Origin of the sequence: Streptomyces albiaxialis (genome assembly GCF_039530985.1) — a bacterium.
Lineage (GTDB): Bacteria > Actinomycetota > Actinomycetes > Streptomycetales > Streptomycetaceae > Streptomyces > Streptomyces albiaxialis.
In genome coordinates, this window is record NZ_BAAAPE010000001.1 from 664348 (window position 1) to 722018 (window position 57671).

The window sequence follows — 57671 nt, forward strand, 5'->3', positions numbered from 1 at the left end:
TCCTCCGACGCCTTCGCGTGCCGCCGGAGCTCGGCGACGATGTCGCGCGCCTCTTCCCTGCTGACTTCTGGCCCCGGCCGCACGAGCCGGGTCGCGGTCGCGACCGCGAGATTCCAGTCGACCATCTCCACACCACCGAGGCTCGTCATTCCTTCACGGTACGTGCCGCTCGCGCCGAGCGGGAGGAGACGAGGGGACCACCCGCCCCCTAGGGGGTGCCGCCGGGCCGGGCGCCGGGCTACGGGCCCGAAGGCGATTCGCGGCACCCGCAGTTGGCCAGCGCCGAGGCCAGCTCGTCCAGGGACTCCTGGGCGCGGTCCCGGTCCGGCGCTCCGGTCGTCATGAACGCGAAGGCCAGCATCCGACCGTCGGCGTCGACGACCGTGCCCGCCAGGGTGTTCACGCCGGTCAGCGTGCCGGTCTTGGCCCGTACGAGCCCGGCGCCCGGCTCCTCGCGGGGGCTGTCGTACCGGCCGCCGAGGGTGCCGGTGAACCCGGCGACGGGCAGCCCGGTCAGCACGGGCCGCAGCCCGGTCCTGTCCGGGTCGGAGGCGCGGGCGAGGAGGCGGGTGAGCAGGCCGGCCGAGACCCGGTCCGCCCTGTCCAGGCCGCTGCCGTCGGCGAAGCGGGCGTCCTTCACCGGCATGCCCAGCTCGTCCAGGCGGCGCTCGACGGCCTTCTCCGCGCCCTCGAAGCTCGCGGGTTCGCCCTCGGCGATCGCGGTCTGGCGGGCGAGGGCCTCGGCGATGTCGTTGTCGCTGTGGGTGAGCATGCGCTCGACGAGGTCGCCGAGCGGGGCCGAGTCGTGGACGGCGAGGCGCTTCGCGTCCTTTGCTGCCTTCTTCTCCTCGGCCGCGCCCTCGACCTCGACGTCCTCGGCCTTGAGCTTCTTCGCGAACTCCTCGGCGGCCTCGCCCGCCGGGTCCCCGGAGCGGTCGGCGGGGCCGTGCTCGCTCTCGTCCAGCCGTCCCTCGTTGAGCATCAGGGGGACGACGGGCGCGAGGTTCTCGTTCGGGCCGATGGGGTGCTGGTCGGTGCCCTCGTAGCGGGAGAGGTCGTAGCGGAGGGTGACCTTCTCGGTGCCGCTCTTGCGGAGCTTGCGGGCGGTGTCCTCGGCGAGGGCGGTGAGGCCGTCCTCGTCGAGGGTGGGGTCGCCGCCGCCGACGAGCGTGACCGTGTCGCCGTCGGCGACGACGCGGGTCGGGATGCGGTGGTCCTCGCCGCGCGCGGTGAGCGCCGCGACGGCCGTGGCGATCTTGACCGTGGACGCGGGCGTCGCGACGGTGCCCGGCGCGGTGGAGAACAGTTCCTTGCCGGTCGCGGCGTCGACGACCGAGGCCGTACGGACGGAGCCGAGCGCGCCGTCCCGGAGCAGCGGCTCCAGGGTGTCGGCGAGCGCGGAGACGGTGGGAGCGGGCGCCTGGTCGGCGCGGGCGCCCCCGCTCTCGCCGTGGCGCCCGTCGCCCTTGCCCGCGCGCTTGCCGTCGCTCTCGCGCCCCCGTACGGGCCCGGCCTCGGCGAGGACCTGCGGCGCGGTCAGCTCGGAACCGGGGCCCCCGGCTCCGGGTCCGGTGTGCTTCGTGCCACTCCCGTCGCCTTGCCGCGCGGCCCAGGTGCGCTCCGCCGTACGCTGGCCGGAGTCCCATGGTCCCGACGCGGCCACCGCCGTGAGCGCGACCGCGAGGCCGAGTACGGCGGAACCCGCCGTCAGCAGCACGGTCTGCCGCTTTTGCGGCGCCATACTCTGCCGGCCGGCCTGCCAGCGCTGCCGGATCCGCACCTCGACCAGCCCCTTTCGCGAGCACACATGTGCGTGGGGGACACTTAATCACCAGACTGGAGTTCTTCTGGGGGACGGCCCCCAGGGCAATCGAGTGCTGATCTATTAATGATCTATACGGAGGAGCCTCCCTGTGGAGTTCGACGTCACCATCGAGATCCCGAAGGGTTCGCGGAACAAGTACGAGGTGGATCACGAGACCGGCCGTATCCGTCTTGACCGCCACCTCTTCACTTCGACCGTGTACCCGGCGGACTACGGCTTCGTCGACGGCACCCTGGGCGAGGACGGCGACCCGCTCGACGCGCTGGTGCTGCTGGAGGAGCCGACGTTCCCCGGCTGCATCATCAAGTGCCGCGCGATCGGCATGTTCCGTATGACGGACGAGGCCGGCGGCGACGACAAGCTGCTGTGCGTCCCCTCGTCGGACCCCCGCATGGAACACCTGCGCGACATCCACCACGTCAGCGAGTTCGACCGGCTGGAGATCCAGCACTTCTTCGAGGTCTACAAGGACCTGGAGCCCGGCAAGTCCGTCGAGGGCGCCAACTGGGTGGGGCGCTCCGAGGCCGAGGCCGAGGTCGAGGCCTCCATCAAGCGCCTGGCGGCCGAGGGCGGCCACTGAGCCGGACAGCCGTGTGAGGGCCCCGCTCGACGAGCGGGGCCCCCGGCTTTTCCCGGCCCGGTCTTTCCCGGCCCCGGCTTTTCCCGGCGCGGCTAGAAGCCCCTCGTGCGCTTCGCCGCGCGGCGGCCCGGGAGCGGGGTCTCCACGCCCGGGGTCTTGATGAAGAGCCGGGCCAGCTCGCCGCCGAGGTTGACGCCGATGGCGATGGCGAGAGCCAGGGCGACCGCGGTGGCCAGCTTCTCGAAGCCCTGGTTGACGTCGCCCTGGGCGATGTTCAGCAGCCCGAAGTACGTCGAGCTACCGGGCAGCAGCGGGCCGATCGCCGCCGTGATGTACGGCAGCGAGGACGCGAACTGGTACCGCGACAGGAGCTGCCCGAAGAGGCCGACCAGTCCGGCGGCGCAGACCGTGGACGGCACCGGCGGGACGTTCGCCGTGGTCATCGCCCCGTAGATCAGCCAGGCCACGCCCCCGTTGAGGGTCGCGAGCAGCACCGTCGAGCGGGGCTGCTGGAGCAGCACGCAGAAGGCGAGCGCGAGCAGCATGGCCGCGAAGAGCTGGAGCACGGGCCGGTGCGCGTGGTGGACGGCGTCCGGGGTGAGGTTGGCGTTCAGCTCGGCGCCCACGTAGAGGACCATCAGGACGCCGCAGACGATGCCGACGATGAGGTAGACGACCTCCAGCAGGCGCGCGGCGGCCGTGATGTAGAAGCCTGTGAGCCCGTCGTGCACGGCCGCGACCAGCGCGCGCCCGGGGATCAGCGCGAAGAGGCCACCGGTGATCACCGCGGAGGCCATGACGCTGGACTCCAGCAGCGCGACCGTCACCCCTATCGCGGCGGGCGGCATCGCCGCGGCCGCGAACTGGTAGAACTCCGGCAGTCCGCGCCCCGCGCACAGCCACGCCAGCCGGTCGCCCAGCATCGCGCCGAGCGCGGCGAGGACGAAGACCAGCGCGTCGCCGCCGACGAGCAGGGAGGCGGCCCCGGACAGGGCGCCGCTGGCGACGGTGAGGGCGCCCTTGGAGAACGGGTGCCTGTTGCGCCGCATCTCCGCCAGCCGCCGGTAGGACTCCTCCAGCGTGACCTCGCCCTGCGTGATGTCCGCGACGAGCCCGAAGACGGACGCGAGGCGCGTGTAGTCGGTGCCCCTGCGGCGTACGGTGCGGCTGAGCGTCACCGGGTCGTCGACCAGCGAGGGCTGGTGCGTGATCGAGAGCAGCGTGAAGGTGACGGTGGGCTCGACGCGGTCGAGGCCGTACGCGTGGGCGACGCCGAACATCGCGGCCTCGACGTCCTCGGCGCCCTCGCCGCCCGCGAGCAGCAGCTCGCCGATGCGGAGGGTGAGGTCGAGGACGCGGGGCGCGGCCGGGCCGGTCTCGACGTCCTCGGTGCGGGCCACGCGCTCGGGCACCGGCCGCTCGGCGAGCGGCATCCGCACCATGGTGCGCATCCGGTCCTGCCAGGGCGTGCCCGGCTTGGCGAGGGGCCCGACGACCGGGATGCCCTCGGGCGGGGTGAACGCGCTGCCGTGCTCGAACGAGGCGGGCGGGACCAGGCCCTCCGGCACGGCGAACTCCGAGGTCGGGTGCTCGTCCTCCGGGACGGGCGGCAGCGGCACCCCGAGCGGGTGCGAGAAGGCGCTGCGTGCCTCGTCCGATGTGGGCTTCGCGTCCTCGAACCTGTCGTCCCGATCCGCGGAATCCCCGTTTCCCCTGGGCTCGCCGGCCACTTTTGTCCGCTCCTCACTCTCTTACGCGGTGTAGTTCTTATGCCTCCACTTAGTGCCACATGCTTCACGCGGCGTCCAACCGCCCCGGTTGCACCCCGGGGACGTGACGCTCCCCCCAAAGATCCCCCGGGGCGCGCGGAATAAAAGCGGGGCTCGCCCCGATGGGTGCGAGCCCCGCCACACAACGGTGCTGACGAGAGGTCAGGCCTGCCGTGCGCCGTTCGCCCTGATGGCGTCGCGCACATAGACCGCGAGACCGGGCCGTACGGCCTCGTAGGTCGCGGTGAACCTCGGGTCGGCCACGTACATCTCGCCGAGCGAGGTGTGCAGCTCGTGGCCGCACTCGTAGCTCGTACGGGAGATGAAGAGCCGGTGCTCCTCGGCGAGGTCCATGGCCTCCTCGGAGTCCGGCGCGGCGCCGCGCCCCATCGCCTCGGCGAGGCGCCGGTGGATGCCGTCCATCTCCTCCTTGAAGCGCTTCCAGTCCTCCTTCGTGTACGACGCGGCGCGCCGCCGCGACTCGCGGTACGCCTCGGTCCCGCCCCAGCGCCGCTCCGCCTCGTCCGCGTACTGGTCGGGGTCGAAGTCGCCGAAGACCTCGAACTTCTCCTCGGGGGTGAGGTTGATGCCCATCCTGCGTGCCTCCATGGCGTGTTCCACGGCGGCGGCCATCTCCCGCAGCCTGCCGATCCTGGCCTCCAGCAGCGCGTGCTGGCGGCGCAGGTGCTCGTAGGGATCCGCGTCGGGTTCGTCGAGCAGTTCGGCGACCTCCTCCAGCGGGAAGCCCAGCTCCCGGTAGAAGAGGATGCGCTGCAGCCGGTCGAGGTCGGCGTCGCTGTAGCGCCGGTGCCCGGCGGGGGTCCGCTCGCCGGGGACGAGCAGACCGATCCCGTCGTAGTGGTGCAGGGTGCGCACGGTGACACCGGCGACGCGCGAGACCTCTCCCACGGAATGACCCACGTCCGCCTCCTTGTCCGGTCCTTCCGGTACGCCCCTACGCTCGGCCCTCACGTCGCGTGAGGTGCAAGCCCGTTTCGCGCGGGCCCCTCAGGAGCCATCGTCGCCCAGGGCCCGGTACCTCCTCACGGCGAGCGGGAAGAAGACGGCCAGCAGGGCGAGCGGCCACACCACCGCGAGCAGCAGGGAGTGACTCGCCGCCCAGGAGGTGCCCTCGCCCCAGACGGGGTTGCCGAAGAGTTCCCGTACGGCCCGGGCGGTGGCGGACATCGGGTTCCACTCGGCGACGGTGCCCATCCAGGCGGGCATCGTGTCCGGCGAGTTGAAGACGTTGGAGAAGAAGGCCACCGGCCAGACGAGGATCTGGACGGCGGCGACCAGCTCGGGCCTGCCCGCGACCAGGGCGAGGAAGATCCCCGCCCACAGCATCGCGAAGCGCAGCAGGAGCAGCAGGCCCACCGCGGCCAGCCCCTCGGCCGGGCTGCCGTGCGCGCGCCAGCCCACCACCAGCCCGGAGAGCACCAGCACGACGATGCCCACCGCGGACTCCAGCATGTCGCTCAGGCTGCGGCCGACGAGGACGGCCGACTGGGACATGGGGATCGAGCGGAAGCGGTCGATCACGCCCTTGTTGAGGTCCTGGGTGAGCGCGACCATCGTCGACTCCAGGCCGAAGGCCATGTTCAGCGCGAACATCCCGGGGACCAGGTACTCCTCGTAGTTCTCGACCTCCATCCCGCCGCCGATGAAGTAGACGAACATCACCAGCATCATCAGCGGGAAGAACAGGTTCACCGCGACCTGGACGGGCTGCCGCCGCCAGTGCGCCAGCTCCCGCCGGGTCATCGTCCAGGAGTCGGTCAGCAGGTGCGTGCTCATACGGCGGCCTCCTTCCGCGCGCCCGTCTCCTCCGTGAGGTGCAGGAAGACCTCGTCCAGCGTGGGCCGGCGCAGCGCGATGTCCTCGGCCTCGATCCCCGCCGCCTCCAGCGCCCGTACGGTCTCCGCGAGCGCCGCCATCCGGTCCCCGACCGGGGCGCTCACCGACCGCCGGTCCCGGTCGCGCTCCACGGACCCGCTCCGCGCGGCCATCCCGACGACGGACGCCGCGGCCTCCAGCCGTGCCGCGTCGCGCACGACGACGTCGATACGGTCGGCGCCCAGCCCGGCCTTGAGCTGGTCGGCGGTGCCCTCGGCGACGGCCCTGCCGCCGTCGATCACGGTGATGGCGTCCGCGAGCTGGTCGGCCTCCTCCAGGTACTGGGTGGTGAGCAGCACGGTCGTGCCGCCGCCGACCAGCGCCCTGACCGCGTCCCACACCTCGTTGCGCCCGCGCGGGTCGAGCCCGGTGGTCGGCTCGTCCAGGAAGAGGATCAGCGCGCCGTCGTCCGCCCGCTCGCCGCTCTCCCGTCCGCCGCTCCCCCGCTCGCCGCCGATCAGCGAGGCGGCGAGGTCCAGGCGGCGCCGCATGCCGCCGCTGTACTTGCCGACGGCCTTGCGCCCGGTGTCCCCCAGGCCGAACCGCTCCAGCAGCTCGTCCGCGCGCTGTGCCGCCCGGCGCGCGCCCAGGTGGTAGAGCCGCCCGAACATCTCCAGGTTCTGCCGCCCGCTCAGCTCCTCGTCCACCGCCGCGTGCTGGCCGAGCAGCCCGATGCGGCGCCGCACCTCGTCGGGGTGCGTGGCCACGTCGTACCCCGCGACCAGCGCCCGGCCCGCCGTGGGGCGCAGCAGGGTCGACAGGATCCGTACGGCCGTGGTCTTCCCGGCGCCGTTGGGCCCCAGCAGACCCTGGACCGTGCCGCGCGGCACGGCCAGGTCGAGTCCCGAGAGCGCCTGCTTGTCCCCGTACTCCTTCCTCAGCCCCTCGACGAGGATCGCTTCGTCCTTCGCCATGTCCTCTCCTCCCGCCCTTCGCTAGTCAAACTTGACTAGCGGCGGACGAAGGTAACCGGGATCCCGCGGCTAGTCAAACTTGATTACCAAGAAAAGGGGGCGCCGTGCTCGTCCCGGGTCACTCGTCCTGCGTGAGTACCGACAGGTCGCGCTTGCCCTCGTCCGCCATCACGTACGCGCCGTTCTCCAGCCGCTCGATCAGCTCGCGGGCCCAGGTGGCGCCGCTCTCCGCGGTGGAGACCCACAGCCGCATGATCTCGCCGATGTAGTCCCACTCCGGCTGGGTCTCGCCCGCCGGGCCCGGGGTCCAGTGCTGGGTGACCTCGTCCCGCCAGGACTCCAGCGCGGCCACCCGCTCCTTCAGCAGCGCGATGGCCTCCGCGCGCTCCAGGTCCACGAGGAAGCCCACGCCGCTGGTGAGCATGTCCGGCTTCTCGTCGATCGCGGTCAGCGCGTGCCGGAGCATGCGGTGGAACTCCGCCTCGCCCTCGTCCGTCAGCTCGTACTCGATACGGGGCGGGCCGCCGGCCGTGCTGGGCGCGACGTCGTGGGCGAGCAGCAGTCCCTGCTTCGCGAGCTGCTTGAGCGCGTGGTAGATCGACCCGGGCTTGGCGTTGGACCACTCGTGAGCGCCCCAGAACTCCAGGTCGTTGCGGACCTGGTAGCCGTGCGCCCGCTTCCGCAGCCGCACGGCCCCCAGCACCAGCAACCGGATCGCCGACATCGTCCTGGCTCCTTGACTGCCTCGGTCACGTATGCCCGCGCAGTCTAGTCGGACTTGACTAGTCGGGACCTGGACGGCCGGGACCCGGCTAGCCCATCTGCGACCAGTCGGGCTCGGGCATCGCGCCCGTCTCGAAGACCAGGTCGAAGGCGCCCTTGCCGTCGATCGTCTCGCGGATGACGTCCACGTGGCCCGCGTGCCGGGCCAGCTCCTCCATGAGGTGCAGCAGACCCCAGCGCCAGGAGCGCTCGCCGCCCTCGTCCCAGGGGTACTTGGGCGACACGAAGGTCTCGTCGAGCGAGGACAGGGCCCGTACGGCCGCCTCGGTCTCGGCGGCCACCCGCTCGTTACGGGCGATGAGGACCTCGATCGTCTCCTCGGGCGCGGGCGTCCAGCCGCTCTGCCACTCCGCCATCTGCTCGGAGGAGGGGCGGGTCTCCTCGCCCTTGAACTTGCGCACCCAGCCCTCTTCGCCGACGGTCACGTGCTTGAGCAGGCCCAGGACCGAGCACTCGCTCGCGGAGGGCGCGCTGCGCGCCTGCTCCTCGGTCAGGCCGTGCAGGGCGCGGCGGAAGGCGCCGCGCTGGGCCTCCAGATAGGCGAGGAGCGCCCCGCGCTCGTCACCGCGGGCCTCGGGCTGGACGACTACCGGCATGATGGCTCCCCTCTCGGTGCGGGGCTCCTTCCGCCCCGCTGAGAAGAAAGCTACGGGGCCTTGCGGTCAGCCTCTGTCCTCGACCGCGCGGGCCCCGGAGGATCCTCAGAACCCCCGGAGGATCCTCAGAACGGGAACGCGCTGCGGCCCCGCTGGATGGAGATCCACTTCGTGGTGGTGAAGGCGTCCACCATCTGCTCGCCGTTGAGCCGCCCCAGGCCGGAGTGCTTCTCGCCGCCGAACGGGACAATCGGCTCGTCCGCGACCGTCGAGTCGTTGACGTGGACCATGCCGGTGTCGATGCGGCGGGCGACCGCGATGCCGCGCTCGATGTCGCGGCTGTGGACGGCGCCGCCGAGCCCGTACGGGGTGTCGTTGGCGACGTGCACGGCCTCGTCCTCGCCGTCGACGCCGATGATCAGGGCGACGGGGCCGAAGATCTCCTCGCGCAGCAGCGAGGAGGTGGCGGGCAGGCCGGTCAGGACGCTGGGCGAGACCACGTTGCCGTGCGCCTCGCCGTGCAGGAGCGGGGTCGCGCCGCTGGCGATGGCCTGCTCGACGATGGCGGTCACGCGCTCGGCCTGGCGGGAGTTGATGAGCGGGCCGATGTGGGTGGCCGGGTCCTCGGGGTCGCCGACCTTCAGCTCGCGGACGCGGGCGACGAACTTCTCGGTGAACTCGGCCTGCACGCTGCGGTCGACGATGATCCGGTTGGCCGCCATGCAGAGCTGGCCCTGGTTGACGTAGCGGCTGAAGACCGCGGCGTCCACCGCGTAGTCGATGTCGGCGTCGTCCAGGACGATCAGCGCGCTGTTGGCGCCGAGCTGGAGGATCACGCGCTTGAAGTTGCGCGCGGCGACGGTCGCGACGTGCCGGCCCACACGGTCGGAGCCGGTGAAGGAGAGCGCCTTGGGGACCGGGTGCTCGATGAGCGCGTCGCCGATCTCCGCGCTGTCGGTGATGATCACGTTGAGCAGCCCCGGCGGGAGGCCCGCGTCCTCCAGGACCTTGGCGACCAGGGTGCCGCCGCAGACCGGGGTGGACTGGTGCGGCTTGAGCACGGCCGCGTTCCCCAGCGCGAGGGCGGGGGCGAGGGATTTCACCGCCAGCAGGAATGGATAGTTGAAGGGCGAAATAACGCCGATGACGCCGAGCGGAGAACGGTAGACACGGTTCTCCTTGCCGTCGATCGCGGACGGCAGGATCTCCCCCTGGGTGTGCAGGGAAAGCTGCATCGCCTCCCGGAAGAACTCCTTGACGAGCGCGATCTCGAAGGCGGCCTTCAGGCGGGTCCCGCCGAGTTCCGCGATGATCGCCTCGGTGATCTGCGGCTCGGATTCCTCAATCACGCGTATCGCACGCTCGAACACGAGGCGTCGCGCATAGGGATTGGTCGCCGCCCAGTCCCGCTGGGCGCGCTCCGCCGCACGGTACGCCTGGTCCACCTCGTCGACGGTCGCGACGGTGATCGAGGCGAGCTTCTCGCCGTTGTACGGGTTGAAGTCGATGATGTCCCAGGAACCGGTCCCGGGGCGCCACTCACCGTCTATGCACTGGAGCGCCAGATCCGTGAAGTAGGACATGCCATTCCTTCGGGGGGTGGAAGGACGTGCTGATGGCACGTCATCGTACTGCCACTTCAGGCCAGTTGTCGGATCCTTTGCAGGTGGTCCCGGGTGCGTTCCGGCGAAAGGCTGATATCCACCAGCCGCTCCAGCACCTGGTCGTACTGCGCGACCTCATCCCGCTTGTCGAGATAGAGCGCGCTGGTGAGCTGTTCCAGATACACGACGTCGTTCAGATCGGATTCCGGGAAGCGCAGCAGCGTGAAGGCGCCGCTCTCGGCCGCGTGCCCGCCGAACTCGAACGGGACGACCTGGACGGTGATGTTCGGGTGCTCGGAGACCTCGGCGAGGTGCCTGAGCTGGCCGTCCATGATCGAGGGGCTGCCGAAGGGGCGGCGCAGCGCGGCCTCGTCGAGCACGCACAGCAGGCGGGGCGCGTTCTCGCCGAGCAGCAGCTTCTGCCGCTCCAGGCGCAGCGCGACGCGGCGCTCGATCTCCTCGTCGGCGATCGGGGTGCGGTGGCCGGCGGTGACGACCGCGTGGGCGTAGTCGTCGGTCTGCAGCAGGCCGTGGACGAACTGCACCTCGTAGGTGCTGATGCGCTCGGCCGCGCCCTCCAGCCCCACGTAGGTCTGGAACCATCCGGGCAGCACATCGCTGTAGTTGTGCCACCAGCCGGCGATGCTGGACTCCCGGGCGAGGCCCAGCAGCGGCTCGCGCTCCGCCTCGTCGGTCACGCCGTAGAGGGTGAGCAGGTCTTCGACGTCACGCGCCTTGAAACTCACGCGGCCCAGCTCCATCCGGCTGATCTTGGACTCGGACGCTCGAATCGAATAACCGGCGGCCTCACGGGTCACCCCGCGCGCCTCCCGGAGCCGCCGCAACTGGGATCCGAGCAGGATGCGCCGGACCATGGACCCGCTGGAACTACTCGCCCCCTTTGCTCCTCCGGTGACGCGACTTGCCGGTTCTGTTGCCATTTCGATCAACCCTCCGCCCCTGCTTGAAGGGAAGTGTGCCATCTTTGCGCTCCGTTGCGTGCCCGTCCGGTTACACACGATCGAAAGTCTCTCGTGCACGTGCATCTGCCCTTGCATCTGCTGTGGGCATTGGGAACCATGGGGATCGCACAAGTGCACCCAGTGCCATGCCAGTTGTGGCGCAGGTAGCACTTTGGCGCCGGAACCTACCCGGGGAGCACAGCCGACAGGATCCGCACAGGATCATCACTGCCGCTAACGCCAGGAGTGGCCCGTCATGGGGACCGAAGGATCAACGGTGCTGGAGCCCTTATGGCAAGGTCTCCCGACGCTGGATGCCGCTTCAGTCTCCGGTTCCGCGTCCTGCGCGCTGCCACCTCGGTACGAGGCGGTCAAGAGCGCCAGGGACTTCACGCGGCAGACGCTCCAACGGTGGGGGATCACCGAAGAATTCGACGACGTGGCACTCGTCGTCTCCGAACTCGTCACCAACGCCATGCGCCACGGCCTGCCCGCCACCGGGCAGGGCCCCCTTTCGGGGGACGAGGGTGACCCGCCGGTCCGGCTGCATCTGATGCGCTGGTCCGCGCGGCTGGTATGTGCGGTCCGGGACCCCAGCAGCGAGCCTCCTCAGGTGACGGAGGTTCCCGAGCTGGGTCCCGCGGGTCCCGTGGACGGGGAACTCCCGGACCTTCCCGGCGTGCCCGGACTGCCGGGCTTCACCGCCGAATCAGGCAGAGGGCTCTGCCTCGTCGACTCCTTCAGTGACAACTGGGGGTGGCACCCGTTGTCGGGGCCGTCGGCGGGCAAGGTCGTCTGGGCGCTGTTCCGCCTCGGCTCCCTGTAGGGGGCCGGGGCCGGGCCGGCGCCGTGCCATGAAGAGGCGGCCGCCGCACGGGGGGCGGCCGTCTTGGGGCGGGTCCGGCCCCTGGGCCGGGGATCAGTCCCGTATCAGGTAGTCGAACTCGCCGTCCTTGATGCCGAGCAGCATCGCCTCCATTTCCGCGGGCGTGTAGACGAGCGCGGGGCCGTCGGGGAAGCGCGAATTGCGCACGGCGACGTCACCGCCCGGCAGCTTGGCGAACTCGACGCAGGTTCCCTGGGAGTTGCTGTACCGGCTCTTTCGCCACACGACCCCCTGGAGGTCCCTGGCGGCCATGCCGTTGTACGCGTGAGGCACTTGGATCTCCCGGACTAGTCAGGTGTGGGGGGTACTGGCTGATCAGTGTCAGAACTGTCAACTGCCCGGGATCATAACTGTGTTCACGTGCTGGTGCATGTGCTAATGCACGTGCACGACGCCCCGTCGCGAGCCCATCACAGCCGGTCAAAGCGGGTTGCACACCGCTTCGCGATCGTCACGCGGGGTCTTGGACGGCGCGCGTGCCGGACCCGTTCCCCCTCACTTCGTTCTGTGAGACGCAGCGGGGCCGTTTCTGCCTTATCCGCGCGGCGGGAACCCGGCCCGCGCTCTTGACTTGAAGCTTCCTTCAAGTCCTACGTTCGCCGCATGAGCATGGAGATGACCGCGTGGAACGCGCTGTACCACTCGCGCCACGCCCACCAGGACACCCACCCGTTCTCCGCCGCCACGCTGCGGCGGATCTTCCGCTTCGCGCACCGCCACCACCGGAAGCTGTACGCGTTCCTCGCGCTCAGCACGGTCCTCGCCGTCCTCACCGTGGCCACCCCGCTGCTCGCCGGGCGGGTCGTGGACGCGATCACCAAGGGCGACACCACCGGCACCGTCCTCGGGCTCGCCGGGGTCATCGCGCTGATCGCGGTGGCCGAGGCCGCCGTCGGCATCGTCACGCGCTGGCTCTCGGCCCAGATCGGCGAGGGCCTCATCCTCGACCTGCGCACCGCGGTCTACGACCATGTGCAGCGGATGCCCGTGGCCTTCTTCACCCGCACCCGCACGGGCGCCCTCGTCAGCCGCCTCAACAACGACGTCATCGGCGCCCAGCGCGCGTTCAGCAGCACCCTGTCCGAGGTCTTCAGCAACCTCGTCACGCTGCTGCTCACCCTCGTCGTGATGCTCCGGCTCTCCTGGCAGGTCACGCTCATCGCGCTCGTCCTGCTCCCCCTCTTCGTGCTCCCCGCCCGCCGCATGGGCGCCCGGCTGGCCCGGCTGGAGCGCGAACGGGCCGACCACAACGCCGTGATGAGCACCCAGATGACCGAGCGCTTCTCCGCGCCCGGCGCCACGCTCGTCAAGCTCTTCGGGCGGCCCGAGGAGGAGTCCGAGGAGTTCGCGCGCCGCGCCGGACGCGTCCGCGACCTCGGCGTCCGTACGGCGATGGTGCAGGAGGTCTTCTTCACCGCGCTGATGCTCGTCTCCGCGCTCGCCCTCGCGCTGATCTACGGGCTCGGCGGCTGGTTCGCGCTGCGCGGCTCCCTCGACGCGGGCACCGTCGTCTCCCTCGCGCTGCTGCTGACCCGGCTCTACGCGCCGCTGACCGCCCTGGCCAACGCCCGGGTCGAGGTCATGAGCGCGCTCGTCAGCTTCCAGCGGGTCTTCGAGGTGCTCGACCTCAAGCCGCTGATCGAGGAGAAGCCCGACGCGGAGTCCGTCCCCGAGGGCCCGGTCTCCGTCGAGTTCGACGACGTCCGCTTCAGCTACCCCTCCCCCGAGAAGGTCTCCCTCGCCTCCCTCGAAGACGTCGCCACGCTCGACACCCGGGGCGGCGAGGAGGTGCTGCACGGGGTCTCGTTCCGCGCCGAGCCCGGCCAGATGATCGCGGTCGTCGGCTCCTCCGGCGCGGGCAAGTCCACCCTCGCCTCCCTCGCGCCCCGGCTCTACGACGTGGACAGCGGCGCCGTCCGCCTCGGCGGCAAGGACGTGCGGGACCTGTCCGCCGCCTCGCTCCGTACGACGCTCGGCATGGTCACCCAAGACGGCCACCTCTTCCACGACACGATCCGCGCCAACCTGCTGCTGCCCCGCCCCGAGGCCACCGAGGAGGAGCTGTGGGAGGCCCTGCGCCGGGCCCGCATGGACGAGCTGGTCGCCTCCCTGCCCGACGGGCTCGACACCCTCGTCGGCGAGCGCGGCTACCGGCTCTCCGGCGGCGAGCGCCAGCGTCTGACCATCGCCCGGCTGCTGCTGGCCCAGCCCCGCGTGGTGCTGCTCGACGAGGCGACCGCGCACCTCGACTCGACGTCGGAGGCGGCCGTGCAGGAGGCGCTCGGCGAGGCGCTGGAGGGCCGCACCTCGGTCGTCATCGCGCACCGGCTCTCGACCGTACGGGCCGCCGACCAGATCCTCGTCGTCGAGGACGGCCGGATCGTCGAGCGCGGCACGCACGCCGAACTCCTCGCCGCGCACGGGCGGTACGAGCAGCTCCACCGGACGCAGTTCCAGGACGGGGAGAAGGAGGTCTCGCGGGCGGCCTGACGGGCCCTCATGCCGCCCTCACCCGACCGGTCCCCTCCGGCGCGCGGCGCCGTCGCACGGCGCACACGCTGAAGCTGTCCGCACCTGTTCGCGGACCGCCTCCGCCGTTCCGCCGTCGCCCGCCCCCGCCCTCACTCCCGGAAGGACCCGTGCCGTCATGAGCTCCAGCCTTGAGGACCTGCGCCGCTGCTCCGTCGCCGTCGACCTGGGCGCCGCGCGGACCCGTGTCTACGTCAAGGGCGCGGGCCTCCTCGTCGACCAGCCCTCCGTGGTCGCGGTGAACACCTTCTCCGGCGCGCTCATCGCCGTCGGCGACGCGGCGGAGCGGATGGACGGCCGTACGCCGCACCACATCCGCGTCGTCCGGCCGGTCTCCGGCGGGACGGTGATCGACATCGACATGGCGCAGCGGATGCTGCGCGCCCTGGTCGGCGAGAAGCTGCGCGGCATCGCCCGCCGCCGGGCGCTGCTGCGGGCCGCCGTCACCGTCCCGCACGACGCCGGCCCGCTGGCCCGCCGTGCCGCCTACGAGACGCTGACCGGCGTCGGGGCACGGCGCGTGGAGCTGGTCGACGCGCCGACCGCGGCCGGGCTCGGCTGCGGGCTGCCCGTCGAACAGCCCGAGGCGACCATGATCCTGGTCTGCGGCGCGGCCACCACGCAGGTCGCCGTCCTCTCCCTCGGCTCGATCGTCGCCGCCGGCACGGTGAGCCTGGGCGGGGACACCATCCATCACGCGGTCGTCCAGTACGTGCGCAACCGGCACGAGCTGCTGCTGCCCAGCCAGGCCATCCGCCCGCTGCACCTCGCGCTGACCGGCGACGCCTCCGGCGAGGCGGCCGAGGTGCTCGGCAGGGACGTGGTGACGGGGCTCGCGCGGACCGTCCTCATCGACCCCGCAGACGTGCGCGGGGCCATCCAGACGCCGCTGACCGGGCTCTCCGACACCCTCCGCGCCGTCCTGCACCGCTGCCCGCCCGACCTCGTCGCCGACCTCGCCGAGCGCGGCATGGTCCTCACCGGCGGCAGCGCGCTCATGCCGGGCCTGGCGGAACGGCTGCGCGACGGCACCGGCATGGCCGTCCACGTCGCCGACCAGCCCGAGCTGTGCCCCGTGCGGGGCCTGGCCGCGATGCTGGAGGGCCGGGTGGGCCCGGCGAGGCTCGACGCGAAGGGCGCGGCGGAGACCGAGGAGGCGCCCGAGGCGGACGACGCGGTGGCCGCCGGGGCGGACGACGCGGTCGCGGCGGAGGCCCCTCAGTCGGCTTAGCCGGCTATATACGGGAGTGCGGCGCGTACGGCCCGAAGAGGTCGATCAGGCGGTTGCGGGAGCGCTGGAGACGCTCGCCGATCACCGCCGCGACGGCCCGCGTGAGGGCCAGGCCCAGCCCCTGGTCCTCGTCGCACAGCACCAGCACCGAGTGCGCGTCGAACTCCAGCGCCCGTACCGGGCTCGCGGCCTCGGAGCCCAGCGTCCACACGTAGGGCGGGAACATCCAGTGCCAGCCGAGCAGTTCGCCGTGGCGGACGTTGTCGATCACGACATTGCGGTGGCCCGGCACATGCATGTCGAGCGTGGCCGTCCCCGTGTGCAGGATCCAGAAGCGGTCGGCGGTGCTGCCCTCCTCGAAGATCCGTGCCCCGGCCTCGAAGGCGACCTCGCGTCCCAGCGCCCGCAGCCTCTCCCGCTGCTCCGGTGCGAGCTCCCCGAGCAGTCCGGACATGGTCTGCATGGCGACACCTCCCCATAACCGGCATTTGCGCACGTCACGGTCTATTCACGGTACATCGGCTCACCCGGACGGGCGAGCGAGGCGGACGGGGGCTGTTGTCGTACCCCCGGCGTACCGTCGGTCGCATGTGCAGAAGCATCAAGACGCTGCGTCCGCCCTACGCCGAGATGGTCACGGAGGAGGACATGCGCGCCGCCGCGCTCCAGTACGTCCGGAAGATCTCCGGCTTCCGCCAGCCCGCCGCGCACAACGCGGAGGCGTTCGACGCCGCCGTCGAGCAGGTGACGGCGGCGACGAAGGAGCTGCTGGACACTCTGGTCGTCCGGGGGAAGTGACCGGGCCCCGCCCGGGGCGCGCCGTCCGTAGGATGGGCCGCTCACGGCCGGGCAGCCAGGGAGAGAGGGGCGGCGCATGGTGCGGCGGTTCCTCGCACTGCTGGCTCTCCTCCTCGCGTGCGCCGCGGGCGGAGGCACGGCCTCCGCATCTCCCTCGGCGCCGGTGGCCCCGGTCGCCGTCACCTCGCAGGCACACGGCCACTCCGGTCCCGGCGGCCAGACCAGCAGCCGCAGCCGCCAGGCCACCGAGCAGCACGCCGCCGGGGTCAGCGCCATGGCGCCGCACGAGGTGCGCCCGCCGCTGCTGCCCCCCGCGCACACCGCGGGCCCCGCGCCCTCCTGGGCCGCGCCCCCGCTGACCGGCCGGATCGCCGCGCAGCCCCGCAAGGGCCGCGCGCCGCCCTCCGTCGCCCTCTCGCCGCGCTCCACGCGCGGGCCCCCCGCCGCCACGAGCAGTTGACGCGTTCGCGTATCCGCACGCCTTCTCTCGTGGAGTTCACCCATGTCTTCCCGCACCTCGCGTGCGCCCCTGTGGCGCGCGCTGATCGCGCTCGCCGTCGTCGGCGTGTCGCTCTTCTTCGCCCTCACCACCCCCGCCCGCCTCGGACTCGACCTCAAGGGCGGGACGCAGATCGTCCTGGAGACCAAGGACTCGCCCTCCGGCACACGCGCCGACGCCGGGGCGACCGACCGGGCGCTGGAGGTGCTGCGGCAGCGCGTGGACGCGCTGGGCGTGGCCGAGCCCTCCCTCGCCCGCTCCGGCGAGAACCGGATCGTCGTCGAGCTGCCCGGAGTGCAGGACCCGCGCGAGGCGGCGGAGGTCATCGGCCGTACGGCACAGCTCACCTTCCACCCCGTCGAGGGCGCGGTGGCCGAGCGGAAGAAGGGGGACGAACGGACGCTCGCCGACCCCGACGCCAAGGGCGCGTATCTGCGGCTCGGGCCCTCCGCGCTGACCGGGGACGGGGTCAAGGACGCCGAGCCCCAGTTCGACAACCAGCAGGGCAACGGCTGGACGATCTCGATCGACTTCCGCGGCGGCGCGAAGGACAAGTGGGCGGAGCTGACCGGCGACGCGGCCTGCGCCCCGGCGGGCGACCAGAAGCGGCGCGTGGCGATCGTGCTGGACAAGAAGGTGATCTCCGCACCGAACATCCAGCAGGACGTCGCGTGCGACGTCGGGATCAAGGGCGGCTCCACGCAGATCACCGGGAACTTCAGCGACTCCGAGGCCCATGACCTCGCCGCGCTGGTCAAGGGCGGCGCGCTGCCGGTGCCCGTCGAGGTCGTCAGCCAGCAGACGGTCGGCCCCGCGCTGGGCGCCGACGCGATCGAGGCCAGCGCGCGGGCCGCGGTGATCGGGCTGGTGTGCACGGGCCTGTTCGTGATCGCCGTCTACCGGCTGCTGGGCGCGCTGGCGACGGTCGCGCTGGCGCTGTACGGGCTGCTCTCGTACGCCGCGATCGTGGCCCTCGGCGCGACGCTGACGCTGCCGGGGCTCGCCGGGTTCGTCCTCGCGATCGGCATGGCGGTGGACGCGAACGTCCTCGTCTTCGAGCGGGCGCGCGAGGAGTATCTGCGCCCGACACTGCGGGACAGGCCCCGCAACGATCTGAACGGCCCGCTGCGCAAGGGCTTCGCGCACGCCTGGACCGCGATCGTCGACTCCAACGTCACCACGCTGCTCGCCGCCGGGCTGCTCTTCTTCTTCGCCACGGGCCCCGTGAAGGGCTTCGGAGTGACGCTCTCGGTCGGCGTGCTGGCCTCGATGATCTCCGCGCTGGTGATCACCCGGGTGCTGGCCGAGTGGGCGGTGCGCAGGGGCCCGGTCCGGCGGCGGCCCGGCATCACGGGCATGGCCGCGGCCTCCCGCTTCCGGGCCTGGCTCGGCGAGCGCAGGCCGCGCCTCGCCGCGCGGGCCCGGCTGTGGCTGGGCACGGGCGCGGCCCTGGTCCTCGTCGCGCTCGCCGGGATCGGACTGCGGGGGCTGGAGTTCGGCGTCGAGTTCACGGGCGGGCGGCTCGTGGAGTACAGCACGAGCAAGCCGGTGGACGCGGACACGGCCCGTACGGCGATCTCCGACGCGGGCTTCCCGCGCGCGGTCGTCCAGGAGTCCGGGGACGGCGACATCACCGTACGGACGGAGAAGCTCACCGACGACGAGCAGCACGAGATGCGCGCGGCGCTGGAGCCCGCGGGCGGCGAGGTGACCGTCGAGCGCGACGAGCTGGTGGGCCCGAGCCTCGGCGACGAGCTGCGGGACAAGGCGCTGATCGCGCTGGCCGTGGCGGTGGGGGCGCAGCTCCTCTATCTGAGCGTGCGCTTCCGCTGGACGTTCGCGACGGCCGCCGTGGTGGCGATGGTGCAGGACGTGCTGCTGGTGGTGGGGCTCTTCGCGTGGCTGGGCAAGCCGGTGGACAGCGTCTTCCTCGCGGCGCTGCTCACGGTGATCGGCTACTCGGTCAACGACACGGTCGTCGTCTTCGACCGGCTGCGCGGCATGCGGCGCGCCGACCGGAGCGCGTCCGGGAAGCCCACGACCCCGCTGCCGGAGCTGGCGGACCAGGCCGTGCTGCGCACCGTGCCGCGCACCGTCAACACGGGCATGGGCGCGATGTTCATCCTCGCCGCGCTGGCGGTGCTGGGCGGCGACTCGCTGACCGACTTCTCGGTGGCGCTGCTCGCGGGCGTCACGTTCGGCATGGGCTCGACGGTCTTCACGGCGACGCCGCTGGCGGTGCTGCTGGAGCGGTGGAAGCCGACGCCGACGAAGTCGGAGGAGACGCGGCCGAAGCGGGGCTCCTCCCGGCGGGAGGACACCGGCGCCGTCGTGTGACCGGATCCTTACCTTCGATTTTCGCACCCTGTGCCCGCTTGTATACGGGCACAGGGGCGACCCCGCGTCCTCCTGGCACGCCGACATACGGCTCGGCGAGGGCGCCGAACTGTGCCGGTCCTCGCGCCCGTTCGTCGTCTCCGGCGGCGCGCGCGTCGAACGGCGCCTGACGGCCCGCATCGCGGGCCCCGGCGCGCTCTGCCGTGTGAGCGACACCACAGTGCCCCCGGTCGAGAACGCCCTCGACCAGGCATGGGACCTCTTCGCCGAAGGGGCCCGCTCCGGCGGGGGCGTGGCGGCGCATGGTTGACTCGATAGGCGTTGGCCGGCCGAACGGATAGCGGAGAGCAGACGGGGAGAGCTGTGCAGGAGCTACGACTGGAGTGGTGCACACCCGCGGTGGAGACGCCCGCGGTGGTGACCGGCGTGTTCGACCTGTTGCACGTCGGGCACGCGCGATTCCTGGGCGCGGTGCGCGAACGCGCGCTCGACGCCGGGCTCGGCGGGCTGGTCGTCGGCGTCGAGGACGACGCGCGCACGCGGGCCTGGAAGGGTCCCGAACGGCCGGTGAACTCCGAGAACGAGCGTGCGGAGCTTCTTGCGGCGCTGCGGGTCGTCGACGCGGTGTGCCTCGTGCACGGTGATCCGTCGGTGGTCGACTGGCAGTCGTACGAGCGGGCCCTCGTGCCGTTGCGGCCCGGCGCCCTGGCCTTCACGGAGGGCGATCCGCACGCGGAGGCGAAGCGGCGTGCGGCGGGGGAGCTGGGGGCTCATGCGTGGCAGCTCCCGCTCGTTGCCGGGCGCTCCACGACCCGCCTCCTGGCCAGCACCTCAGAACCCCCAGCGGCCTAGCCGCGCCCTCCTCCGCTGAACAGGGGCTGCCCCGTTCCCTGCTTCGCAGACTGCGGCTGCGCCGTGGCTTGTCGCGCAGTCCCCCGCGCCCCTACCGGAGCAGACCCCTGCTCCTCCCTCCCGCTGTGCTTGGGAGGTCTGCGCGAAGGCGCAGGGCTGGCAAGCGCAGCCCCTGTGCCGGGCACCCGGACATGAGGGCTGGGTTCGGGGTGCCCCGGGCTGTGCATTGCAGGCTGCGGCTGCGCCGTGGCTTGTCGCGCAGTTCCCCGCGCCCCTGAAGGGGCAAGCCCCGACGTGTCGTGACCGGGCGCGCCCGCGCGGCGGAGCCGCACATCGAAACAGCCCCGCGCCCCTGAAGGGGCGAGCCCCGTGGTGTTGTGACCGGGCGCGCCCGCGCGGCGGAGCCGCACATCGGAACAGGGGGAGGGGACGTTGGGCTCTACCGGGGAGTGGGGGTGCGGCGGAGGCTCGGGGGTATGCGACGCACCACGTGGGACCAGGGCCCGGGCCCCGACGCGGCGCCCCGCGCACACGCGGTAGGCGCCCGCCTCCGCACCGCGCACACCATCCGCCGCACCCGGCTGGGAATCGCCGTCCTCGCGACGGGGACCGTCGGCGCCGTGCTCGCGCTCGACGCGGTGACGCCCGCCGACTTCCGGCCGCGTTCCCTCCTGTGGCTGCTGCCCTTCGTGATCGCGATGGTCTCCTCGTGGGTCGTGACGGCGTTCACCGCGCTCGTGGTGGCCGCCGGGTGGGGCCTGCTCTATGTGGCGACGCCCGGCAGCGCGGGCCACGACCACTGGTCGCTCGTCGGTACGACCGTGGCCGCCGCCTCGGGCGTGCTCGCGGTCGCCCTGGCCCACCGCCGTACGCGGGCCGAGGAGCGGATAGCCGACGTCGACGCCGTCGCGGAGGCCAGTCAGCGCGCGCTGATGCGGCCGATGCCGGGCCGTTTCCTGGGGCTGCGGCTGGCCGACGCGTATCTCCCGGCGGCCCGCGAGGCCCGCGTCGGCGGCGACTGGTACGACTTCCAGCCGTCCCCGCACGGCACCCGCATCGTGCTGGGGGACGTGAGCGGCAAGGGGCTCGCGGCGGTGTCGGCGTCGGCGGCTCTGCTGTCCGCGTTCCGGGAGGCCGCCTTCCACGAGCCGGACCTCACGACGGTCGCCGACCGGCTGGAGGTCCGGATGCGCCGCCGCAATCTGTGGGACCGGCACGTGGCCGGGGAGGCCGAGGACGAGGACCTCTTCTCCACGGGCCTGCTGCTGAACGTCGACGAGCGCGACGGCACCCTCGACGTGCTCAGCTTCGGCCACGAGGCGCCGCTGCTGATCCGGGACGGGCGGGTCGTCCGCGTTCCCGTGGAGCCCGGGCTGCCCCTGGGCATGGCGCCGCTGGGCGCCCCGGCCGCGGTGCCGTACCGGATGCGGTTCCGTCCCGGGGACCTGGTCCTGATGACGACCGACGGGGTCACCGAGTGCCGGGACGCGGACGGCGCGTTCTATCCGCTGGAGGAGCGCGTACGGGCGTTCGCCGCCGACGGCGCCGGCTCTCCCGGCGAACTCGTCGGCCGCCTCCTCGCCGACCTGGCCGCCCACCGCCGCGGCGCCCCGGAGGACGACACGGCGGTCATCGCCGTCCAGCGCACGGCGGTCCGCGCGGAGTCGCCGCTCACGGACGACCCGGAGTTCGTCCGGCTGTACGGGCAAGAATACGCACACGCAGCAAACACTTTGTTTGCCTCAAGCCGTTGACAACTCTGCGTGCTCCGCCGCACGCTGAGGTCATGGACTCCTCCCCCGACCCCTTCGCACCCCCGCACCCCGACCAGGCGCGCGCCGCGCGCGTGCACGCCGCGCTCTTCCGTATCGCGGAGCGGCACGCGGCGAGCGACGCGCAGCGCGCCCGTTCCGCGCATCCCTCCGTGCCGGCCCCGCACGAGGCGGTGCGGCTCGTGTCGTTCCTGCTCAGCGGCGCGGCCCGGCGCGAGGAGGGCGAGCCGGAGGTCGACCGGGCCGACATCACCGCGGCCCTGACCCTCGTGCCCCGCGCCCGGGGCGACATGGACGAACTGGAGGCGGGGCTCCTCCAGATGGCCCGGGGCCGCGGCATGACCTGGCCCGAGATCGCGTTCGGCCTCGGTCTCGGCACCCCCCAGGCGGCCCGCCAGCGCTACGAGCGGCTGGTCAGCCGGACGGAGGCCGAGGGCTCGGGGGATCAGGCGTAGGCCTCGCCCGCGAGTTCCGCGAACAGGGTCTCCCAGTGGGCGCGGACGCGCTCGGTGCTGTAGCGGCGGGCCGCCGTGCGGGCGCGGGCGCCGAGGGCGCGGCGGGCGTCGGGGCGTTCGACGAGCAGGCCGAGGGCCTTGGTCAGCGCCTCCGTGTCGCCGGGCGGCGAGACGAGCAGCCCGGCGCCGCCGGTGATGATCTCCCGGGGGCCGAGCGGGCAGTCGAAGCTGACCGGCGGCACCCCGTGGCTCATCGCCTCCGCCAGCACCATGCCGAAGCCCTCGTGCCGCGAGGCCAGGGCGAAGACCGAGGCCTTGGCCATCTCCCGTTCCAGATGCGGGGTGATGCCCATGAGGTGGACGTGGTTGTAGAGGTGCAGGCGGTGGATGAGGCCCCGCAGCCGGTCGCGCTCGGGCCCGGCGCCGTAGATCCGCAGCCGCCAGTCGGGGTGGTGCTCGGCGATCGGCGCGAAGGCCCGGATCAGGGTGTCGAAGCCCTTCGTCCGCACCAGCCGCCCCGCGCTGAGGATGAGCGGGCGGTCGAGGGCCGAGCGCGGCGGCTCGGTGTCCGGCAGCGGGTTGGGGATCCGCTCGACGCGGACGCCGGAGCCCGCGAGCCGCTCCTCGTACGTCCGCCGGTCGGCGGCCGTGAGGACGGTGACCGCGTCGAGCCGCCGGTACCAGCGGTCGATCTGCCGGGCGAGCGCGGGCCGGTGGTGGCCGTAGTGCAGGTGTTCCTGGCCGACGCGGAGCACGCCGGGCGCGGTGAAGCGGGCCGCGAGGAGGTTGAGCGCGGGCCGGGTCGCGATCAGCACGCCGCCGTCGAGGCCGCGCAGGTAGCGCACGAGGCGCCGGTCGGAGAGCAGGCTGAAGCGGTCGTACTTCCCGTCGGCCCGCGTCGTCAGCACGCTCGGGCACGCCGCGAGCCAGGCCGTACGGGCCGTGAGCGCCGTGTCGTCCACCAGCGCGCGCAGGCGGACGTCCGGGTGGAGGGCGAAGCGGGGCTCCGCGCGGTGCCGGCGGACGCTGGTGACCTCGACCTCGTGCCCGGCGGCGGCCAGCGCGTTGGCCTGGTTGACGACGGTGCGGACGGTGCCGCCCACGGCGTACGCGTTCAGCAGCAGGAATCGGACCCTCATGGCGCCTTCACCCCGTCCTCCCCGCGGCATGCGAGGGAGAGGTTGTCGTTCACCGTGAAGTAGGGCTCGACGGCGGTCCCCCGGGCGTACTGCACGGGGTAGCGGAAGATGTGCTTCTTGCCCTGTACGTCGTCCAGGTGACGGCCGAGACGCAGCCCTGCGCCGCCCTCCGGGACGAGATAGAGGTCCCAGACCCAGGAGCCGTCCGCGCCCGTTCCCGTTCCCGTTCCCATGACGAGCCGCTCCAGCGGCACCGTCGCCGTGAACTCCCGGCCGCTCCCCTCCGCCGCCACCCGCAGCTCCTCGCGGCGCCCGGCCTCCCCGCGCGTCCTGAGCAGCAGCGTCGCCGCCCCGGCGGCCGTTCCCACCAGCGTCAGCCGCAGCGTGATCCGCCCGTCGCGCGGCCAGACCTCCTCGACCTCCGCGCACGGCAGCCCGACGGAAGAGTCCCCTTCGCCCATGTCTGCCCCTCTCCTTTACCCGCACTTTAGGTAAGGCGGCGCGACCCGGCGACGGGAAAGTGAGACACCAGCAAACCGGGACGGCCCGCACGTTTTGCGTAGTGCGACGACGAGCGGGAACGGCGCCGTGTCGGGCGCCCGCGTCTCGTCGGCCCGGTTGTGCCGCGGCGGTCGGCGGGCGGCGGTCGGCGGGCGGGGGGGTCAGAGGACCGTGATGTAGCCCGGGGCCGGGAGGCGGGTGGCGGTGGTGGGCTCGTGGGTGTCGGCCAGCGTGGTGAAGAGCAGGGCGACGGCGAGGGCGCCCGGGTCGGGGACGCCGAGGGCGTGGTCGCCGACGTAGCTGGCGCGGCCCCGGCGGGGGCGCAGGGTCGCGGTCGAGAGCGCGCCCCGGATGGCGGCCTGCGCGGCGGCGGTGAGCGGGGCCTCCTCCGTGCCCGAGGCGGCGCTCGCGGTGAGCGACTCGGCGGCGGGCGCGAGCGCGTCGACCAGCGTGCAGTCGCCGACCTGGGCGCCGCCCACGCGGTGGATCGCGGCGTGGGCGCCCGTCGCGGCCTCGGCCAGCGCCGCGAGCGAGGGCTCGGGGGCGTCGGCCTCCGCGACGGCCAGGTGCTGGAAGAGCAGGCCGAAGAGCGGGCCGCTCGTGCCGCCGACGTCGTCGAGGAAGGCCTGGGCGAGCGCGGCGGACCCCGCGGCGCCCGTCGTGTCGGCGAGCTTCACCGCGCGCCGTACGCCGCCGCTGAGGTTGTCCCCGAAGTCGCCGTCGCCGACGAGCTGGTCGAGCTTGGTGAGGTTGTCGCGGACCTGCGCGACGACGTCCGCGTACCGGTCGAGCACCGTACGGCTGCCTGCCGTGGCCGGGGCCGGGGCGGCGGCGGTCGCCGCGGGCGCGGACGCGGACGCGGCGGGGGCGGCGTTCTCCGGCGCCTCGGGGCCCACCGGGCGCGGCAGCACCAGCGGCGTCTCCGTCGGCTCCGTCCACAGCTCGGCCCAGCCCGCGTCGAGCCGGGTGAGCGTGAGGGAGAACCCGGCCATGTCGAGCGCGGCGGTGAAGGTGCCCGAGGCCGTGAGGACGGGCCGCAGGCCGCGTGCCTTCAGCTCCTCGCCGAACAGGGCGCCCACGGAGTGGAGTTCGAGGTCGGTGGTGGCCCCGAGCCCGTTCACGAGGACGAGCACGTCGTCGGGGCCGTCGTCGGGGCCGTCGGGCAGCGCGTCGAGGAGGTCGTCCGTCATGCGGCGGACCAGTTCGCCGACGGCCGGGCGGGGGATCTCGCGGGTGCCGCGTTCGCCGTGGATGCCGACGCCGTAGTCGAGGACGCCGGGGGCCAGCTCGAAGGCGGGGGCCGCCGTCGTGGGCGAGGTCTGGGCGCGGGCGGCGACGGCGACGCTGCGCGAGCGCGCCACGATCCGGGTGCCGAGCGCCTGGAGCTCCTCCAGCGAGGCGCCCCGGTCGGCGGCGGCGCCGAGCAGCTTCTCCACGACGACCGTCGCCGCCGTGCCCCGGCGGCCGGTCGCGCTGTCGGCGAGGTCGGTGGCCAGGTCGTCGTCGACGAGGACGGTGGCGACGGGGATGCCGTCGTGCCGGAGGCGCTCGGCGGCGATCTGGAAGTTGATGACGTCGCCCGTGTAGTTCTTGACGACGAGCAGCACGCCCTCGCTCATGCCGGCGGCCACCCGCGCGCTCGCCTCGTAGATCTGCCGGTTGTGCGGGGAGGCGAAGACCTCGCCGGGGCAGACCGCGTCGAGGCCGCCGCGCCCCAGGAGCCCGGTGTGCAGGGGCTCGTGGCCGGAGCCGCCGCCGGAGACCAGGCCGACCCGGCGGCCGGGGTGCGGGGCGCGGGCCCGCAGGTACAGCGGCGACGGGTTCACCTCGATCATGCCGGGGTGGGCGAGGGCGAGACCGCGCGCGGCGGTCAGCACGGGGTCGGTTTCCGGCAGGAAGTAGCTCATCGGTGAATTCTCCGTGGACGCGGCTCGACTGCGACGGGACTCACCCTGGACGCCCCCGCCGGGCCAAGATCGGACCTCCCCGGTTCCGGAACCCCGGCGTGCCGGTCGGCGCGCGGCGTGCGATGCTGCGTCTCCGTGCGTCCCGTACGTCCCCTTCGACGCGGACGCCCCTGTACGACGGCCCGCCCGGCCGCCCTGTCTTTGCGAGGTCTTTACCGTGGCGAACGCGCGACGCGAGGACCTGGGCCGGATGCTCCGCTCCTGGCGCATGGCCCGGGATCCCGCGCGGGTGCCCGGGACCGTACGGGCGCGCGGCCACCGCACGTATCTCACGCAGCTCGACATGGCGCTGCTGCTCGGCGTCTCCGAGCGCTGGTACCGGGCGCTGGAGAAGGGCGAGGACCGGCGCTACAGCCGCGAGATGATCGCCGGGGTCGCCCGCGTCCTCGACCTCTCCCCGCGCCAGACGGCCGCCCTCCACCGTGGCACCGGCCTGGAGCCCCCGGCCCGCCGCGCGGACGGCGGGGGCGCCGGGGCGCGGGAGCCGGACCCGGCGCTCCTCCAGCTCGTCCGCGAGCAGCGGCACATCAGCTACCTCTGCGACCAGGCGTGGGACGTGATCGACGCCAATACGGTCGCCGCGCGCCACTGCCCCTGGCTCGTACGCCCCGGCGCCAACGTCATGACCTGGGCGTTCTCCCCCGAGGCCCGCTATCAGCTCCGCGAGTGGGAGGACCGCTGGGCCGCGCCGCTCCTCACCCGGCTGCGGCTGGCCTGGCAGCGCTGGCCGGACAACGCCCGGCTGGACGAGGTCGTGCGCGAGGTCCGGGAGCAGCCGGGGGTGCCCGCGCTCTGGGACTCGCGCGCCCCGGCCCCGCCGGAGCCGTCCCCGGCCGAGGACGTCCGGCCCGCGTTCTTCCCGCTGGTCTCCCCCGACCCCGTCGACGTCCGCGTCCTGGCCTGCGGCCCGTACGACGACACCACGCTCCGCTGGCACCTGGTCCTGCCGGTGGACCCGGACCTGCGCTTCCCCTGATCGCCCGCCCCCCCGGGCGCCGTCATCCCGGGACGCAGCGGACCAGCGCGTCGCGCGGGCCCGTCCGGCGCGCCGTCATCAGCCGGTGCAGGCTCCGGGAGCCGAGGGCGACGCGCTGGGCGCTGCGGCGCCGCTCGGCGTCATAGGCGCGCAGCGCCTCGGGCAGCGCGCGGCGCCCGTGCGCCGCGACGGCCCGCGCCAGCGCCTCCGCGTCCAGGAGCGCGGTGCACGCGCCCTGCCCCAGGTTCGGCGTCATGGCGTGCGCCGCGTCCCCGACGAGCGCGACCCGCTCCCCGTCGGCGTACGTGACGAACGAGGGGAGCGCGGGCGCGAGATGCCGCATCTCGTAACGGACCCAGCTCGCGGGATCGGTCGCGTCCAGGACCCGCGCGATCGGCGCGTGCCACTCCGCGAAGCACGCCCGTACGGCATCGGCGTCGGGACCGGTGCCGAGGCCGGTGCCGGTGTCCGCGTCGCCGCCCGGCAGCGTCGCGTACCAGTTGGTGCGGCCCGGCTCGACGGGCGTCATGCCGAAGAAGCGGCCCCGCCCCCACGTCTCGCCGTACACGCCGCTCTCGATGTCGGCGATGCCGATCCAGGCGACCGTGCCGACCGTACGGGGGCGGCTGCGGGTCCCGAAGCGCGCGGTGCGCCCCGCGCTGCGGATGCCGTCGGCGCCGACGAGCAGGTCGCAGCCGCCGCCCGGCTCCGCGGAGCCGTCGGACTCGGCGCCGTACTCCGCGCCGTACTCGACGCGGACTCCCCCTTCGGCGCCGAGCGCGTCCAGCTCCGCCGCCAGCGCGTCGAGCAGGTACGGGCGCGAGATCAGCAACTCGGGACGCCCCGCGCGCCGTTCGATCCGCGCCAGCGGCAGGCTCGCCAGGACCGTGCCGTCGGGGCGGCGGATGTGCCCGCTCCGGTACGGCACCGCCCGGCACCCGAACGCCTCCCCCACGCCGAGGCGTTCGAGCGCGGCCTGCGCGCGGGGGTGGATGCCGAACGCCGTGCCGTACCGCTCCGGCTCCGCGCGCCGCTCCAGGACCGAGACGGCCCAGCCCGCGCGCCGCAGCCCGACCGCGGTCGCGAGCCCTCCGACCCCGGCCCCCACCACGACCGCCCTGCCCCGCCACGTCCGGCGCTTCCCCGCCATGCGTCCTCCCCGTCGCTCCATGCAACCACCACATCCGTGGTACCCCATCCGTGGTACCACACCGGCGGTACGATCGCCAGGCGTCAGGCATCAGGCATCAGGCGCCGAACGACGGCGACGAGAGGGAGCACGCAGGGTGAACCCCGACCGGCGGAACCGGCTGCGCGACGCGGCCATCGCGGTGCTGAACGAGAGCGGGGGGCGCGGCCTGACCCACCGCGCCGTGGACGCCGCCGCCGAGGTGCCGTCCGGCACCGCCAAGAACTACTTCCCGACCAGGGACGCCCTGCTCGGGGCGGTGGCCGGGCGCTGCGTCGAGCTGTACAGCGAGGTCGCGGAGCGGATGGCCGCCGCGCCCGCGCCGCGTGGGCGCGAGGGGCTGGTCGCCCTCCTCCGCGGACTGCTGGAGAACGCGGCGGGGCCCGGCCGTCCCCGGCTCCTCGCCTATCTGGAGCTGCAGTCCGAGGCCGCGCGCAAGCCCTGGCTGTCGGGGATCCTGGACCCGATCGGCGCCTCGGACTTCGCCGCGTTCGAGCACGCGCAGCGTGCGGCCGGGCTGCCCGTCACGCGCGCCCGCACCCGCACCCTGACCCTCGCCCTGCACGCCGCCCTGCCCCATCTGCTGGCCGAGGGCCCCGAGACCCTCGCGGCGGCGGGCCTGGACGACCTGGACGCGTTCGCCAGGGACCTGTTGGCCTCGCTCTACGACTGACTCGTCCGCACCACGCCGAACACGTCGGCCATGCGCAGGGCCGCCTCGGGGTCGCCCTCCACCTCGATCGAGCCCGCGATGAGCGCGTCCTCCAGCGGGAGGGCGCCCGCGCCGAGTTCGAGGAGCACGCCCAGGCCGGTCGCGAGCGCGGCGTCGGGCCCGGGGGCCGGCGCGGGGCCCAGCTCCATCGCGACGGTGCCGTCGGCGACGCGGGCGTGGAAGACCAGCCCGTCGATCCGGAACTCGTAGGTCTCCCGGACGCCCCGGGCCGCCTCGGGCCGGAAGGAGGCGCCGACGGCGCCGATGATCCCGTGCCGCCCGCCGGTCGCCTCCGGGTGCGCGCCGAGGATCGCGACCGCGCGGTCCGCGGCGGGCAGTCCGCCCTCCAGCGCGACGAGGCCGCGCTCCACGGCGTCGGCCACCTCGACGATGCGCGCGCCCAGGGCCATGAACGTGCCGAGGTCGGCGGTGAGGACGCAGGCCGCCTCGGGTGCCGAGCCGTGCCGCACGTCGAGCGCGCCGTCGTCGACGCGGAGGTGGAAGGTCTCGCCCGCGACCCGGAACTCGTACGTCTCCCGGACACCGCGCGCCGCCTCGGGGCGGAACGCTGCCCGCAGGACGTTGAGCAGCCAGTTGAGCTGGAAGGTGTCGCCGGGCCTGGGCGGGCCGCCGAGCCGCATCCCCCAGCGGGTCAGCTCGTCGACGAGCGGGCGCATGGCCTCGCCCAGCTCCGTCAGCACGTACGCCGACGTGGCGGCGGGCGGCGGCAGCTTCGTCTGCTCCAGGATCCCCGCCTCGCGCATCGCGCGCAGCCGCTCCGCCAGCACGTTCGGCCCGATGCCGGGGAGGCCGGCGGCCAGGTCGGTGTAGCGGCGGGGGCCGAGCAGCAGCTCCCGCACGATCAGCAGCGTCCAGCGGCCGCCGACCACGTCGAGCGCGCGCGCCGCGGGGCAGAACTGGTCGTAGCTGCGTGCCATGTGCGAAGTGAGCCTTCCGTATTGATAGTTGGCACTTAGTTTTTCTATAGTACCGACCGACTCGGGGGCAGGAGAGTCCCGTTGAGACGACCGGACGGGAACGGGGCGAGGACGGCGGCATGGCCAGCGACCGTGACGAGGCGCGCGAGGAGCACGGGCACGACGGGGAGCACGACCGGGAGAACGGCGGGGAGCACGACGGCAGCGGGGCGCACGGGGCGGGTCCGGGGGGCGAGGAGGGCCGGGAGGACGCCGACGGCCTCCGGGGCGTCGGCGTCCTCCAGCCGCTGTGGCCCGGGGACCCGCGCCGGATAGGCCCGTACGCGCTGCTGGGACGGCTGGGCTCCGGCGGCATGGGCCGGGTGTACCTGGCCCGCTCCGGCGGCGGGCGCACCGTCGCCGTGAAGGCGGTGCACGAGGAGCACCTCGCGAAGCCGAGGTTCCGCGCCCGTTTCCGCCGGGAGATCGAGGCGGCCCGGCGCGTCGGCGACCGCTTCACCGCGCCCGTGCTCGACGCCGACGCGGACGCCGCCCAGCCGTGGATCGCCACCGGTTACGTGCCGGGGCCCGGGCTGGACGCGGTGGTCAGGGAGTACGGCCCGCTGCCCGCCCACTCCGTACGCGCGCTGGCCGACGGCCTGCTGCGGGCGCTGCGCGGCATCCACGCGGCCGGGATCGTGCACCGGGACCTGAAGCCGTCGAACGTGCTGCTCACCGTCGAGGGCCCGCGCGTCATCGACTTCGGCATCGCCTACGCGCTCGAACCCTCCGACGACGCCCCGCTGACCAGCACCGGGACGACCGTCGGCTCGCCCGGCTTCATGGCGCCGGAGCAGATACTCGGCGAGGAGCCGGGGCCGGAGGCGGACGTCTTCGCGCTCGGCGGCGTCCTCGTGTACGCGGCGACGGGCCGCCTCCCCTTCGGCCACGGCGCGAGCAACCAGCACGCGGTGCTCTACCAGATCGTCGAGTCCGACCCGGACCTGACGACGGTCGAGGACGAGGCGCTGCGCGCGTTCATCGGCCGCTGCCTGACGAAGGACGCGGACGAACGCCCGGGCGTGGACGCGCTGCTGGACGAGCTGGCCGCGACGACGGACACCGAGAGCGAGACGGCGGGCCCCTGGCTGCCGCCGCGCGTCGTCGCCCACCTCGCGCAGCAGTCGGCCCGCCTGCTCGACGCGGAGGCGACGCCGCCCGTGCCGGACGCCGGAGCCGTTGCCACAGCCGGTGCCGGAGCGGGGGCCGGGGCCGTCGGGGTGACCGGCGGCGCGGCGCGCGAGCGGCGCGGGCGGCCGAGGGCCCGTACGTGGGCGGTGGTCGGCGCCGTGCTCGCCGTCGTGGCGGCGGGCGGCACCGTCGCCCTGCTCGACCGGGACGGCGACGCGCGGGCCGACTCGCCGGAACGGGGCTCCGCCGCGCGGGACTCCGAGGCGTCCCCGGGCCCCCACCGTTCCGGCGCCCGGGACGCCGACGGCGAGAAGGGCGGCAAGGGCGACGGCAAGGAGAGCGCCCGGGACGGCGCGCCCGGGGACGACGGCCGCACTTCCGGCGGCACCCGGGGCGGCGAGGAGGGCGCCCGGGGCGCCGACGGCAAGGACGGGAAGGACGGCAAGGACGCCTCCGCCGGGGACGGGGGCGGGGACGGCGGCAAGGACCCCGGCTCGGGTTCCGGTTCCGGGGACCCGGGCGGCGGCGCGTCGGGCGGCGGTTCCGGGGGCGGCGACGGCGGAGGCTCGGGCGGCGGGGACGCGCCCTCGGGGACCCGCGTCCCGAAGCGGTTCGTCGGCACCTGGAAGCTCGGCTCCGTCTACGGGGGCACGCAGCCGACCGAGATCCGCATCTACAACGCGGCGTCGGGCGGGCGCGCGGCGCTGCTCGTCTCCGACAACGGCCCCTTCCACTGCACCACCGCGGCCCCGCTGACGGGCGTGGAGGACGGCGGCGAGCGCCTCCGCGTCGGCACCGCGAAGGTCGTCGAGGACGGCACCCCGGGGTACTGCCAGGACTCCGGCCCCTCGTCGTTCACCCTCGACTCGTCCTCGGTGCTGCGGCACCACCCCGCGTCGTACGCGGCGGGATACACGTACAAGCGCGGCTGACGGTTCTCCGGCCTTCCGGACCTCCGGACCTCCGGACCTCCGGAGAATATTGATCGCGCCGTGCGCTTGTGGGTAGAGTTCCGAACACCGGGGGTAAATCCGGCACTTGATGCCGTGCGCGGCATCACTGAACCGCTATTACGGGAAAGCACTGCACCGGGGGACGCAGGCGGAGCATTTCTCCAGCCGTCGCCGGAAAGGAACGCAGGTGCAATTCGGACTGTTCTACGAACTTCAACTTCCGCGGCCCTGGCAGGAGGACTCGGAGCACCGTCTCGTCCAGGAGGCCCTGGACCAGATCGAGTTGGCCGACCGTCTGGGATTCGATTACGCATGGGCGGTGGAGCACCATTTCCTGGAGGAATACAGCCACTGCTCGGCGCCCGAGGTGCTGCTCGGCGCCGCCAGCCAGCGGACCAGCCGGATCCGGCTGGGGCAGGGCATCGCGGTGCTCCCGCCGGGCATCAACCCCACCGCGCGCGTGGTCGAGCGCATGGGGATGCTCGACCTGCTGAGCAGCGGGCGGGCCGAGTTCGGCACCGGCGAGTCCAGCACCCGCGTGGAGCTGGAGGCCTTCGGGGTGGACCCGGCGACCAAGCGTGACCAGTGGCGGGAGGCGATCGACGCCGCGAGCAGGATGTTCGTCGAGGAGCCCTTCGCGGGGTACGAGGGCGAGTACGTGAAGATGCCCCCGCGCAACGTCGTCCCCAAGCCGCTCCAGAAGCCGCACCCGCCGATGTGGATGGCGTGCAGCCGCAAGGAGGGCCTCGCCCACGCCGCGCGGAACGGGCTGGGGGCGCTCACCCTGTCGTTCGTCCGCCCTGAGGAAGCGCAGAAATGGGTCGGGGAGTATTACGCCACGATCGAGTCGGAGGAGTGCGTTCCGGCGGGATTCTCCGTGAATCCTCAGATCGCGATGACCACCTATCTCATGTGCCATGAGGACACGAATGTGGCGCGCGAGCGCAGCATTCCCGACCATCAGTTCTTCGCGCGTTCCCTCGCGTACTACTGGGGCCTCGGATCGCCCGCTCCCGGACGCACGGAACTCGCCGAGCAATTGGGGCTCAACCTTCCCCGGGAGTCCGGGGAAGCGTATCCGCAGATCGACTCCGACGGCGCCTTCAGCGGCGTCGGAAATCCCGAGCAGATCAAAAAGGCGCTGCGCGAGTACGAGGCGGCCGGTGTCGACCAGATCCTCCTGATCGCGCAGTCGGGCCGCATTCCCCACGAGCACATCTGCGCCTCGCTGGAACTCTTCGCCACCGAGGTGATGCCGGAATTCGCCGAGCGCCACGAGAAGGCGGCGGCGGACAAGCGGCAGCGGCTCGCCCCGGCCGTCGACGCGGCCCTCGCCCGGCGGGCCCCGGCACGGAAGGTGGACGAGAACTACCGCGTCCCGCCCACCATCCGGCCGCCGGAGCCCGGCGCCTGACCCCCGGGGCCCGGGCCGTCACGGCGGCCCGGGCTCACCGGTCGGCCCGAGCGCGAGCCGCGAGACGCGCTCGCCGGGGGACTCGACGACCGACGCGAGCAGGCCCTTCCAGTCCCCGATGAAGCGGCGGACCGTCGCCGCGTCGAACAGGTCGGTGCTGTACTCGACGATCCCGGACAGCCCGTCCGGCGTCGCCTGCAGCTCGACCGTCAGCTCGAACTTGCTGACCCCGACGTCCAGCGGCGCGGACCGCACCTCCAGCCCGCCCAGCCGCGCCGCGCTGTCCGTCCACGCCTCCTGGAGCAGGAACATCGAGGAGAACACCGGCGAGTGGCGGCCGGGGTCCCGCTCCAGGCGCAGGGCCTCCACCACGGTGCCGAACGGCACGTCCTGGTGGGCGTAGGCGTCCAGCGCCGTGCGCCGCACCCGCCCGAGCAGCTCGGCGAACGTCGGATCGCCGGACAGGTCCGTCCGCATCACCAGCGTGTTCACGAAGTACCCGATGAGCTCTTCGAGTTCGGGCCGGTTCCGGTTGGCCACGACGGTGCCGACCGCGATGTCCGTACGGCCCGAGGCGCGGTGCAGCAGGACATCGTGGGCGGCCAGCAGCGTCATGTAGAGCGTGCAGTCGTGCCGGGCGGCCAGCGCGCGCAGCCCCGCGAGCACCTCGGGCCCGCACAGGAAGGTCGCGCGGGCCCCGTTGTACGTCCGCACCTCTGGCCTCTCCCGGTCCACCGGCAGCGACTCCGGCACCGGCAGCCCGGCGAGCCTCCCGCGCCAGTACGCGAGCTGCTCCTCCCGCGCACCGCCCGCGAGCAGGCCCCGCTCCCAGCGCGCGTAGTCCGCGTACTGGACGGGCAGCGGCGCCAGCGGCGAGGGGCGGTCCTGCCGGAACGCCTCGTACAGCGCCCCCAGATCGCGCTGGAGGACGCCGTACGACCAGCCGTCGGAGACGCTGTGGTGCATGCTCACCAGCAGCACATGCTCCTCCTCCGCCAGCCGCAGCAGCCGCGCGCGGATCAGCGGGGCACGGTCCAGCGCGAAGGGGGTGCGGGCCTCCTCGGCGCAGACGCGCGCCAGCTCCTCGGGCCCGGCGCCCGGCAGCTCCTCCTCCCGGACCGCGAACTCCGAGCCGTCCCCGATGTGCTGGTACGGCACCCCGCCGTCGGCCAGGAAGCAGGTGCGCAGCACCTCGTGGCGCCGCACGACCTCCTCCAGCGCGCGGATCAGCGCGCCCCGGTCCAGCGGGCCCAGCAGCCGGGTGGCGCCCGGCAGGTTGTAGGCCGCGGCGGCCTCGTCCCCGTCGAGCTGCGCGAGGAACCAGAGGCGCTGCTGGGTGGAGGAGAGCGGGGGCGGGTCGTCGGCGGAGCGGGGCGTGCGGGGAATCGTGCCGGGGGAGGCCGGCAGGTCCGTGCCGAGGGCCGACAGGTCCGGGTCGAGGGCCGACAGGTCGATGCCCCGCTCGCGCAGCAGCCGCAGCGCCGCGCCCCGGCGGTCGGCGGGGAGCGCCCGGAACCGGCGGACCAGCTCCCGGGCGCTCCCGTCCTGCTCGACGGTCATGCGCGCCCCGCCTGCTCGGTGCCGTCCTCCTGCAGCGCCTCCAGCTCCTCGTCGCTCATGCCCTCGACCAGGGCGATGACATCGAGTCCCGCCTCCTCGGCGGTTTTTCCGGCCTCGTCCGGCGCGCCGGAGGGTGCGCCTGCCGGTGCGCCGACCGGCCGGTAGCGGTCCACCGTGGCGGCCAGTTCGCCGAGCTTCGGCTCCGCGAAGACGACGTGGCCGGGCAGGTCCACTCCCGTACGGAGCTTCACGAGGTTCATCAGACGGTTCGCCATCAGCGAGTTGCCTCCGAGGGAGAGGAAGTCGCTCCCGGCGTCGAGCTGGTCCGCGTCGATGCCGAGCACCTCCGACCAGGCCTCGCCCATGAGCCGTGCGGTCTCGGCGGAGCCCGCGGCGTCCGCCGCCGCGCCGGTCCCGGTCCCGGTCCCGGTCCCGCCGGCCCTGCCGGTCCCGTCGGCCGTCGGCGCGGCGGTCATCGAGGCCGGGGCGCCCCGGCCGATCCAGTAGCTGCCGCCCTCGAACAGCGTCGGGGGCAGCGGAGCGAGCGGGCGGGGGCGGTCGTGCAGCTTCCGCCAGGGCACCTCGCTCCCCCGCACCCACAGCTCCGCCAGGTGGTCGAGGTCGCGGTCCTCCACGAGCCCCGTCAGGAACGCCTCGCCGCGTGCCCCCGAGAGCATCGCGCCCAGCGGGCCCGCGTCGTCCGTGGCGTTGCCGGTGTGGAGCCGCACGGTGCCGTCGTCGCCGGTCCCGGCGCCCGCGCCCGCACCGGCCAGGAACCGGGTGAGCGCCCGGCGCAGCTCGCCCAGGGACGTGACGACCACCGCGAACCGCTCGGGCTGCGCCTCGCGCCCTACCTGGCTGGTGTACGCCACGTCGGCCAGGCTCACCGCGCCGCCGTCTGCCTCGACGAACGCGAGAAGCCGCTCCGCCGCCGTACGCAGCCGCGCCTCCGTCTTCGCGGAGACCACCACGAGCTGCGGCCCGCCGTCCGCCTCGTCCAGGGGCGCGGTGCGCGGCGGCGCCTCCACGACGAGGGTGACGTGACTGCCGCCCGCGGCCACCGAGTTGACCAGGCCGCGCGCGGGCACGCCCTCCTGCCGGGGCTCCCACGGCGCCGAGCGCTCGCACAGCTCCAGCGGAGTGCCGTCCAGGTCGAGGTTCGGGTTGGGGTCGCCGACCGGGGTGAGGGGCGCCAGCTCCCCGTGGCGCAGTTGCAGGATCACCTTGGTGAGCTGGGCGATGCCGGAGGCCGCCTCCGGGTGGCCCAGGTTCGACTTCACGGTGCCGACGGGCACGGGCGCGCCGACGCCGTCGAACACCTCGCGCAGCGCGCGCAGTTCGATCTCGTCGGACATCGGCGTGCCGTTCGCCGCCGCCTCCACATAGCTGATGGAGTCGGCCGCGACGTCCGCCTGGGCCAGTGCCCGGCGGATCACGTTCGCCTGGGTGCGGCGGCTCGGCATCATGAAGCCCGACGACCGGCCGCTGTGCATCGCGGAGGAGCCCTTGATGACGGCGTGCACGGTGTCGCCGTCGCGCAGCGCGGCGTCCAGCGGCTTGAGCAGCACGGCGCCGACCGCCTCTGCGGGCAGATAGCCGTCCCCGTCGCGGAAGCTGCGGCTGCCCGGGTGGCTGCCGAGGAGCTGCAGCTCGGAGAGGGCGAGGTACTTGTCCGCGTGGACGGTGAGGTTGATGCCCCCGGCGACCGCCAGTTCGGTCTCGCCGCGGTGCAGGTCGCCGATGGCCAGGTGGATCGCCTGCGCGGACGAGGCGCACATGCTGTCCACGGCCATGCTCGGGCCCTCCAGCCCGAAGAAGGCCGACACCCGGTTGGCGATCATGTTGTACGAGGTGGAGGCGGTGAGCGCCGCCAGCACCGGGTTCGTGTCGTCGGCCCGGTAGAGCTGGTACGCCGCGCCCACGTAGACGCCGACCCGGCGCTCGTACCGCCGCTGGAGGTCGTCCTGCGTGACGCCGGACTGCTCCATGAGCTGCCAGACGGTCTCCAGGAACAGCCGCTGCTGCGGGTCCATCTCGGTGGCCTCGCGCGGGGAGACGCCGAAGAGCAGCGGGTCGAACCGGTCGACGCCGTCGAGGAACCCGCCCCAGCCGGACGGCTCCCGCCAGCGCTCCGCGGGGACCTCGGTGACGCAGTCCTTGCCGGAGCGGAGGTTGTCCCAGAAGGCGTCCAGGTCCTCGGCGCCCGGGTAGCGGCCGGTGACGCCGATGACCGCGACGTCCGTGCCGCTCCCCGTCTCGCGGGGGCGTTCGCGTACGGCGGCGACGGGCGCCACGGCCGCGGCGGGTGCTACGGCCGCCGCAGCCGCTACGGGCGCCACGGGCGCGGGCTGCTCGGCTTCTTCCACCTGGGCGGCCTGTGCCGCCGGAGCCGCCGGAGCCGGGGCGGGCGTCGCGGGCATGCCGAGCAGCGTGCGCAGCGCCTCCTCGTGGTCGGTGACGAAATAGCGGGCCAGGTCCCGTACGGACTCGACCTCCAGCAGCAGTGTCCGCGACAGAGGGCCGAAGGACTCCTCGAGCTGGGAGACGGCGTCGACGGCGATCACGGAGTCCATGCCGTAGCGGGACAGCGGCGCGTCCGGCGCGAGCCGCTCCGCGCCGAGCTTGAGCGCCGTGGCCAGCACGCCCCGCAGATGGTCCACCGCACGGTCCTCCAGGAGGCGGTCGGCCGCGGAATCCTGCGCGGGGCTGTCGTGTGCGTCGCCCTGCATCGGCGATTCCTCCTTGGGTTCGGGGTGGATGAGTGCGGCGAGCAGCGGCTCGCGGTCGCCGACCAGGGCGAGCAGCCGGGCCTCCGACGGGCCCTCGGCCGCGGCGGCCCCTTCGGCCACGTCGGCCGTCAGCGCGTGGTGCAGCACCGTCAGGCCGCGCGGGGTGTCCAGGGGCGCGAGCCCGGCGCGGCGCAGGCTCTCCCGCACGGCGTCGCCGCCCATGCCGCCTGCCTCCCACAGGGGCCAGCCGACCGAGACCGTACGGCCGCTGCGGGCGCCGTCGGCGACGAGGCGCTCGCGGTGCGCGGCGTAGGCGTCCATGAACGCGTTGCCCGCCGCGTAGTCCCCCTGTCCCGCGTTGCCGAAGGCCCCGGCGGTCGAGGAGAAGCAGCAGAAGAAGTCCAGCGGCTCGTCCCGGGTCAGCTCGTCGAGGTGGACGAGGCCCGCGACCTTGGGCCCGAGGACGCGGGCGAGGTCCTCGGCGCTCTTGCGCAGCAGGTAGCCGTCGGCCAGGGCCCCTGCGCTGTGCACGACGCCGGTCAACGGGCCGTGCGCGGCGCGGACTTCCGCGAGCGCCTCCGCCAGCGCCGCGCGGTCGGTGACATCGACGGCCCGGTGCTCGACGGCCAGGCCCCGCGCGCGCAGCGCGTCCAGCTCGCCCCGGCGACGCTCGTCGAGCGGGGACCTGCTGGTGAGGACGACCGTCGCGCGGCCGACCGTGGCGGCGATGTCCTCCGCCACGAGGCGGCCGAGGCCGCCGGTGCCGCCGGTGATCAGGTACACGCCCCCGGCCCGCCAGGGCACGGCGGGAGCGGCCGCCGGGTACGGGGTCTCCGCGAGCCGCCCGACGAGGCGGCGTCCTCCGCGGTGACGCACCACCGGCTCCGGCTCCGCGTCCGCCGCATCGGCGACGAGCCGCGCGGCGACGGCGGAGGGCGCGGCGCCGTCCAGGCACTCGACGTACTGGGTGCGCAGCAGGGGCTGTTCGGCGGTGGCGGACTTCAGGAGCCCGGCGAGACCACGGGCGCAGCCGAGCGGCCCGTCCGCCGGGTCCGGCCCGACGGCCACGACCTGGAACAGCTCCGGCTTGCGTACGCCCCGCTCCAGCACCTCCCGCAGCAGCGCGAACACCCGCCGCGCGGCCTCGCCGTACGAGTCCTCCGCCGTACCGTCCCCGGTCGCCACGAAGTGGCAGGCGACGCCGGAGGGCAGGGCCGCACGCAGCACGTCCCGCTCGGCGCTCGCCAAGTCGCCGAGCACCAGGACGTGCCGGGCGTGGTACGGACTCCCCTCGCCGGGCGCGCCTCCCTTCGGCGCGGCGGCATCCGCCCAGTACGGCCGCAACAGCACGACGTCACCCTCGGGCTCGGGCTCGGCAACGGCCACGGGCTCGGGCTCGACCTCGGGCTCGGGCTCGGCGGACGGCGCGGATACGGGCTCCGCGACCGGGCGGGACTCCGTGTCCGGCGCCGGGGGAAGGTCGAACCAGCAGCGGTCCTTGGCGAAGGGGTAGCCCGGGAGGCTCACGCGCCGGGCGGGCGGGCCCGAGGGGGCCAGCTCTTCCCAGCGGACGTCCGCGCCCTGGGCCCAGAGACGCAGGAGCGGCTCGTGCGCGCCCTCGGCCGTCCACGCGGCGAGCGCCTCGCGCAACGCCGTCGCGTCGGCTGCTGCGGGGGCCCGGCGGCCCGGGCCGACGGTCCCCCGTGTCCAGGCGGCGGGCCCGGTGTCGGACAGGAACGCCGCCAGGCGTGCCCGCGCCTCTGCGAGGGAGGACGCGGCGAAGGCCAGCCGCTCGTCCAGCGCCATCCGGCCCACCTGGAGGGTCCAGGCCGCGTCGGCGAGCGCGTCCTCCGGGAGTTCCGCGAGGCGTGCGCTCAACCGGGTGGCCTGCTCCCGCAGTTGCTCCTCGCTCTGCGCGGAGAGCACGAAGAGCGCGGGGCGGCCGTCCGCGGGGCGCGGCGCAGGGGGCGTCTCCGGCACGTACTCGGCCAGGACGACGTGGACGTTCGAGCCGCCCGCGCCGAAGCCCGAGACCCCGGCGAGGCGCGGCAGCGCGCGCTCCTCGCCCGCGCCGTCCCGGACGACGGGCCGGTGCCAGGGCTCGCGGTGCTGCTGGACGCGGAGCGGGGTGCCGTCGAAGGCGATGTGCGGGTTGAGGGTGGCGGAGTGGAGGCTCGGGACCAGCTCGCCGTGGCGCATCTGGAGCAGGACCTTGGTGATCCCGGCGATGCCGGCCGCGCCCTCGCAGTGCCCGATGTTCGACTTCACGGAGCCGATCGCGCATGTGCCGGGCGTGCCGCCCGCCGCCTCGAACGCCTTGGATATGCCGGTGACTTCGAGCGGGTCGCCGAGCGCGGTGCCCGTGCCGTGCGCCTCCAGATAGCCGACCGCGGCGGGGTCGATGCCCGCGGCGGCGAACGCGTCGGCGATGACCTCGCCCTGCGCGGCGGGCGACGGCACCGAGTATCCGGTGGTGCGCCCGCCGTGGTTGAGCGCCGTCCCCTTGATGACGCCGTGGATCCGGTCGCCGTCGGCGACGGCCCGCTCCAGCGGCTTCAGCAGGACCGCGCCGACGCCCTCGCCCGGCACATAGCCGTCGCCGCCCTCGCCGAAGCTGCGGCAGCGGCCGTCGCTGGAGAGGAAGCGGCGCTGGCTCAGCAGCACGAACTTGTTCGGGTGCGAGTGCAGGTTCACGCCGCCCGCGAGCGCCGTCTCGCACTGGCCGCTCCGGATCGCCTCGCAGGCGAGGTGGACGGCGGTCAGCGAGGACGAGCACATGGTGTCGACGGTCATGCTCGGGCCGTGGAAGTCGTAGAAGTACGAGACCCGGTTGGCGATGCTGGACGCGCTGCCGGACAGCGCCGTGTACCGGCCCCGGTCCTGCGCCTGCGCGCCGTAGAGCTGGTACTCCTCGTACATCACCCCGACGAAGACGCCGACCCGGCCGGGCGGCGCGACGGCCGCCGCGGGGCCGTGCGGGTCGGCGGCGGCGCGGGCCAGCAGCTCGCCGGTGTAGCCGCCGTCCTCCAGCGCGTGGTGGGCGCACTGGAGGAAGAGCCGCTCCTGCGGGTCCAGCAGCTCGGCCTCGTGCAGGGAGATCTGGAAGAACAGCGGGTCGAACTTGTCGATGTCGTCGACGAAGCCGCCCCACTTGGCCGTCGAGGAGCCCCCGACGTCCGCGTACGTCCGGTGGTCCCAGCGCTCCGCGGGCACCTCGCGGATGCAGTCCCGTCCGGAGCGCAGGTTCTCCCAGAAGGCGTCGAGGTCGGCGGACTCCGGGTAGCGCCCGCTGACGCCGACGATCGCGATGTCCCCGCTCGCCCGCTCCCGGCCCACGGGGGCCACGGGGGCCGCCACCGGGGTCGCCGGGGCCGCCGCGATGGGCGGCGCGGTGGGCGGCGCCTCCCGGCCGGGCGGGTCCGCGAGCGTACGGGTGCTCAGGCCGGTGAACTCGGCGCACACCCGGCCGTCCTCGTCGAGCACGGAGATGTCGAGCGCGCCGGAGCCGTCGTCCTCCGCGTGCCGGATCCAGGCGTACGCGTGCGCGGGCGTCGGCGCGTACGAGGTGACCCGGCGCACCGAGAACGGCAGGGCCGCGCGGGCCTCCTCGCCGTCCGCGCCCGCGCCCGCCGCGGCGGAGAAGGCGGTCAGCCCGATGACGGCCTGGAGGGCGCCGTCGGCGATGCTCGGGTGGAGCCGGCAGCCCTCGGTCTCGCGGGCTTCCTCGGGCAGGCGCAGGCGCGCGAGCGCCTGGGGGCGGCCGGAGGCGTCGGTGCCGACGCGCAGTTCGGTGAGGGAGCGCTGCGCGGGGCCGTACTCCATGCCCACGGACGCGTAGAGCGCGTACACCTCGGCGGCGGGCACGGTGCGCCCGTCGAGGGAGAGCGGGGACGCGGCACCGGCGCCGGCGGGGGCTCCGGCATCGGTGTCCGCGAGGCTCGCGCGGCCCCGGCCGCAGACCGTCAGCTCGCCGTCCTCGCTGACCGTGTGCAGCGTGTACTCCCAGCCGCCGCTCCGCCCGTCCCGCACGGTGACGCGCAGCTCCAGGCCCTCGGGGCCGCAGAGGGCCGGGCGGAGCCAGACGACGTCGTCGAGCCGGACCGTACCGGCGCCGTCGTGCGCGGCCTCGACGGCGGCGCGCGCCATCTCCAACTGCGCGACGGCGGGCAGCAGCCGTCCGCCGCGCACCTGGTGGTCGCGGAGGAACGGCTCGTCGCCGCCGAACCGCGTACGGATCTCCACGGCGCCGTCCCGGCGGGTGACGTGGTGCAGCAGGGGGTGCGGGGGCTGCTGGGACTGCGGGGGCTGCTGGGACTGCGGGGGCTGCGGTGCCTCGGGGCGTGCCACCAGGCGGTCCAGGTCGGCCACGGTGAGGTGGTCGCCGAGCGAGGCGGCGGTGAGCGCGGTCCCGAAGCGGGCGCCCAGGCGCTCGGCGAGGCGGGTGCGGAGGGTCAGATCGAGGCCGTACTCGGCGAGTTCCTGGTTCGGCGCGAGGTCTCCGGGCTCGACCTCCAGCAGGGCGGCCAGCTCCTCGATGACGCCGCCGCTCGCGGGGGCCGGGGCGGCGGGGGCCGTGGCGGCGGGGGCCGTGGCGACGGGTGCCGTGGCGACGGGAGCCGTCTCCGGTGCCGGGCGGCGCTCGGCGAGCTGCCCGTTCAGCCAGGACGCGAGGTCCGCGGGCGACCTGTGCTCGAAGACGACCGTGGGCGAGAGGGACAGCGACAGCCGCTCCTCCAGCTCGGGGACCATCGCGACGAGGTCGGCCGAAGCGAGCCCGATGTCGTAGAAGCTCGCGCCCGTGTTGACCTGCTCCGGCAGTACGGACAGGCGGGCCGCGACCAGCTCCGTCACCGCCCGCACGGCGTCCACGGCGTCCGGGGCGCCGGACCCCGGCCCGGAGCCGGAACCGGCCGCCGGGGCGGGGCTCGCGGCGGGGCCGGGACGGGACGGCTGCTCGGCCGCCCGTACGTCGAGCGTGTCCGCGGAGCGCACGCGCTTGGCGACGATGCTGTCCAGCTCGGCGACCTGCCGCCCCGTCGCGTCGTAGAACTCCACGGCGAGCCGCATCAGTTCGTCGTCGCGGTGCGCGCGCTCGGCCGGGACGCGGACGAAGCAGCGCTCGCCGAGCGGCGCGGTCGCGCGGAACGACTCGAAGACCAGCGGGAGGTAGAGGTCCTCGACCTCCTCCCCCTCGGACCGCATGTGCAGCCCGATCCCCGAGCCGAGCACCCCGGCCTCGAACAGGGCGGGGTGGAAGGGGAAGGCACCGGCGGTGTCGCGGTGCGCGGGGGCCAGCTCGACCTCGGCCGTCCAGTCCCCGGCGCGGTGGTGGACGCGGCCCTCGGCCCTCATCAGCCCGGAGTGCACCAGTCGGCGCTCCCTCAGCCAGGCGTAGAGGTCGGCGAACTCGGTGTGCCGCTCGGCGCCGGTGACCGGCACGTCCAGCCGCTCGGTGAAGGGCGGGAGGGAGTGCCGGTGCGCGGTGACCGTCGCGTGCGCGACCTCGCCCGCGCCCCCGTCCCCGCGCGTGCTGACGACCTCGATCCGGCAGCCGCCCGCGGCGGCGGGGCGCCCCCGGACGGTCGTCGGCACGCGCTCGCCGGGCGCCGCCACGAGCGGGGCGAGGATGGTGAGGTTGCGCAGCTCGGTCTCGGCCATGGCGAAGCCGTGCCGGGAGAGGACCTGGAGCACCAGGTCGACGTAGCCGACGCCGGGGAGCAGATGCCGCCCGTGGACCACGTGACCGTGCAGCAGCGGGTTGTCGGCGGTGACGGTGAAGGTCTCGTCGAATGTCAGCGGTTCGGGCATCGGTATCCGTCCCATGAGTCAATATCCGTCCCCGCGAGGCAAGGAACCGGCGGGCGTCCGAACGGCGGCCGGGCGGCCCGGAAAAGTCCCCGGCAGGTGAAAGGAAAAAGCACGGGCGCGGGATCCTGTCGGCGAATGGCGGAGAAAATCGCTCGCGCCTTGTGCGGACAGTCCGCTGCTACCCGTGAGAAGTTGGTGACATCTCCCCGTGCTGCCCCCGTGAGTTCCCCCGTCGCATTATCCGGAAGCAACGCTATCGAAGGCGTCCGGCGCGGGGCAACCCTCTCCGGGAAGGCCCTCGGAGAACTATGCTGAGCGCGCCGCATCGGCCAACCAGAGGAACCGCAGGGGGAATCCATGAAGGTGGACGGAAGCGTTGCACTCGTGACCGGTGGAACGTCCGGGCTCGGGCTGGCCGCCGTACGGAGGCTGCACGCCGGGGGCGCGTCCGTGGTCGTCATGGGACGGACTCCCGAGTCCGGGGAGCGGGTCGCGAAGGAGCTGGGCGAGCGCGTCGTGTTCTCCCGGGGAGACGTGACCAGGGAGGAGGACGTGAGCGCGGCGGTCGAGCGCGCGCGGAGCCTCGGCACGCTGCGCGTGGCCGTGAACTGCGCCGGGATCGGCAACGCCGTCAGGACGGTCGGCAAGAACGGCCCGTACCCGCTGGCCGCCTTCAGCAAGGTCGTGCAGGTCAATCTGATCGGCACCTTCAATGTCGTACGGCTCGCCGCCGCGGAGATGAGCGGCGCGGAGCCGGTGGGCGAGGAGCGCGGCGTGCTGGTCAACACGGCGTCGGCGGCGGCCTTCGAGGGGCAGATCGGCCAGGTGGCGTACGCCGCGTCGAAGGCGGGCGTCGTCGGCATGACGCTGCCGCTCGCGCGCGATCTCGGGGAGTGGCGGATCCGGGTCGTCACCCTCGCGCCGGGCCTCTTCCGCACCCCGATGTTCGACGCGTTCCCCGAGTCCGCGCTGGAGGCGCTGGGCGGCCAGGTACCGCACCCCGGACGGCTCGGGGACCCGGCGGAGTTCGCCTCCCTCGTCGCGCACGCGGTGGAGAACCCGATGCTCAACGGCGAGACAATCCGCCTCGACGGCGCCCTCCGCATGCCCCCGAGGTAACCGGGGCCGGGGCGCCCGGCCCCGGAGCCGGAGCCGGAACCGGGGCGCTCGGCCCCGGAACCGGCTTCCGGGCCCCCGGCGCGCGCCCTCGCTCCCGGCTCGCGGCAGTTCGCGGACCGGGAGGCGGGCGCCTCTCGCGTGCTCATTGCGCGGTCGCCACCGCGTGCTCGGCGAGGAGCAACTGGCAGATCTCGTTGCTGCCTTCGATGATCTCCATCAGCTTCGCGTCGCGGTACGCGCGGGCCACCACGTGGCCGTCCCGCGAGCCCGCAGAGGCCAGCACCTGGACCGCCGACGAGGCGCCCTTCGCCGCGTTCCCGGCGCTCACGTGCTTGGCGAGCACGGTTGCGACGACGACGTCGGGCGAGCCCTCGTCCCAGCACGCGCTGGCGTGCGCGCACGCCTGGGCCGCGACCTGCTCGGAGACGTACAGCTCGGCCAGGTGCCGCTGCACGAGCTGGTGCCCGGTGAGGGGCTTGCCGGACTGCGTGCGCGAGGCGGCGTGCCGGGCCGCCGCGTTCCGGCAGGCGCGCAGGATGCCCACGCAGCCCCAGGCGACCGAGATCCTGCCGTACGCGAGCGCGGCCGTGACCAGCAGCGGCAGCGGCAGCCCGGGGCCGCCGAGCACGCTGGAGGCCGGGAGCCGCACGCCGTCGAGGCGGACGTGCGCGTGCCCGGCGGCGCGGCAGCCCATCGGGTCGGCGACCCGCTCGACGCGTACGCCGGGCGCCGAGGCGGGCACCACCACGGCGGCGGCCCCGCCCTCGCACTTCGCGAAGACGATCAACAGGTCGGCGTAGTGGGCGCCGGTGACCCACACCTTGTGTCCGTCGAGGACGACCTCGTCGCCGTCGGTCTCCAGGGTGGTGGCCATCGTGGACAGGTCGGAGCCGGCGTCGGTCTCGCTGAAGCCGACGGCCGCCAGCTCGCCGCCGGTCAGCCGCGGCAGCAGCGCCGCGGACTGGCCGGGCGTGCCGAGCCGCTGGATCGTCCACGCCGCCATGCCCTGCGAGGTCATCACGCTCCGCAGGGAGCTGCACAGGCTCCCCGCGTGCGCGGTGAACTCGCCGTTCTCCCGGCTGCCGAAGCCGCGCCCGCCGTGCTCCGTGCCGACCTGCGCGCACAGCAGCCCGAGGCCGCCCGCCTTGCGGAGCAGGTCCCCGGGGATCTCGCCCGCGAGGTCCCACTCCCCGGCGCGGTCGCCGACCAACTCCTCGACGACCGCGTTTGCTTCTGCGAGCTTCTCAGGCACCGTCCGCCTTCCCGTCCGCACCGCTCAGCCGGAGCACGAGTTCCGTCATGCGCTCGACCGTGCGGAAATTGTCGAGACGCAGGTCGGTGCCGACGATGGATATCCCGTACTCCTTCTCCAGATGCACGACGAGTTCCATCGCGAACATCGAGGAGACGAGCCCGGAGGCGAAGAGTTCCCGGGAGGGCTCGACGGCGGTCTTGGTCTTGGCCTCCAGGAAGACGAGGAGGTCCTTCTCGATCGCCGCGGCGTCGATTTCCTGGGTGTGCTGTTCGGTCGTCACGATTATTCCTTTCCGTAGGCGTAGAAACCGCGTCCCGACTTGCGGCCGAGGTCGCCCTCGCGGACCTTTGCCAGCAGCAGGTCGCAGGGCTTGCACTCGTCCGCGCCGGTGCGCTCGTACAGTTCGGCGAGGGAGTCGACGAGGTTGTCGATCCCGATCATGTCGGCGGTGCGCAGCGGGCCCGTCGGATGCCCGAGGCACCCCTCCATCAGCTCGTCGACGGCCTCGACGGAGGCGGTGCCCTCGCCGACGATCCGCGCCGCGGAGTTGATCATCGGGTGGAGCAGCCGGCTCGTCACGAAGCCCGGCGCGTCCCGGACGAGCACCGCGCGCCGCCGCAGGGACGTCAGCAGCGCGACGACCGTCCCGACGGTGGCGTCGCTCGTCTCCGGTCCCCGGCTGACCTCCACCATCGTGATCAGGTACGGCGGGTTCATGAAGTGCGTCCCGAGCAGGTCGCCGGGGCGCGCGGTCGAGGCCGCCAGCTCGCTGACGGGGATGCCGGAGGTGTTGGTGATCAGCGGCGTGCCGGGCCGTACCGCCGACGAGACCTCCGCCAGCACCTTGGCCTTGACCTCGGGCGACTCGGTGACCGCCTCGATCACGGCCGTCGCGTCCGCCGCCTCTGCCAGGGACAGCGTGGTCACCAGCTCGCCCGGCGCCCGCCCCTCGGGCAGGACGCCCATGAGCTGGGCGTGCCGGAGCTGGTGCGCGATCCGGGCACGCGCGTCGGCGAGGGTCTCCTCGTCGACGTCGACGAGGACGACGGGGATGCCGTGCCCGAGCACCAGCACCGCGATGCCCGTGCCCATCACCCCGCCGCCGAGGACGGCGACCTTCTGCCCGGCCGCCGGTCCTGTCGGTTCTTCACTCATGGCCTGGGCCACTCCTTCTCTCGTAACGGACGTCGGCAGAGGGGCCGTTCACACCTCGACCGGGAGGTGGGCGAGGCCGCGCAGGCTGCGCAGGCCGTTCCACTCGATCTCGCCGGACATGCGCATGTCGGGGAAGCGGCGGACCAGTTCGCCGATCGCGAGGCGGCCCTCGATGCGGGAGAGCTGCGCGCCCAGGCAGTGGTGCATGCCGCTGCCGAACGAGAGCTGGCGCCGGGCCTTCTCCCGCCGCACGTCGAACTCCTCGGCGTCGGGCCCCCAGAACTCCTCGTCCCGGTTGGCCCCGGCCAGGTTGGCGAGGATGAAGGAGCCGGGCGGGATCACATGCCCGCCCACCTCGTACGGCTCCAGCGTCACGCGCCTGCTGGTGTGCACGGGCGGCTCGTAGCGCAGCATCTCCTCGACGGCGTTCGCCGTGAGGTCCGGCTCGGCGCGCAGCAGCGCGAACTGGTCCGGGTTGCGCAGCAGGGACAGGGCGCCGCCCGAGATCAGGTTGACGGTGGTCTCGTAGCCCGCGACGTAGAGCATGGTCACCTGGGCGACCAGTTCGTCGTGGGTGAGCTTGTCCCCGTCGCTCTCGGCGGCGATGAGGGCGGTCAGCAGATCGTCGGCGGGCTCCTTCCGCTTCCGCTGCACCGCGTCGCTGATCAGCTCGAAGACCTCGACGTCGGCCGCCTCGATGACCCGCATGACCTCCGGGTCGGTGGTCAGCTCGACGGAGCGCATCACCAGGCTGGTGAGCATCCGCAGATGCTTGGTGTCGATCGGCGGCATCCCCAGCATCCGCCCGATCACGGTGAACGGCAGCGGGAACGCGAGCAGTTCGACCAGGTCGCCCCCGCCCTCGGCGGCCACCCGGTCGAGGGCCTCGTCGACGAGGCCGTGGACCATCGGTTCGAGCGAGCTGATGGCGCGGGTGGTGAACGCCTTCTTGACCAGCTTCAGCAGCCGGTCGTGGTCCGGCGGGTCCAGGTCCAGCAGGGCCAGGCCCTTCAGCCGCGGCTTCTCGCTGACCCCCGCCCGCGCGTACGCGTCGCGGAACGGCCCCGGGGCGACGTGCCGCTGCTCCACGGACAGGTCCGAGCGCAGCAGGGCCGACACGTCGTCGTAGCGCGAGAGCATCCAGAAGCCGCCCGGGTGGTGGTGGACGGGCACCTCCCTGCGCAGCTCCGCGTAGTGCGGATAGGGATCCTCCATGAACTCCCTGGTGAACGGGTTGAAGATCACGGTCCGGTCCCGTGGCACGGTCGTCATCGAGCGCCTTCCTCCTTCTTCGCGTACGTCCGTCGCTCCGCCTCGAAGCCCCGCAGCCGGGCCGTGAGGTGTGCTGCCGCGCCCTCCATCAGGACGTCGGAGATGGCCTCGACCGTCCGGGCCCGCCAGGGGCCCAGCTCCGTTCCCGCGACGGCCTGGTTGAAGGCGCCCATCGCCGGTCCGCAGTGGACGAGGTAGTCGACCTTGGCGCTGCGCTCGCCGGTCACCGCGAGGCGGAAGCCCCGCGCGAAATAGCCGCGGAACAGCTCCGCCAGCTCGCCCTTCGGGTCGGCGCCGCCCGGCACCGGGGGCGCGGGGTGCCCGCCCGCGAGGTAGCGGCCGAGGACCTGCGCCCGGGTCTCCTCGTCGAGCGCGGCGTACGAGGCGTGTCCGCGCCACAGCTCGTGCAGCTTCTCCGCGCGGGCCGGGAAGAACAGCCCGCGCTTCAGATAGCGGGCCCGGCCGCCCAGCGCGAACAGGTCCTCGGAGGGGGCGGTGACGACGTCGTACTCCTGCGCCTCGTTCAGCAGGTCCTTGACGTGGTCGCTGGTGGCGGCCTCGACCGAGCACTGGTTGACCGAGCCGGTCATGACGAAGTCGGCGCCGAGGAGGAAGGCCGCGGCGGCCGACTCCGGGGTGCCGATCCCGCCCGCGCAGCCCACGTGCACCCGGTGGCCCGGCACGGCGGCGCGGTCCCGCAGCCGGAGCACCGCGGGCAGCAGCGTCATCAGGTCGGCGCCCTCGCACCGCCAGCCGCCGTCCGCCTCGACGCACAGGTCGTCGGCCATCGGACGGGACGCCGCCGCCTGCGCCTCGGCCTCCGTCACCGCGCCCGCCGCGCGCAGCCGCGCGACCAGCGGGCCCGGCGGCGGCGCGAGGAACGCGGCCGCTGCGTCCGTCCTGGACACCTTCGCCAGGATCCGGCCGCCCTTGAGCCGGAAGCGCACCAGGTCCTCGGTGACCAGCGGGAAGCCGGACGCCTCGACCAGGTCCACGCCGTGCCGCAGCAGCCGGTCGACGAGGGCCGCCTCCTGCCGCGGGTCGCCGTGCCGGTGCGGGAAGTTGACGCCGGTGGCAGCGCCGGGCTCCACCTCGCCGAGCTGCCGCTCGACCTCGTCCGGGGAGAGCCCGCCGGTCCCGAGGAAGCCCAGCAGCCCCGCCTTGCCGGTGGCGCGGAGCAGCTCGGGGCCGGAGATCCCGCCGTGCATCGAGCCCACGGCGTACGCGCGCCGCAGCCCGTACCGCTCGCGGAAGCCCGCCGCGCCGAGGCTGTCGGCGGTGACGGCCACGGGTCCGGGCACGGGCTCCGTCTCCGGTTCCTCCAGGGCCGGCTCCGGCTCCGGCTCCGGTTCCGGTTCCGGGGACGTCAGCGGCTCCGCCGTCGTCGTGATGCGGTCGACCAGCTTGGTGAGCACCCGGCCCGGGCCCAGCTCGGTGAACGCGAGGCCGCCCTCGCCCATCAGCGTCCGTACGACCCGGGTCCAGCGGACCGGCGAGGCGATCTGCGCCGTCAGCCGCTCCTTGACCGTCTCCCCCGTGTACGGCACGGCGTCGACGCCCGCCAGCACGGGGATCCGCGGCGCGCGCAGCGTGAAGCCGTCGAGGAACGGCGCGAACCGGTCGGCGACGCCGCGCATATAGCGGGAGTGCAGCGGCGCGCTGACGTGCAGCCGTACCGTACGGGCGCCCGCCGCCTCGAACGCGGCGCAGGCCGCGTCGATGCCCTCGGCGGGGCCGGAGACGACGAACTGGTCCGGGGCGTTGTGGTTGGCCAGGTCCAGGGAGGCCAGCGCGGGGTCGTCCAGCAGCCGCGCGACGGTCTCCTCGTCGACCCCGACGACCGCGGCCATGGACCCGCCGTCGGCCGCGGCCATCAGCTCGCCGCGCCGCAGCACCAGCCGCAGGCCCGTCGCGAAGTCGAAGACCCCGGCGGCGAAGAGCGCCGCGTACTCCCCGAGGCTGTGCCCGACGAGATAGTCCGGCGGCTCGGGGTCCCGGGCGATGTGGTCCAGGTACGACAGGGCGCTGACGACGTAGACCGCGGGCTGGGTGTACTCGGTGCGGGCCAGGAGGCGTTCGGGGTCCCGGACGCACAGCTCCTCGATCGAGTAGCCGAGCACCTCGTCGGCGAGCGCGGTCTCCTCGGGGAAGCGCGCGAACAGTTCCTTGCCCATGCCCCGGCGCTGCGAGCCCTGCCCGGGGAAGCCGTAGACCTTCACCTGACGGGACTCCTGGGCGGCGTCGTCCATGACCGGGTCCTTCCGTCGTGGCGTACTCCCCGTACGTGGCGTACGGGGAGCGCGGGCACGGACCGCTTCGAGGAGGTCGGTGTCCTTCTCGAACTGGCTGAGCAGCGGCAGCGACTCCGTGCCCGAGCCCTCGGGGGCGAGCTGGCGGAGGAAGTTGTGCAGGGTCCCCGCGGGCCCGAGGTCCAGCCAGAGGTGGTCGCCCCGCTCCAGCAGGCCCGTGGCGGCGCGCTCGAACTCGATGGGCCGCCGGGCGACGCGCCGGAAGTGCTCGGGGGTGACGTCGCCGACCGTCTCCCCGTCCACGCAGGACACCCAGGGGATGCGGGGCGGCGCGAGCGTCACGCCGTCGAAGGTGGAGCGGCAGGAGTCGAGGGCCTCGTCCATCAGGCGGGAGTGGAAGGCGTACTCGACCGGCAGCCGTACGTGCAGCACGTTCGCGTCGCGCAGCGCCGACTCGGCGCGGGCCAGGTCCTCCTCCGGGCCCGAGACGACGAAGCTGCCGGGGTAGTTGTGCGCGGCCATCTCGCACACCCGCAGCTCGGGCACGCGGTCGAGCACGTCGAGCGTGGTGAGCACGGCGAGCATGCCGCCGGGCGCGCTCGCGCCCACCAGCTCGGCCTGGCGCACCAGCAGCCGCAGGCAGTCGGCCGCGTCGAGGCTGCCGGAGACGACGGCCGCCGCGTACTCGCCGAGGCTGCAGCCGAGCACGAGGTCCGGCTCGATGCCCTCGGCACGCAGCGTCTCCGTCAGCGCCAGCTCGATCATCACGATGCCCGGGTGCGTGATCCGGGTGTCGAGCAGCGGATGGTTCCGCGGCTTCGCCGGGTCGAAGATCCGGGCGAGCACGGACTCCCCCAGTGCCTCCCCGGCGACCTCGTCGTAGCGGTCCAGCGCCTCGCGGAACACCGCGTTGGCGTCGTACAGCTCCTTGCCCATGCCGTAGTACTGCGAGCCCTGCCCGGAGTACGCGAAGACGACGGGGCGCTCCGTCCCGGCCGCGCTCATCGGTACGTGTCCCAGAACAGGCCGGCGGCCGGTGCGGCGGGCGCGGGAGCGGACTCCGCGGCGGCGGACTCCGGGGCGGCGGCGGGGTCAGTGGTTCCTCGGATGACGATCCTCCGGTTCAGCGTGGGTTCCGGCAGCGGCGCCCTCGTGGCGGGCGAGGCCCCGTCGGCGGGCGCGGGGGCGAGCAGGACGTGGGCGTTGGTGCCGCCGTCGGCGAAGCAGTTGAGCGCGGCGAGCGCGCTCCTCCCCGGCCACGGCCGGGCCTCCCGGGGGAAGTCCAGCGGCGAGGCGGCCATGTCGAAGTGGTCCAGCGGCTCCTGGCCCGAGCCGAACGGCACCTGCTCGCCGTGGTGCAGCATCAGGACGACCTTGATGAACGCGGCGATGCCCTCGGCCGCCAGCGGGTGGCCGATGTTCGGCTTGACCGAGCCGAGCGAGACCGCGCGGTCCGCGCCCGCCCCGGCGCCGTAGACCGCCTGCACGGCCTTGAGTTCGAGCAGGTCGGTGACGGCGGATCCGGAGCCGTTGGCCTCGACCCAGCCGATGTCCTCGGCGCTGAGGCCGCTCGCCTCCAGCGCGTCGGCCATCACCTGCTTCTGCGCGTCCAGGTTCGGGGTCGCGGGGCCCGCCGTACGGCCGTCGTTGTTGATCGCGATGCCCTTGAGGACGGCCAGCACCCGGTCCCCGTCGGCCCGCGCCCGCTCCAGGGGCTTGAGGACGACGGCGCCCGCGCCCTCTCCGAGGACGAGCCCGGAGGCCCTGCGGTCGAAGAGGTGGAAGGCGGGGCCGGCGCCGAGCAGGCCGCGCTGGGCGAAGAGCTGGTGCGCGCGGTCGTCGGCGAGCAGGTTCACCCCGGCGACCACCGCGGACTCGACGCTGCCCGCGCGCAGGGCCTGCGCGGCCATGTCCATCGCCACGAGCGCAGAGGAGCAGGCCGTGTCGACGACGATGCCGGGGCCGCGGAAGTCGAAGAACTGGGAGATGTTCGCGGACAGGTAGTTCTGCCCGGTGACCATGACGGGGTTCTTCGCGCGGTCCACGAGCGCGTCGTCCGGCGTACGGGTCGCCCGCCCGCCGACGTACACCCCGACGCGGCGCCCCTTCAGCTCCTCCGGCCGGTAACCCGCGTGGTGCACGGCCCGGCTGACCTCTTCGAGGAGCAGCAGCGCCTGCGGGTCCATGGCCGCGACGTCTGCCTCGGAGAGCAGGAACGCCTCGGGGTCGAAGCGCAGTTCGTCCGGCAGCAGCCCGGCGTGGTAGCCGTCGAGCCCCCCGAACCGGTCGGCGGGCAGCGGACGCAGCGCGGTACGGCCCTGCCGGAGCAGATCCCAGAACGCGTCCGCCGACGCGGCCCCCGGGAACCGGCAGGACAGCCCGACGACCGCGATGTCCCCGGCGGGCGCGGCGGAAACGGCGGGCGCGGCGGCCGTAGTCACTGCACGGGCGGTGGTCTCCGCCCGTACGGCCTCGGGGGCGGAAACCGCCGGTCCGCCGAAGACGGCGCGCAGCTCGTCCGGGCACTCCTCGGCGAGGTGCGCCGCGAACTCGTCGGCCGTCGGGTACTCCAGCAGCGCCGACGGGTCGAGCGACACGTCGAGCTGCTTGCCCAAGGTCTGCACGAGCTGGGTGACGAGGATCGAGTCGATGCCGAAGTCCTGGACGGGCACGTTCGTCGCGAGCCGCGCCCGGTCGAACCGCAGCTCCAGCGCGAGCCGGTCGAGCAGCCACGAGGCCACGGCGTCCCGCGCCCCCCGGAGTTCCGGGTCACCGTCCGCGCCCGTCGGTGTCTTCTCCGACGTCGGCGTCGGCGTCGGTGCCGCCGTCTCCAGGCGGCGGGCCGTGAGCGGCCCGGGGCTCCAGCCGTCCGCGTCCGGGCGTACGAGCGCGGGCAGGACGACGCGCTCGCCGGAGGCCAGCGCGCGGTCGAGGAGCGCGAGGCCCTCCGCGTCGGGCAGCGCGGCCAGTCCGGACGCGCGGTAGGCGGCGCTGCGGACCTCGCCCATGCCGGTGTCCCGCCAGCTCGGCCAGCGGACGCTGACGAGCGGCAGCGCGTACGGGCGGGCCGCGGCGACCTCGTCCAGGTAGGCGTTGGCCAGCGCGTAGTCGCTCTGGCCGACGGCGAGCGCGGGGACGGCGGCCGTCACCGAGGAGTACAGCGCGAAGAAGCTCAGCGGCTCGTCGCGGAAGCAGGCGAGCAGCGCGTCGAGGCCGGAGACCTTCGGCCCGACGACCCGTTCCACGCCCTCGGGCGTCTTGCGGACGAAGGCCGGGTTCTCCTCGTCGGTCGCCCCGGCGCAGTGCACGACCGCGCCGACCGGTCCGAGCGTGCGCCTGACCCCGGCCAGGGCCCTGGTGAGCGCGTCCGCGTCGTCCAGGGGGACGGCGAGGACCTCCAGCTCGACGCCCTGGTCGGCGAGTTCGGCGAGGGGCTTCAGCTTGCGGGCGAGCGCCGTGTCCCCGTCGAGGAGCGCGGGCCACTCCGCGCGCGGGGGCAGCTCCTCGCGCCCGGTGAGCACGAGCTTGCGCACGCCGTGCCGCGCGACGAAGTGGCGGGCGGTCAGCAGGCCGAGGCCGCGCGTGCCGCCGGTCACCCAGAGCACGTGCCCGTCGGGGACGCGGGGCGTAAGGGCGTCCTCCCGCCGCGGAAGTTCGCGCAGCACGGCCCGGTGGCGTACGCCGCCCTCGCGGTAGGAGACCTCGGGCTCCTCGCCGTCGAGGGCGAGTTCGTCGGCGATCCGCGCGCACGCCTGCTCGTCGGCGCAGGCGCCGAGGTCCGCGTGGCGGGAGCGCAGGTGCCGGTACTCGCTCTGCAGCATGCGGTACAGCCCCACCCGGGCCGCGCCCCCGTGGCCGCCTCCGGCCCCGGGCCGCGACGCCAGCAGCACGCGCAGGTCCCGCGCGCCCCGGTCGACCACGTGCTGGAGCCAGCGCAGCCAGGTGCCGAGCGCCCGGCGGTCGACGGGCGACGCGCTCCCGGCGCACCCCGCGAGGTCCACCACGGCGTCGAACCGTTCCCACCGGGTGCCGGGGGCCGCCAGCTCCTCCTCCATCCGCCCGGACGTGAGCAGCTCGGCCTCCGGCAGCGAGGCCGCCACCCGCGCCGCCAGCGCCTCGGTCCCGGGCGCGACGAGCACGGCGGTACGCCCGGGCAGCGGGCGCCTCGCCGGCGGGTCGGCGGGGACCCAGTCGGAGACGAGGAGGACCCCGGAGCGCGACGCCTCGCCGGACGCGGCAAGGACGACGTCCCGCCCCACGCCGGACAGGCCATCGCCGCCGGACGCGGCGGGCACGCCGGAACCGGCGGCGGTCGCCGCCAGGAGCCCGGTGCCGAGCCCGGCCCCCGGGCCGGTATCGGCGGCGGACGCCGCGCCGGGCGCCGTGCCGCCGACGGCGGCAGAAGGCTCGGCGTGCTGCGCGGAGCGCTCCAGCGCCGCGAGTTCCGCGTCCGCCGCCGCGAGCCAGACGCGGTCGCCGAGGAACGGGTAGCCCGGCAGCGGGACGCGGGACGGGCGGGGGGCGGCGTGCAGGGCGGGCCAGTCGATCACCTGGCCCGCCGTCCAGGCCTCGGCGCAGGACGCGGGGTCGGGGTGCGGGTGCTCGCCCCGGGTGGGCCTGCGGGGATCGACGACGCCGGTCCAGGTGCCGGCGGGGGCGGCCCCCGCGGCGTACTCGTCCAGGAGCGCGGCCAGCCCGTGCAGGGTGTCGAAGCGGACCGCGAGCCGGTGCGCCATGGCCTCGCGCCCGGTCTGGAGCGTCCACGCGACGTCGCGCGGCGCGAACTCGGCTCCCTCGGCACGCAGATGCGCGGCGAGACGGCGTGCCTGCTCGGTCAGCCGGTCGGCGTCGCGCGCGGACAGCACGGCGAGCTGCGGCCCGGACGGGCCCGCCGGAGCCGCCGGAGCGGCGGGGGCGGCGACGGGGGGCTCCTGGAGGATCACGTGCGCGTTGGTGCCGCCCGCGCCGAACGAGCTGACGCCCGCCGTCCTCGGCAGCTCCGTGCCGTCCGCACGCAGGCGGCGCGGCCAGGGTGCCGCCTCCCGCTGGACCTCGAACGGGGTCGCGTCGAAGTCGATGTTCCCGTTCAGCTCGTCGGCGTGCAGCGACGGCGCGAACTCCCCGTGCCGCATCTGGAGCAGCAGCTTGGTGACCGCCGCGATCCCGGCCGCCGACTCGGCGTGCCCGATGCCGGACTTGACCGAGCCGATGGGCAGCCGGTCCGGCACGTCGCCGTCGAACGCGCGCAGCAGGCCGGTGATCTCGACGGGGTCGCCGAGGGCCGTGCCGGTGCCGTGCGCCTCGATGTAGTCGAGGTCGGCCGGGCGCAGCCCGGCCCGGTCCAGCGCGGTCCGCACGAGGTCGCCCTGGGCCTTGGGGCTGGGCACGTTGAAGCCCCGCCCCGTGCCGCCGTGGTTGACGGCGCTGGACCTGACGACAGCCAGCACCCGGTCCCCGTCGGCGCGCGCCGCGTCGAGCCGCTTGAGCAGCACGGCGCCGGAGCCCTCCGAGGGGACGTAGCCCGTGCCGCCCTCGCCGAAGCTGCGGCAGCGGCCGTCCTCGGAGAGGAAGCCGCGCCACGCGAGCTGGAGGTACTTCGCGGGGTGCGTGGAGATGTTGACGCCGCCCGCGACGGCCGTCTCGCAGTCGCCGTCGCGGATGGCCTGGCACGCCTGGTGGATGGCGACCAGCGCGGAGGAGCACATCGTGTCCAGGGCGACGCTGGGGCCCGTGAAGTCGAAGAAGTACGAGACCCGGTTGGCCACCGAGGCGTACGAGGAGTGCGGCGGCAGCCCCTCGCCCCGCAGCGCCTCCTGGACACCGTAGAGCTGGTACTGGCCGTACATCATCCCCGCGAACACGCCCGTACGGGAGCCGCGCAGGCTCTCGCGGGTGTACCCGGCGTCCTCCAGCAGGTGCCAGACGGTCTCCAGGAAGACCCGCTCCTGGGGGTCCGTGTGCTCGGCCTCGATCTGCGACATCCGGAAGAAGAGCGGGTCGAACCGGTCGGCGCCGCGCAGGAATCCGCCCCACTTGCCGTACGTCTTGCCGGTGGCGTTCTTGTCCGCGTCGTAGAACCGGTCGTGGTTCCAGCGGTCGGCGGGGATCTCCTCGATGGCGTCCACGCCCGCGCGCAGGTTGCGCCAGAACTCGTCCACGTCGTCGGCCCGGGGATAGCGTCCCGCGACGCCGATGATCGCGATCTCGTCGCCGCCGCGCTCCTCCCCGGTCTCCGGCTCCACGACGGCGGTCACGGACGGGGCCGGTTCCACGACGGCGGGCGCGGCGGCACCCGTCTCCGCGAACGCGTCCGGGTGCGCCCCGGCCAGGTGGTCGATCAGCTCCTCGGCCGTCACGTACTCGAAGAGCAGCGTCTTCGACAGCGGGCCGCAGCGCTGCTCCAGCCGCTGGGTGACGCTCATGGTGATGAGCGAGTCCACGCCGTAGTGGTCGAAGGACTCGGTGAGGTCGATGTCGGCCTCGGGGAGCTTGAGTTCCTCCGCGAGGATCTGGAGCACGAGCCGCTCGGCCCGCTCCCGCACGCCGCCGCCCGCCGGCTCCGGGGCGGCGGCGGAGGGGGAGGCCGCCGGGGCGGTGTGCGCGGACCTGCCGTCGAGCGCGGTGAGGATGCGGGCGGGGTCGCCGGGCGCGAGCAGCAGCCTCGGGGCCGTACCGGCGAGGGCCCGTTCCAGGGCCTCCAGCGCGGGCGCGGTGCGCAGCGGGCGCATGCCGAGCACCCGGTCCACGTACTCCTGCGCGGCGGGCGCGATCCGCATCGCGCCGTCGGCCCAGACCGGCCAGGCGGCGGCGAACGTACGGCCGTGCCGCTCGCCCAGGAGCCGGGCCTCCTCGCGGCGTTCGGCGAAGTGGTCGAGGAAGGCGTTGGCGAACGCGTAGGGGATCTGGCCCGCGTTCCCGAACGCGGCGGCGGCCGAGGAGAACGTCACGAAGTAGTCGAGCGCGTCCTCCCGCGTCGCCTCGTCCAGCAGCACCGTCCCGTGCACCTTGGCCGCGAGCACGGCCTCGGCGGCGGCGCGGTCCATGCGCTGGAGCAGCCCGTCGCCGAGCACCCCGGCGGCGTGCAGGACGCCGGAGACCGCGCCGTGCGCCGTACGGGCGTCAGCGAGCAGCGCGCGTACGGCCGCGCCGTCGGCCACGTCGGCGCGGACGATCCGGGCGCCGACGGCCTCGGCGCGGTCGCGGGCCTCGGGCCCCGGCTCGCTCCGGGAGACGAGCACGATGCCGCCCCGGGCCGTCCCGGCCTCGGACCGTACGCG

General features: G+C 74.1%; 39 protein-coding genes and 1 pseudogene (2 of these 40 only partly in view). 15 read left to right on the forward strand and 25 right to left on the reverse strand.

Going from position 1 to position 57671, the window contains the following annotated elements:
- Positions 1-149: the start of a zinc-dependent metalloprotease gene (locus tag ABD343_RS03090; RefSeq protein ID WP_344523641.1), read on the reverse strand. 1006 nt of this gene lie to the left of the window's left edge; only the first 149 of its 1155 coding nucleotides appear in the window; its start codon is at positions 147-149; its stop codon lies beyond the left edge, outside the window.
- 89 nt (positions 150-238) lie between these two features.
- On the reverse strand, positions 239-1741 hold the full coding sequence (gene dacB / locus ABD343_RS03095; RefSeq protein ID WP_344523643.1) for a D-alanyl-D-alanine carboxypeptidase/D-alanyl-D-alanine endopeptidase: 1503 nt from the start codon (positions 1739-1741) through the stop codon (positions 239-241).
- A gap of 172 nt (positions 1742-1913) precedes the next feature.
- Here dacB and ABD343_RS03100 point away from each other — a divergent pair, with 172 nt between their 5' ends.
- Complete coding sequence (locus ABD343_RS03100) at positions 1914-2405, forward strand: inorganic diphosphatase (protein WP_344523645.1); 492 nt, start codon at positions 1914-1916, stop codon at positions 2403-2405.
- Between the two features lie 92 nt (positions 2406-2497).
- Here ABD343_RS03100 and ABD343_RS03105 read toward each other — a convergent pair whose 3' ends face one another.
- The 8 genes from ABD343_RS03105 to ABD343_RS03140 form a co-directional block, all read right to left on the reverse strand.
- On the reverse strand, positions 2498-4135 hold the full coding sequence (locus ABD343_RS03105; RefSeq protein WP_344523647.1) for a threonine/serine exporter family protein: 1638 nt from the start codon (positions 4133-4135) through the stop codon (positions 2498-2500).
- 201 nt (positions 4136-4336) lie between these two features.
- Positions 4337-5095: a MerR family transcriptional regulator gene (locus ABD343_RS03110; protein ID WP_344523649.1), complete on the reverse strand. Its 759-nt coding sequence runs from the start codon at positions 5093-5095 to the stop codon at positions 4337-4339.
- 87 nt (positions 5096-5182) lie between these two features.
- Entirely contained in the window at positions 5183-5971 is a 789-nt protein-coding gene (locus tag ABD343_RS03115; protein WP_344523651.1) for an ABC transporter permease, read from the reverse strand.
- On the reverse strand, positions 5968-6984 hold the full coding sequence (locus ABD343_RS03120) for an ATP-binding cassette domain-containing protein (protein ID WP_344523653.1): 1017 nt from the start codon (positions 6982-6984) through the stop codon (positions 5968-5970). The genes ABD343_RS03115 and ABD343_RS03120 overlap by 4 nt, the downstream gene beginning before the upstream one ends.
- Positions 6985-7102: 118 nt before the next feature.
- Positions 7103-7708: a PadR family transcriptional regulator gene (locus tag ABD343_RS03125; protein ID WP_344523655.1), complete on the reverse strand. Its 606-nt coding sequence runs from the start codon at positions 7706-7708 to the stop codon at positions 7103-7105.
- Positions 7709-7796: 88 nt separating this feature from the next.
- A complete protein-coding gene (locus ABD343_RS03130) occupies positions 7797-8363 on the reverse strand; it encodes a DinB family protein (protein ID WP_344523657.1) in 567 nt (188 codons plus the stop codon).
- 125 nt (positions 8364-8488) lie between these two features.
- Entirely contained in the window at positions 8489-9946 is a 1458-nt protein-coding gene (locus tag ABD343_RS03135; protein ID WP_344523659.1) for an aldehyde dehydrogenase family protein, read from the reverse strand.
- A gap of 56 nt (positions 9947-10002) precedes the next feature.
- The gene (locus tag ABD343_RS03140; protein WP_344523661.1) at positions 10003-10842 is read right to left on the reverse strand and encodes a helix-turn-helix domain-containing protein; all 840 of its coding nucleotides are present in this window, start codon (positions 10840-10842) and stop codon (positions 10003-10005) included.
- A gap of 343 nt (positions 10843-11185) precedes the next feature.
- Between ABD343_RS03140 and ABD343_RS03145 the strand changes: the two genes are divergently transcribed.
- Positions 11186-11755: an ATP-binding protein gene (locus ABD343_RS03145; RefSeq protein WP_344523663.1), complete on the forward strand. Its 570-nt coding sequence runs from the start codon at positions 11186-11188 to the stop codon at positions 11753-11755.
- Between the two features lie 93 nt (positions 11756-11848).
- Here ABD343_RS03145 and ABD343_RS03150 read toward each other — a convergent pair whose 3' ends face one another.
- Positions 11849-12088: a DUF397 domain-containing protein gene (locus tag ABD343_RS03150; RefSeq protein ID WP_344523665.1), complete on the reverse strand. Its 240-nt coding sequence runs from the start codon at positions 12086-12088 to the stop codon at positions 11849-11851.
- Positions 12089-12418: 330 nt separating this feature from the next.
- On the opposite strand from ABD343_RS03150, the gene ABD343_RS03155 reads away from it, so the two are divergent.
- Together ABD343_RS03155 and ABD343_RS03160 are read left to right on the forward strand one after the other, a co-directional pair.
- The gene (locus ABD343_RS03155; RefSeq protein ID WP_344523667.1) at positions 12419-14305 is read left to right on the forward strand and encodes an ABC transporter ATP-binding protein; all 1887 of its coding nucleotides are present in this window, start codon (positions 12419-12421) and stop codon (positions 14303-14305) included.
- 157 nt (positions 14306-14462) lie between these two features.
- Complete coding sequence (locus ABD343_RS03160) at positions 14463-15575, forward strand: rod shape-determining protein (protein WP_344523669.1); 1113 nt, start codon at positions 14463-14465, stop codon at positions 15573-15575.
- A gap of 4 nt (positions 15576-15579) precedes the next feature.
- Here the strand turns inward: ABD343_RS03160 and ABD343_RS03165 are convergent, their stop codons facing one another.
- Positions 15580-16038: a Crp/Fnr family transcriptional regulator gene (locus ABD343_RS03165; RefSeq protein WP_344523671.1), complete on the reverse strand. Its 459-nt coding sequence runs from the start codon at positions 16036-16038 to the stop codon at positions 15580-15582.
- A gap of 125 nt (positions 16039-16163) precedes the next feature.
- Here ABD343_RS03165 and ABD343_RS03170 point away from each other — a divergent pair, with 125 nt between their 5' ends.
- The 6 genes from ABD343_RS03170 to ABD343_RS03195 all read left to right on the forward strand — a co-directional run bounded on the left by ABD343_RS03170 (position 16164) and on the right by ABD343_RS03195 (position 22288).
- Positions 16164-16373: a DUF2277 domain-containing protein gene (locus tag ABD343_RS03170; protein WP_344523673.1), complete on the forward strand. Its 210-nt coding sequence runs from the start codon at positions 16164-16166 to the stop codon at positions 16371-16373.
- 76 nt (positions 16374-16449) lie between these two features.
- Entirely contained in the window at positions 16450-16833 is a 384-nt protein-coding gene (locus ABD343_RS03175) for a hypothetical protein (protein ID WP_344523675.1), read from the forward strand.
- A gap of 42 nt (positions 16834-16875) precedes the next feature.
- On the forward strand, positions 16876-19209 hold the full coding sequence (gene secD / locus ABD343_RS03180; protein WP_344523677.1) for a protein translocase subunit SecD: 2334 nt from the start codon (positions 16876-16878) through the stop codon (positions 19207-19209).
- A gap of 363 nt (positions 19210-19572) precedes the next feature.
- Complete coding sequence (locus ABD343_RS03185; RefSeq protein ID WP_344523679.1) at positions 19573-20061, forward strand: adenylyltransferase/cytidyltransferase family protein; 489 nt, start codon at positions 19573-19575, stop codon at positions 20059-20061.
- A 476-nt stretch (positions 20062-20537) separates the two neighbouring features.
- Positions 20538-21815, forward strand: a complete 1278-nt coding sequence (locus ABD343_RS03190) for a PP2C family protein-serine/threonine phosphatase (RefSeq protein ID WP_344523681.1) — start codon at positions 20538-20540, stop codon at positions 21813-21815.
- A gap of 32 nt (positions 21816-21847) precedes the next feature.
- Complete coding sequence (locus ABD343_RS03195; protein ID WP_344523683.1) at positions 21848-22288, forward strand: DNA-binding protein; 441 nt, start codon at positions 21848-21850, stop codon at positions 22286-22288.
- Here ABD343_RS03195 and ABD343_RS03200 read toward each other — a convergent pair.
- From ABD343_RS03200 to ABD343_RS03210, 3 genes are all read right to left on the reverse strand, one after another.
- Positions 22279-23427, reverse strand: coding sequence for a glycosyltransferase family 4 protein (locus ABD343_RS03200; protein WP_344523685.1), 1149 nt, complete (start codon positions 23425-23427; stop codon positions 22279-22281). The two genes, ABD343_RS03195 and ABD343_RS03200, sit on opposite strands and share 10 nt — an antisense overlap.
- Positions 23424-23888 carry a hypothetical protein gene (locus tag ABD343_RS03205; RefSeq protein ID WP_344523686.1) on the reverse strand — a complete coding sequence of 155 codons (465 nt, stop codon included), beginning with the start codon at positions 23886-23888 and terminating at the stop codon, positions 23424-23426. Before ABD343_RS03205 ends, ABD343_RS03200 begins: the two co-directional genes overlap by 4 nt.
- Before the next feature lie 201 nt (positions 23889-24089).
- The gene (locus ABD343_RS03210; RefSeq protein ID WP_344523688.1) at positions 24090-25835 is read right to left on the reverse strand and encodes a dihydroxyacetone kinase family protein; all 1746 of its coding nucleotides are present in this window, start codon (positions 25833-25835) and stop codon (positions 24090-24092) included.
- 217 nt (positions 25836-26052) lie between these two features.
- On the opposite strand from ABD343_RS03210, the gene ABD343_RS03215 reads away from it, so the two are divergent.
- The gene (locus tag ABD343_RS03215; RefSeq protein WP_344523690.1) at positions 26053-26871 is read left to right on the forward strand and encodes a helix-turn-helix domain-containing protein; all 819 of its coding nucleotides are present in this window, start codon (positions 26053-26055) and stop codon (positions 26869-26871) included.
- A 22-nt stretch (positions 26872-26893) separates the two neighbouring features.
- Here the strand turns inward: ABD343_RS03215 and ABD343_RS03220 are convergent, their stop codons facing one another.
- Positions 26894-28021: an FAD-dependent oxidoreductase gene (locus ABD343_RS03220; protein ID WP_344523692.1), complete on the reverse strand. Its 1128-nt coding sequence runs from the start codon at positions 28019-28021 to the stop codon at positions 26894-26896.
- Positions 28022-28157: 136 nt separating this feature from the next.
- Here ABD343_RS03220 and ABD343_RS03225 point away from each other — a divergent pair, with 136 nt between their 5' ends.
- Entirely contained in the window at positions 28158-28733 is a 576-nt protein-coding gene (locus tag ABD343_RS03225) for a TetR/AcrR family transcriptional regulator (protein WP_344523694.1), read from the forward strand.
- Here ABD343_RS03225 and ABD343_RS03230 read toward each other — a convergent pair.
- Entirely contained in the window at positions 28724-29710 is a 987-nt protein-coding gene (locus ABD343_RS03230) for a winged helix-turn-helix transcriptional regulator (RefSeq protein ID WP_344523696.1), read from the reverse strand. The genes ABD343_RS03225 and ABD343_RS03230 overlap by 10 nt on opposite strands.
- Before the next feature lie 119 nt (positions 29711-29829).
- On the opposite strand from ABD343_RS03230, the gene ABD343_RS03235 reads away from it, so the two are divergent.
- Both ABD343_RS03235 and ABD343_RS03240 read left to right on the forward strand, forming a co-directional pair.
- Positions 29830-31812, forward strand: a complete 1983-nt coding sequence (locus tag ABD343_RS03235; RefSeq protein ID WP_344523698.1) for a serine/threonine-protein kinase — start codon at positions 29830-29832, stop codon at positions 31810-31812.
- 208 nt (positions 31813-32020) lie between these two features.
- Positions 32021-33247: an LLM class flavin-dependent oxidoreductase gene (locus tag ABD343_RS03240; RefSeq protein ID WP_344523700.1), complete on the forward strand. Its 1227-nt coding sequence runs from the start codon at positions 32021-32023 to the stop codon at positions 33245-33247.
- Positions 33248-33265: 18 nt separating this feature from the next.
- On the opposite strand, the gene ABD343_RS03245 is transcribed toward ABD343_RS03240, so the two are convergent.
- Both ABD343_RS03245 and ABD343_RS03250 read right to left on the reverse strand, forming a co-directional pair.
- Positions 33266-34807 (reverse strand): condensation domain-containing protein, encoded by a 1542-nt coding sequence (locus tag ABD343_RS03245; RefSeq protein WP_344523702.1) that lies wholly within the window; start codon positions 34805-34807, stop codon positions 33266-33268.
- On the reverse strand, positions 34804-43359 hold the full coding sequence (locus tag ABD343_RS03250) for an SDR family NAD(P)-dependent oxidoreductase (RefSeq protein WP_344523704.1): 8556 nt from the start codon (positions 43357-43359) through the stop codon (positions 34804-34806). The genes ABD343_RS03245 and ABD343_RS03250 overlap by 4 nt, the downstream gene beginning before the upstream one ends.
- Before the next feature lie 342 nt (positions 43360-43701).
- Between ABD343_RS03250 and ABD343_RS03255 the strand changes: the two genes are divergently transcribed.
- A complete protein-coding gene (locus tag ABD343_RS03255) occupies positions 43702-44463 on the forward strand; it encodes an SDR family NAD(P)-dependent oxidoreductase (RefSeq protein ID WP_344523706.1) in 762 nt (253 codons plus the stop codon).
- A 142-nt stretch (positions 44464-44605) separates the two neighbouring features.
- Here ABD343_RS03255 and ABD343_RS03260 read toward each other — a convergent pair whose 3' ends face one another.
- The 6 genes and pseudogenes from ABD343_RS03260 to ABD343_RS03285 form a co-directional block, all read right to left on the reverse strand.
- Complete coding sequence (locus tag ABD343_RS03260) at positions 44606-45715, reverse strand: acyl-CoA dehydrogenase family protein (protein ID WP_344523708.1); 1110 nt, start codon at positions 45713-45715, stop codon at positions 44606-44608.
- Positions 45708-45998, reverse strand: coding sequence for an acyl carrier protein (locus ABD343_RS03265; protein WP_344523710.1), 291 nt, complete (start codon positions 45996-45998; stop codon positions 45708-45710). Before ABD343_RS03265 ends, ABD343_RS03260 begins: the two co-directional genes overlap by 8 nt.
- 2 nt (positions 45999-46000) lie before the next feature.
- A complete protein-coding gene (locus tag ABD343_RS03270; protein ID WP_344523712.1) occupies positions 46001-46873 on the reverse strand; it encodes a 3-hydroxyacyl-CoA dehydrogenase family protein in 873 nt (290 codons plus the stop codon).
- A gap of 48 nt (positions 46874-46921) precedes the next feature.
- Positions 46922-48145 (reverse strand): cytochrome P450, encoded by a 1224-nt coding sequence (locus tag ABD343_RS03275; RefSeq protein ID WP_344523714.1) that lies wholly within the window; start codon positions 48143-48145, stop codon positions 46922-46924.
- Positions 48142-51399, reverse strand: coding sequence for an ACP S-malonyltransferase (gene fabD / locus ABD343_RS03280; RefSeq protein WP_344523716.1), 3258 nt, complete (start codon positions 51397-51399; stop codon positions 48142-48144). The genes ABD343_RS03275 and fabD overlap by 4 nt, the downstream gene beginning before the upstream one ends.
- Positions 51396-57671: pseudogene (locus tag ABD343_RS03285) on the reverse strand (amino acid adenylation domain-containing protein); its annotated part runs 15702 nt beyond the window's last position; the annotation flags it as partial. The gene fabD and the pseudogene ABD343_RS03285, both read right to left, overlap by 4 nt.

Excerpts from the sequence above, each read along its gene's own strand:
- dacB (WP_344523643.1), bottom strand. The coding sequence starts at position 1,741 with ATGGCGCCGCAAAAGCGGCAGACCGTGCTGCTGACGGCGGGTTCCGCC.
- ABD343_RS03115 (WP_344523651.1), bottom strand. The coding sequence starts at position 5,971 with ATGAGCACGCACCTGCTGACCGACTCCTGGACGATGACCCGGCGGGAG.
- ABD343_RS03120 (WP_344523653.1), bottom strand. The coding sequence starts at position 6,984 with ATGGCGAAGGACGAAGCGATCCTCGTCGAGGGGCTGAGGAAGGAGTAC.
- ABD343_RS03125 (WP_344523655.1), bottom strand. The coding sequence starts at position 7,708 with ATGTCGGCGATCCGGTTGCTGGTGCTGGGGGCCGTGCGGCTGCGGAAG.
- ABD343_RS03130 (WP_344523657.1), bottom strand. The coding sequence starts at position 8,363 with ATGCCGGTAGTCGTCCAGCCCGAGGCCCGCGGTGACGAGCGCGGGGCG.
- ABD343_RS03135 (WP_344523659.1), bottom strand. The coding sequence starts at position 9,946 with ATGTCCTACTTCACGGATCTGGCGCTCCAGTGCATAGACGGTGAGTGG.
- ABD343_RS03140 (WP_344523661.1), bottom strand. The coding sequence starts at position 10,842 with ATGGTCCGGCGCATCCTGCTCGGATCCCAGTTGCGGCGGCTCCGGGAG.
- ABD343_RS03145 (WP_344523663.1), top strand. The coding sequence starts at position 11,186 with ATGGGGACCGAAGGATCAACGGTGCTGGAGCCCTTATGGCAAGGTCTC.
- ABD343_RS03155 (WP_344523667.1), top strand. The coding sequence starts at position 12,419 with ATGAGCATGGAGATGACCGCGTGGAACGCGCTGTACCACTCGCGCCAC.
- ABD343_RS03160 (WP_344523669.1), top strand. The coding sequence starts at position 14,463 with ATGAGCTCCAGCCTTGAGGACCTGCGCCGCTGCTCCGTCGCCGTCGAC.
- ABD343_RS03165 (WP_344523671.1), bottom strand. The coding sequence starts at position 16,038 with ATGCAGACCATGTCCGGACTGCTCGGGGAGCTCGCACCGGAGCAGCGG.
- ABD343_RS03170 (WP_344523673.1), top strand. The coding sequence starts at position 16,164 with ATGTGCAGAAGCATCAAGACGCTGCGTCCGCCCTACGCCGAGATGGTC.
- ABD343_RS03175 (WP_344523675.1), top strand. The coding sequence starts at position 16,450 with ATGGTGCGGCGGTTCCTCGCACTGCTGGCTCTCCTCCTCGCGTGCGCC.
- secD (WP_344523677.1), top strand. The coding sequence starts at position 16,876 with ATGTCTTCCCGCACCTCGCGTGCGCCCCTGTGGCGCGCGCTGATCGCG.
- ABD343_RS03190 (WP_344523681.1), top strand. The coding sequence starts at position 20,538 with ATGCGACGCACCACGTGGGACCAGGGCCCGGGCCCCGACGCGGCGCCC.
- ABD343_RS03195 (WP_344523683.1), top strand. The coding sequence starts at position 21,848 with ATGGACTCCTCCCCCGACCCCTTCGCACCCCCGCACCCCGACCAGGCG.
- ABD343_RS03200 (WP_344523685.1), bottom strand. The coding sequence starts at position 23,427 with ATGAGGGTCCGATTCCTGCTGCTGAACGCGTACGCCGTGGGCGGCACC.
- ABD343_RS03205 (WP_344523686.1), bottom strand. The coding sequence starts at position 23,888 with ATGGGCGAAGGGGACTCTTCCGTCGGGCTGCCGTGCGCGGAGGTCGAG.
- ABD343_RS03210 (WP_344523688.1), bottom strand. The coding sequence starts at position 25,835 with ATGAGCTACTTCCTGCCGGAAACCGACCCCGTGCTGACCGCCGCGCGC.
- ABD343_RS03220 (WP_344523692.1), bottom strand. The coding sequence starts at position 28,021 with ATGGCGGGGAAGCGCCGGACGTGGCGGGGCAGGGCGGTCGTGGTGGGG.
- ABD343_RS03230 (WP_344523696.1), bottom strand. The coding sequence starts at position 29,710 with ATGGCACGCAGCTACGACCAGTTCTGCCCCGCGGCGCGCGCGCTCGAC.
- ABD343_RS03235 (WP_344523698.1), top strand. The coding sequence starts at position 29,830 with ATGGCCAGCGACCGTGACGAGGCGCGCGAGGAGCACGGGCACGACGGG.
- ABD343_RS03245 (WP_344523702.1), bottom strand. The coding sequence starts at position 34,807 with ATGACCGTCGAGCAGGACGGGAGCGCCCGGGAGCTGGTCCGCCGGTTC.
- ABD343_RS03250 (WP_344523704.1), bottom strand. The coding sequence starts at position 43,359 with ATGGGACGGATACCGATGCCCGAACCGCTGACATTCGACGAGACCTTC.
- ABD343_RS03255 (WP_344523706.1), top strand. The coding sequence starts at position 43,702 with ATGAAGGTGGACGGAAGCGTTGCACTCGTGACCGGTGGAACGTCCGGG.
- ABD343_RS03270 (WP_344523712.1), bottom strand. The coding sequence starts at position 46,873 with ATGAGTGAAGAACCGACAGGACCGGCGGCCGGGCAGAAGGTCGCCGTC.
- ABD343_RS03275 (WP_344523714.1), bottom strand. The coding sequence starts at position 48,145 with ATGACGACCGTGCCACGGGACCGGACCGTGATCTTCAACCCGTTCACC.
- fabD (WP_344523716.1), bottom strand. The coding sequence starts at position 51,399 with ATGAGCGCGGCCGGGACGGAGCGCCCCGTCGTCTTCGCGTACTCCGGG.